General features: G+C 52.2%; 55 protein-coding genes, 4 tRNA genes, 3 rRNA genes and 3 pseudogenes (1 of these 65 cut by a window edge). 42 read left to right on the plus strand and 23 right to left on the minus strand.

All coding sequences use genetic code 11. From position 1 onward, the window contains the following. Positions 1–5: 5 nt before the first annotated feature. From rpsE to AB0A83_RS02705, 11 genes are all read left to right on the plus strand, one after another. Positions 6–518 (plus strand): 30S ribosomal protein S5, encoded by a 513-nt coding sequence (gene rpsE / locus AB0A83_RS02655; protein WP_150046477.1) that lies wholly within the window; start codon positions 6–8, stop codon positions 516–518. A gap of 1 nt (position 519) precedes the next feature. Continuing rightward, positions 520–705, plus strand: coding sequence for a 50S ribosomal protein L30 (gene rpmD / locus AB0A83_RS02660; protein WP_150046479.1), 186 nt, complete (start codon positions 520–522; stop codon positions 703–705). Further along, positions 705–1,139, plus strand: a complete 435-nt coding sequence (rplO, locus tag AB0A83_RS02665; RefSeq protein ID WP_150046481.1) for a 50S ribosomal protein L15 — start codon at positions 705–707, stop codon at positions 1,137–1,139. Before rpmD ends, rplO begins: the two co-directional genes overlap by 1 nt. A gap of 4 nt (positions 1,140–1,143) precedes the next feature. After that, entirely contained in the window at positions 1,144–2,469 is a 1,326-nt protein-coding gene (gene secY / locus AB0A83_RS02670; protein WP_190303228.1) for a preprotein translocase subunit SecY, read from the plus strand. Positions 2,470–2,501: 32 nt separating this feature from the next. Further along, positions 2,502–2,615, plus strand: a complete 114-nt coding sequence (gene rpmJ, locus AB0A83_RS02675; protein ID WP_150046483.1) for a 50S ribosomal protein L36 — start codon at positions 2,502–2,504, stop codon at positions 2,613–2,615. A 64-nt stretch (positions 2,616–2,679) separates the two neighbouring features. Further along, positions 2,680–3,036 (plus strand): 30S ribosomal protein S13, encoded by a 357-nt coding sequence (gene rpsM / locus AB0A83_RS02680; protein WP_150046485.1) that lies wholly within the window; start codon positions 2,680–2,682, stop codon positions 3,034–3,036. 19 nt (positions 3,037–3,055) lie between these two features. Then, positions 3,056–3,442 (plus strand): 30S ribosomal protein S11, encoded by a 387-nt coding sequence (gene rpsK, locus AB0A83_RS02685; protein WP_150046487.1) that lies wholly within the window; start codon positions 3,056–3,058, stop codon positions 3,440–3,442. A 17-nt stretch (positions 3,443–3,459) separates the two neighbouring features. Beyond that, the gene (gene rpsD, locus AB0A83_RS02690; protein WP_150046489.1) at positions 3,460–4,080 is read left to right on the plus strand and encodes a 30S ribosomal protein S4; all 621 of its coding nucleotides are present in this window, start codon (positions 3,460–3,462) and stop codon (positions 4,078–4,080) included. A gap of 26 nt (positions 4,081–4,106) precedes the next feature. Then, a complete protein-coding gene (gene rpoA, locus AB0A83_RS02695) occupies positions 4,107–5,108 on the plus strand; it encodes a DNA-directed RNA polymerase subunit alpha (RefSeq protein ID WP_367155343.1) in 1,002 nt (333 codons plus the stop codon). 16 nt (positions 5,109–5,124) lie between these two features. Then, a complete protein-coding gene (gene rplQ / locus AB0A83_RS02700) occupies positions 5,125–5,487 on the plus strand; it encodes a 50S ribosomal protein L17 (protein ID WP_367155345.1) in 363 nt (120 codons plus the stop codon). A 19-nt stretch (positions 5,488–5,506) separates the two neighbouring features. Then, positions 5,507–5,582, plus strand: a tRNA-Thr gene (locus tag AB0A83_RS02705). Between the two features lie 245 nt (positions 5,583–5,827). On the opposite strand, the gene AB0A83_RS02710 is transcribed toward AB0A83_RS02705, so the two are convergent. After that, entirely contained in the window at positions 5,828–7,180 is a 1,353-nt protein-coding gene (locus AB0A83_RS02710; protein WP_232056754.1) for a sigma 54-interacting transcriptional regulator, read from the minus strand. A 219-nt stretch (positions 7,181–7,399) separates the two neighbouring features. On the opposite strand from AB0A83_RS02710, the gene AB0A83_RS02715 reads away from it, so the two are divergent. From AB0A83_RS02715 to cydX, 10 genes are all read left to right on the plus strand, one after another. Then, on the plus strand, positions 7,400–8,098 hold the full coding sequence (locus AB0A83_RS02715) for an MBL fold metallo-hydrolase (RefSeq protein ID WP_150046494.1): 699 nt from the start codon (positions 7,400–7,402) through the stop codon (positions 8,096–8,098). A 9-nt stretch (positions 8,099–8,107) separates the two neighbouring features. Then, positions 8,108–9,037, plus strand: coding sequence for a sulfite exporter TauE/SafE family protein (locus tag AB0A83_RS02720; RefSeq protein WP_367155346.1), 930 nt, complete (start codon positions 8,108–8,110; stop codon positions 9,035–9,037). 33 nt (positions 9,038–9,070) lie between these two features. Beyond that, the gene (locus AB0A83_RS02725) at positions 9,071–9,463 is read left to right on the plus strand and encodes a phosphate-starvation-inducible PsiE family protein (RefSeq protein ID WP_197737405.1); all 393 of its coding nucleotides are present in this window, start codon (positions 9,071–9,073) and stop codon (positions 9,461–9,463) included. A gap of 159 nt (positions 9,464–9,622) precedes the next feature. Then, a complete protein-coding gene (locus AB0A83_RS02730; protein WP_367155347.1) occupies positions 9,623–11,356 on the plus strand; it encodes a multicopper oxidase family protein in 1,734 nt (577 codons plus the stop codon). 108 nt (positions 11,357–11,464) lie between these two features. After that, positions 11,465–12,487 (plus strand): sulfite exporter TauE/SafE family protein, encoded by a 1,023-nt coding sequence (locus tag AB0A83_RS02735; protein ID WP_367155348.1) that lies wholly within the window; start codon positions 11,465–11,467, stop codon positions 12,485–12,487. Between the two features lie 131 nt (positions 12,488–12,618). Then, positions 12,619–12,840: a hypothetical protein gene (locus AB0A83_RS02740; RefSeq protein ID WP_150046504.1), complete on the plus strand. Its 222-nt coding sequence runs from the start codon at positions 12,619–12,621 to the stop codon at positions 12,838–12,840. Positions 12,841–12,851: 11 nt separating this feature from the next. Further along, positions 12,852–14,414 (plus strand): cytochrome ubiquinol oxidase subunit I, encoded by a 1,563-nt coding sequence (locus AB0A83_RS02745; protein ID WP_367155349.1) that lies wholly within the window; start codon positions 12,852–12,854, stop codon positions 14,412–14,414. 10 nt (positions 14,415–14,424) lie between these two features. Beyond that, positions 14,425–14,979 (plus strand): aspartate carbamoyltransferase, encoded by a 555-nt coding sequence (locus tag AB0A83_RS02750; RefSeq protein WP_367155351.1) that lies wholly within the window; start codon positions 14,425–14,427, stop codon positions 14,977–14,979. Between the two features lie 3 nt (positions 14,980–14,982). Then, positions 14,983–16,122: a cytochrome d ubiquinol oxidase subunit II gene (cydB, locus tag AB0A83_RS02755; RefSeq protein WP_367155353.1), complete on the plus strand. Its 1,140-nt coding sequence runs from the start codon at positions 14,983–14,985 to the stop codon at positions 16,120–16,122. A gap of 11 nt (positions 16,123–16,133) precedes the next feature. Further along, complete coding sequence (gene cydX / locus AB0A83_RS02760) at positions 16,134–16,274, plus strand: cytochrome bd-I oxidase subunit CydX (RefSeq protein WP_150046510.1); 141 nt, start codon at positions 16,134–16,136, stop codon at positions 16,272–16,274. 84 nt (positions 16,275–16,358) lie between these two features. Here the strand turns inward: cydX and AB0A83_RS02765 are convergent, their stop codons facing one another. The 6 genes from AB0A83_RS02765 to AB0A83_RS02790 all read right to left on the minus strand — a co-directional run bounded on the left by AB0A83_RS02765 (position 16,359) and on the right by AB0A83_RS02790 (position 23,891). Then, the gene (locus AB0A83_RS02765) at positions 16,359–18,482 is read right to left on the minus strand and encodes a putative Ig domain-containing protein (protein WP_367155355.1); all 2,124 of its coding nucleotides are present in this window, start codon (positions 18,480–18,482) and stop codon (positions 16,359–16,361) included. Positions 18,483–18,960: 478 nt separating this feature from the next. Continuing rightward, complete coding sequence (locus tag AB0A83_RS02770) at positions 18,961–19,653, minus strand: hypothetical protein (RefSeq protein ID WP_232056756.1); 693 nt, start codon at positions 19,651–19,653, stop codon at positions 18,961–18,963. A 222-nt stretch (positions 19,654–19,875) separates the two neighbouring features. Beyond that, complete coding sequence (gene neuC / locus AB0A83_RS02775) at positions 19,876–21,075, minus strand: UDP-N-acetylglucosamine 2-epimerase (RefSeq protein WP_367155356.1); 1,200 nt, start codon at positions 21,073–21,075, stop codon at positions 19,876–19,878. Then, positions 21,075–22,214: a LegC family aminotransferase gene (locus AB0A83_RS02780; protein WP_367155358.1), complete on the minus strand. Its 1,140-nt coding sequence runs from the start codon at positions 22,212–22,214 to the stop codon at positions 21,075–21,077. Before AB0A83_RS02780 ends, neuC begins: the two co-directional genes overlap by 1 nt. Continuing rightward, positions 22,207–23,187 (minus strand): NAD-dependent 4,6-dehydratase LegB, encoded by a 981-nt coding sequence (locus AB0A83_RS02785; RefSeq protein ID WP_150046519.1) that lies wholly within the window; start codon positions 23,185–23,187, stop codon positions 22,207–22,209. The genes AB0A83_RS02780 and AB0A83_RS02785 overlap by 8 nt, the downstream gene beginning before the upstream one ends. Continuing rightward, positions 23,184–23,891 carry an acylneuraminate cytidylyltransferase family protein gene (locus tag AB0A83_RS02790; protein WP_150046520.1) on the minus strand — a complete coding sequence of 236 codons (708 nt, stop codon included), beginning with the start codon at positions 23,889–23,891 and terminating at the stop codon, positions 23,184–23,186. Before AB0A83_RS02790 ends, AB0A83_RS02785 begins: the two co-directional genes overlap by 4 nt. Before the next feature lie 318 nt (positions 23,892–24,209). Between AB0A83_RS02790 and AB0A83_RS02795 the strand changes: the two genes are divergently transcribed. The 3 genes from AB0A83_RS02795 (at position 24,210) to AB0A83_RS02805 (ending at position 27,854) form a co-directional block, all read left to right on the plus strand. Beyond that, positions 24,210–25,064 (plus strand): flagellin, encoded by an 855-nt coding sequence (locus tag AB0A83_RS02795; protein WP_190303229.1) that lies wholly within the window; start codon positions 24,210–24,212, stop codon positions 25,062–25,064. 21 nt (positions 25,065–25,085) lie between these two features. Beyond that, positions 25,086–27,590, plus strand: a complete 2,505-nt coding sequence (locus tag AB0A83_RS02800; protein ID WP_367155359.1) for a 6-hydroxymethylpterin diphosphokinase MptE-like protein — start codon at positions 25,086–25,088, stop codon at positions 27,588–27,590. Between the two features lie 63 nt (positions 27,591–27,653). After that, positions 27,654–27,854, plus strand: coding sequence for a hypothetical protein (locus AB0A83_RS02805; RefSeq protein ID WP_150046524.1), 201 nt, complete (start codon positions 27,654–27,656; stop codon positions 27,852–27,854). A gap of 10 nt (positions 27,855–27,864) precedes the next feature. Here AB0A83_RS02805 and AB0A83_RS02810 read toward each other — a convergent pair whose 3' ends face one another. Further along, a complete protein-coding gene (locus AB0A83_RS02810; RefSeq protein ID WP_367155360.1) occupies positions 27,865–28,665 on the minus strand; it encodes an inner membrane protein YpjD in 801 nt (266 codons plus the stop codon). 120 nt (positions 28,666–28,785) lie between these two features. On the opposite strand from AB0A83_RS02810, the gene ffh reads away from it, so the two are divergent. From ffh to AB0A83_RS02860, 10 genes are all read left to right on the plus strand, one after another. Beyond that, complete coding sequence (gene ffh, locus AB0A83_RS02815) at positions 28,786–30,141, plus strand: signal recognition particle protein (RefSeq protein WP_150046528.1); 1,356 nt, start codon at positions 28,786–28,788, stop codon at positions 30,139–30,141. Between the two features lie 83 nt (positions 30,142–30,224). Next, a complete protein-coding gene (gene rpsP / locus AB0A83_RS02820) occupies positions 30,225–30,476 on the plus strand; it encodes a 30S ribosomal protein S16 (RefSeq protein ID WP_150046530.1) in 252 nt (83 codons plus the stop codon). A gap of 5 nt (positions 30,477–30,481) precedes the next feature. Beyond that, positions 30,482–30,991, plus strand: a complete 510-nt coding sequence (rimM, locus tag AB0A83_RS02825) for a ribosome maturation factor RimM (protein ID WP_150046532.1) — start codon at positions 30,482–30,484, stop codon at positions 30,989–30,991. A gap of 6 nt (positions 30,992–30,997) precedes the next feature. Next, positions 30,998–31,765, plus strand: coding sequence for a tRNA (guanosine(37)-N1)-methyltransferase TrmD (gene trmD, locus AB0A83_RS02830; protein WP_367155361.1), 768 nt, complete (start codon positions 30,998–31,000; stop codon positions 31,763–31,765). After that, positions 31,758–32,105, plus strand: a complete 348-nt coding sequence (gene rplS, locus AB0A83_RS02835; protein ID WP_150046535.1) for a 50S ribosomal protein L19 — start codon at positions 31,758–31,760, stop codon at positions 32,103–32,105. Before trmD ends, rplS begins: the two co-directional genes overlap by 8 nt. A gap of 229 nt (positions 32,106–32,334) precedes the next feature. Next, on the plus strand, positions 32,335–33,222 hold the full coding sequence (xerD, locus tag AB0A83_RS02840; protein WP_150046537.1) for a site-specific tyrosine recombinase XerD: 888 nt from the start codon (positions 32,335–32,337) through the stop codon (positions 33,220–33,222). 2 nt (positions 33,223–33,224) lie between these two features. After that, complete coding sequence (lpxA, locus tag AB0A83_RS02845) at positions 33,225–34,010, plus strand: acyl-ACP--UDP-N-acetylglucosamine O-acyltransferase (protein WP_150046539.1); 786 nt, start codon at positions 33,225–33,227, stop codon at positions 34,008–34,010. A gap of 153 nt (positions 34,011–34,163) precedes the next feature. Continuing rightward, positions 34,164–34,586, plus strand: a complete 423-nt coding sequence (locus tag AB0A83_RS02850; protein ID WP_367155362.1) for a hypothetical protein — start codon at positions 34,164–34,166, stop codon at positions 34,584–34,586. Between the two features lie 250 nt (positions 34,587–34,836). Then, entirely contained in the window at positions 34,837–35,400 is a 564-nt protein-coding gene (gene nudE / locus AB0A83_RS02855) for an ADP compounds hydrolase NudE (protein WP_150046542.1), read from the plus strand. 22 nt (positions 35,401–35,422) lie between these two features. After that, positions 35,423–37,294 (plus strand): cytochrome c peroxidase, encoded by a 1,872-nt coding sequence (locus AB0A83_RS02860; protein WP_367155363.1) that lies wholly within the window; start codon positions 35,423–35,425, stop codon positions 37,292–37,294. Here the strand turns inward: AB0A83_RS02860 and AB0A83_RS02865 are convergent. Beyond that, on the minus strand, positions 37,291–37,770 hold the full coding sequence (locus AB0A83_RS02865) for a metallophosphoesterase family protein (RefSeq protein WP_150046546.1): 480 nt from the start codon (positions 37,768–37,770) through the stop codon (positions 37,291–37,293). The genes AB0A83_RS02860 and AB0A83_RS02865 overlap by 4 nt on opposite strands. 627 nt (positions 37,771–38,397) lie before the next feature. Here AB0A83_RS02865 and AB0A83_RS02870 point away from each other — a divergent pair. From AB0A83_RS02870 to rrf, 5 genes are all read left to right on the plus strand, one after another. Further along, positions 38,398–39,932 (plus strand): 16S ribosomal RNA (locus AB0A83_RS02870). Between the two features lie 61 nt (positions 39,933–39,993). After that, positions 39,994–40,070, plus strand: a tRNA-Ile gene (locus AB0A83_RS02875). 43 nt (positions 40,071–40,113) lie between these two features. Next, positions 40,114–40,189: transfer RNA gene (locus tag AB0A83_RS02880), tRNA-Ala, on the plus strand. Positions 40,190–40,499: 310 nt separating this feature from the next. After that, positions 40,500–43,392: ribosomal RNA gene (locus AB0A83_RS02885) — 23S ribosomal RNA — on the plus strand. A gap of 244 nt (positions 43,393–43,636) precedes the next feature. Continuing rightward, a 5S ribosomal RNA gene (gene rrf / locus AB0A83_RS02890) occupies positions 43,637–43,752 on the plus strand. Together the 16S, 23S and 5S rRNA genes with 2 tRNA genes alongside form the textbook arrangement of a ribosomal RNA operon. Positions 43,753–43,869: 117 nt before the next feature. Here rrf and AB0A83_RS02895 read toward each other — a convergent pair. After that, positions 43,870–44,100: pseudogene (locus AB0A83_RS02895) on the minus strand (transposase domain-containing protein); the annotation flags it as partial. Positions 44,101–44,600: 500 nt separating this feature from the next. Here AB0A83_RS02895 and ltrA point away from each other — a divergent pair. Further along, positions 44,601–45,929 (plus strand): group II intron reverse transcriptase/maturase, encoded by a 1,329-nt coding sequence (gene ltrA / locus AB0A83_RS02900; protein WP_367155364.1) that lies wholly within the window; start codon positions 44,601–44,603, stop codon positions 45,927–45,929. Positions 45,930–46,088: 159 nt separating this feature from the next. Here the strand turns inward: ltrA and AB0A83_RS02905 are convergent. The 3 genes and pseudogenes from AB0A83_RS02905 to AB0A83_RS02915 form a co-directional block, all read right to left on the minus strand. After that, positions 46,089–47,427: pseudogene (locus tag AB0A83_RS02905) on the minus strand (IS66 family transposase); the annotation flags it as partial. Between the two features lie 211 nt (positions 47,428–47,638). Further along, positions 47,639–47,926 carry an IS66 family insertion sequence element accessory protein TnpB gene (gene tnpB, locus AB0A83_RS02910; protein ID WP_190303230.1) on the minus strand — a complete coding sequence of 96 codons (288 nt, stop codon included), beginning with the start codon at positions 47,924–47,926 and terminating at the stop codon, positions 47,639–47,641. Beyond that, on the minus strand, positions 47,914–48,201 hold the full coding sequence (locus tag AB0A83_RS02915) for an IS66 family insertion sequence element accessory protein TnpB (RefSeq protein WP_150046550.1): 288 nt from the start codon (positions 48,199–48,201) through the stop codon (positions 47,914–47,916). The genes tnpB and AB0A83_RS02915 overlap by 13 nt, the downstream gene beginning before the upstream one ends. A 97-nt stretch (positions 48,202–48,298) precedes the next feature. Between AB0A83_RS02915 and AB0A83_RS02920 the strand changes: the two genes are divergently transcribed. Beyond that, positions 48,299–48,610, plus strand: a complete 312-nt coding sequence (locus AB0A83_RS02920; protein ID WP_367156151.1) for a group II intron maturase-specific domain-containing protein — start codon at positions 48,299–48,301, stop codon at positions 48,608–48,610. Between the two features lie 219 nt (positions 48,611–48,829). Here AB0A83_RS02920 and AB0A83_RS02925 read toward each other — a convergent pair. Then, positions 48,830–48,913: pseudogene (locus AB0A83_RS02925) on the minus strand (hypothetical protein); the annotation flags it as partial. A 382-nt stretch (positions 48,914–49,295) separates the two neighbouring features. Here AB0A83_RS02925 and AB0A83_RS02930 point away from each other — a divergent pair. After that, positions 49,296–49,427, plus strand: coding sequence for a helix-turn-helix domain-containing protein (locus AB0A83_RS02930; RefSeq protein ID WP_150046552.1), 132 nt, complete (start codon positions 49,296–49,298; stop codon positions 49,425–49,427). Positions 49,428–49,550: 123 nt separating this feature from the next. Here AB0A83_RS02930 and AB0A83_RS02935 read toward each other — a convergent pair. The 9 genes from AB0A83_RS02935 to thrS all read right to left on the minus strand — a co-directional run. Further along, positions 49,551–49,627 (minus strand) — tRNA-Pro (locus AB0A83_RS02935). A gap of 72 nt (positions 49,628–49,699) precedes the next feature. After that, positions 49,700–50,053, minus strand: a complete 354-nt coding sequence (locus tag AB0A83_RS02940; RefSeq protein ID WP_150046580.1) for a MerR family transcriptional regulator — start codon at positions 50,051–50,053, stop codon at positions 49,700–49,702. After that, positions 50,037–50,336, minus strand: coding sequence for an integration host factor subunit alpha (gene ihfA, locus AB0A83_RS02945; protein ID WP_150051754.1), 300 nt, complete (start codon positions 50,334–50,336; stop codon positions 50,037–50,039). The genes AB0A83_RS02940 and ihfA overlap by 17 nt, the downstream gene beginning before the upstream one ends. Continuing rightward, positions 50,336–52,711: a phenylalanine--tRNA ligase subunit beta gene (pheT, locus tag AB0A83_RS02950; RefSeq protein WP_150046582.1), complete on the minus strand. Its 2,376-nt coding sequence runs from the start codon at positions 52,709–52,711 to the stop codon at positions 50,336–50,338. Before pheT ends, ihfA begins: the two co-directional genes overlap by 1 nt. A 14-nt stretch (positions 52,712–52,725) precedes the next feature. Further along, a complete protein-coding gene (gene pheS, locus AB0A83_RS02955) occupies positions 52,726–53,745 on the minus strand; it encodes a phenylalanine--tRNA ligase subunit alpha (RefSeq protein ID WP_150046584.1) in 1,020 nt (339 codons plus the stop codon). Between the two features lie 134 nt (positions 53,746–53,879). Continuing rightward, on the minus strand, positions 53,880–54,242 hold the full coding sequence (rplT, locus tag AB0A83_RS02960) for a 50S ribosomal protein L20 (RefSeq protein WP_150046586.1): 363 nt from the start codon (positions 54,240–54,242) through the stop codon (positions 53,880–53,882). Positions 54,243–54,269: 27 nt separating this feature from the next. Continuing rightward, positions 54,270–54,467, minus strand: coding sequence for a 50S ribosomal protein L35 (gene rpmI / locus AB0A83_RS02965; protein WP_150046588.1), 198 nt, complete (start codon positions 54,465–54,467; stop codon positions 54,270–54,272). 143 nt (positions 54,468–54,610) lie between these two features. Next, a complete protein-coding gene (gene infC, locus AB0A83_RS02970) occupies positions 54,611–55,135 on the minus strand; it encodes a translation initiation factor IF-3 (RefSeq protein WP_150046590.1) in 525 nt (174 codons plus the stop codon). Between the two features lie 24 nt (positions 55,136–55,159). Beyond that, positions 55,160–56,444: the 3' portion of a threonine--tRNA ligase gene (gene thrS / locus AB0A83_RS02975; RefSeq protein WP_367155365.1), read on the minus strand. The gene runs 623 nt beyond the window's last position; the window shows 1,285 of its 1,908 coding nt (coding positions 624–1,908); its start codon lies off the right edge, out of view — the gene reads right to left on this strand; its stop codon occupies positions 55,160–55,162.

Raw genomic sequence — 56,444 nt, forward strand, 5'->3', positions numbered from 1 at the left:
TTAAGATGGCAACAGCAACAGCGCAACAAGGTAGCAGCGACGGTTTGCAGGAGAAACTTGTTTCTGTTCGGCGAGTCGCTAAAGTGGTAAAAGGCGGTAGAGTATTCGGCTTCGCCGCGCTCACCGTTGTTGGTGATGGCGAGGGTAGGGTTGGATACGGCGTATCTAAAGCTAGAGAGGTACCGGTAGCTATCCAAAAATCGCTTGAACAAGCTAGAAAAAACATGCGCAAAGTGGCGCTCAATCAAGGAACATTGCAATACTCGATTACTTCGAATGTTGGTGCCGCAAAGATATATATGCAACCTGCATCTGAAGGTACCGGAATTATCGCGGGTGGTGCAATGCGGGCTGTATTTGAAGTCGTTGGGGTGCACAATGTTTTGGCAAAGTGTATAGGTACAAGCAACCCTATCAATGTAGTTAGAGCTACCATAGAAGGCTTAACTTCGATGCGAGATCCTAAACAAATCGCAGCGAAACGCGGTTTAAGCGTAGATCAAATCATGGGGCAATGAAATGGCCGACAAAAAACTTAAAGTGACAATGGTCAAAAGTAAAAATGGCCGACTAGAAAAGCACCTGCAATGTCTTAAAGGATTGGGATTAAGTCGTATTCGCCAAACAGTGGAGGTAATCGATACCCCGGAAAATAGGGGTATGATCAATAAAATCTCTTATATGGTCACGGTGGAGAAGGCATAATGTTTCTTAATTCTATTGCCTCAGCAAACGGGGCGCGTAAAAAGTCTAAGCGAGTCGGTCGTGGTATTGGTTGCACTGACGGTAAAACTTGTGGTCGTGGTCATAAAGGTCAAAAAGCGCGCGCAGGTGGTTATCACAAGGTTGGCTTTGAAGGTGGTCAAATGCCGCTGCAAAGACGTTTGCCGAAAGTTGGTTTTAACTCTGCCATGGCAAAATTTTCAGCAGAAGTCAGGTTAAGCGAGCTAGAAGGGCTTCATGTCGAAGTAATCGATATTGATGTTTTAAAAAAATACAGCGTTATAGCTGCTGCGGTATCAAAAGTTAAGGTAATCAAGTCGGGAAATCTATCTAGGCCTGTTTATATTAAGGGCTTGCAAGTTACGCCGGGCGCTAAAGAAGTAATCGAAGCTGTCGGCGGAAAAATCGAGGCATGACGCTGTGAGTAAACAAGGTTTTGATGTGCCGGTAGGTAAGTTTCAGTTCGGGGAGCTGAGAGCTAGGCTGGGTTTTGTTTTGGGTGCATTTATAGTATACAGAATAGGAGCTCACATTCCTGTGCCGGGCATAAATCCGGATGCTCTTGCTGCTATGTTTGCGCAGCAAGGTGGTTCGATTCTAGACATGTTCAACATGTTTTCGGGTGGTGCCTTAATGCGACTAAGTCTTTTCGCACTGGGCATTATGCCTTACATTTCTGCATCAATTATTATGCAGTTAATGACGATTGTGGTCCCTGCTTTAGAGCAAATTAAAAAAGAGGGGGAGTCGGGGCGGCGAAAAATTACTCAGTACACTCGATATGCGACTGTAGTGCTTGCCTCTTTCCAGTCGGTTGGAATTGCTATAGCTCTTCAAAATCAAACTGCAGGAGGTATGTCTGTAGTTATCAATCCTGGTGCTGTGTTTGTAGTGGTTACTGCTATTACGTTGGTAACTGGGACAATATTTCTGATGTGGCTTGGCGAACAAGTCACCGAGCGAGGGCTAGGTAACGGTATTTCCTTAATTATATTTGCTGGTATAGTATCTGGCTTGCCTTCTGCAATCGGGGGGACTCTGGAATTAGCGCAAACCGGTGAAATGAACGGTGCATTCATTGTTCTGCTATTTTTGATTTCCATTCTTGTGACTGCCCTAGTTGTGTTTGTTGAAAGGGCGCAGAGACGGATAACTATTAATTATCCTAAGCGGCAACAAGGCAATAAAGTTTATGCAGGACAGTCCTCCTTTTTGCCGCTTAAGCTTAATATGGCCGGAGTGATTCCGCCGATTTTCGCATCAAGTATTATTCTTTTTCCTGCTACAGTCGCAGGGTGGTTCGGGCATATTGACGGATTCGCGTGGCTAACTGAAATATCGACAGTTTTGTCACCGGGTCAGCCTGTTTACGTAATGTTCTATGCGTTGGCAATAATTTTCTTCTGTTTTTTTTATACCGCTCTCGTTTTTAACTCTAAAGAAACGGCAGAGAATTTGAAAAAATCCGGAGCATTTTTACCGGGCATAAGGCCAGGTGTTCATACCACTTTTTATATAGACAAAGTAATGTCTAGGCTCACTTTATTCGGTGCTATTTATATAACTCTGATTTGTCTGCTGCCGGAGTTTTTGATTGTCTATTGGAATGTTCCATTCTCGTTTGGCGGCACTTCGCTTTTAATCATTGTGGTAGTTGTAATGGATTTTATTTCGCAAATGCAGACTCATTTGATGTCCCAGCAGTATGAGGGGCTTATGAAAAAGGCAAATTTAAAAAGAAACTAATTCAATTACAAATACTGTTGAGGGTAATCAATATGAAAGTTCGGGCATCAATAAAGCCAATTTGTAAAAACTGTAAAGTAGTTAAGCGTTCTGGCGTTGTAAGAGTGATTTGTAAAGACGGTCGTCATAAGCAGCGTCAAGGATAGATTTTTTTTGTCTATATAGTATAATGGATAATTTTAAACTGATTATCGCTCGGGAGAACGCATAATGGCTCGTATTGCCGGAATTAACGTGCCGGACCATAAGCACGCCGAAATTGCTTTAACAGCGATTTATGGTGTTGGTCGACCAACTGCAAAAGTGATTTGCACGAAGGTTGGTATTAAAGCAACCGCCAAGCTTAAAGATTTGACCGAAGAGCAGATCGAATCGATTAGGAAAACAATCGCTGCTATGACTGTCGAAGGTGATTTGCGTAGAGAAGTTTCGATGAATATTAAGCGCCTAATGGACCTTGGTTGTTATAGGGGTATTAGACACAGAAGAGGCCTGCCTTTGAGAGGACAGCGTACTCGTACAAACGCAAGAACACGAAAAGGGCCAAGAAAGCCTGTTACTAAATAATATTTTGGTTTAAATAAGTATGGCTACCCAAACCAGAACAAAAAAACGAATACGCAAAGAAGTTGCTGATGGTATTGCACACGTTCATGCGTCGTTTAATAACACAATCGTAACCATCACTGATAGAAAAGGTAACGCCCTGTCGTGGGCGACCTCCGGTGGTTCGGGCTTTAGAGGCTCAAGAAAAAGTACTCCTTTCGCGGCGCAAGTGGCTGCCGAAAAAGCGGGTCAAGTTGCACTTGAATATGGTGTAAAAAATTTAGATGTTATGATTAAAGGCCCTGGACCAGGAAGGGAGTCTGCTGTGCGCTCATTAAATGCGCTGGGTTTTAAAATTTCCAACATCGTCGACGTTACCCCTATTCCCCACAATGGCTGTCGACCACCCAAAAAACGTAGAGTTTAATAGCGGAATTTTACACAATGGCTAGATATATTGGACCGGTATGCAAGCTTGCCAGGCGCGAAGGAACTGATCTGTTTCTTAAAAGCCGAGGCAAATCATTAGATAGTAAATGTAAACAAGATCAAAAGCCTGGACAGCACGGAGCAAAGCGTTCTCGAAATTCCGACTATGCGTTGCAGCTTCGCGCAAAACAACGGTTGAGAAGAATTTACGGGGTTTTGGAAAAGCAGTTTAGAAACTATTATAAAACTGCGGATCAAAAAAAAGGAGCTACAGGCCAGAACTTGCTAGACATTTTGGAGTCTCGCTTGGATAACGTAGTTTATCGAATGGGGTTTGCTTGTACTCGAGCGGAAGCAAGGCAATTAGTATCTCATAAAGCGGTTTTAGTTAACGATGCTTTGATCAATGTTCCTTCTTATCATGTATCCGCTGGTGACACGGTGAGTATTAGAGAAAACGCTAAGAGTCAACAACGTATTAAAGACGCTATAACTGTCGCAGAGCAATACGGCTTTCCGCAATGGGTTGAAGTCGATACTAAGAAATTGGCTGGTCAATTTAAATCGGTTCCTGATCGAATTGATCTTGGCTCAGAGATTAATGAACAGCTTGTTGTCGAATTATATTCAAAATAAGTGTGACTTAAAAGGTTAACAGAAATATGCATAACGCTGTAGCGGGGTTGCTTAGGCCTAAGCTAGTCGAAGTTGTAAGCCAAGGCATGTATCATTCCAGAATCATTATAGAGCCACTGGAAAGAGGGTTCGGGCATTCTCTTGGTAATGCGCTTAGGCGGGTGATTTTGTCTTCAATTCCAGGGTGCGCGGTAACGGAAGTATCAATTGCCGGAGTAGTCCATGAGTTTACATCTATCGAAGGGATTCAGGAAGATGTCATCGATATACTACTTAATTTAAAAAAGCTTTCAGTTATACTGCATGGGAAAGATGAGGTTGTATTGACATTATCTAAAACTGGTGTTGGGCCTGTCAAAGCAAGTGATATTCAGTCTATCAGCAGTGTAGAAATTATAAACCCCGAGCTTGTTATCGCTCATCTAACTCAAGATAAACAACTGGATATTAAGATTAAAATCGAACGGGGCAGGGGGTATATACCTGCAGCCCTACGAAAAGAGATGAATGAAGACAGCCCAGTCGGAGTGCTTCTGGTAGATGCTATGTTCAGTCCAGTCGTGAAGGTTGCATATCATGTTGAAAGCACTAGGGTAGAGCAGCGAACTAATCTAGACCGGTTAGTGATTGATCTGGAAACCAATGGTTCAGTAGATCCCGAAAAAGTCATTAAGGATGCTGCTTCAATTTTACATGACCAATTGTCTGTGTTTGTAGATTTCGAAAAGGTTAAAGAGACTCAACCTGAAGAAATTAGTACCGAAGAGGATTCGTTCGATCCTATTCTGCTAAGACCTGTAGATGATCTTGAGCTTACTGTCAGATCTGCAAATTGCTTGAAAGCTGAAAACATTTTTTATATTGGTGATTTAATTCAACGAACTGAGGTTGAATTACTTAGAACTCCAAATCTTGGTAAGAAGTCATTAACTGAAATTAAAGATATTCTTGCGATAAAAGGGTTGTCTTTGGGGATGAGGCTCGAAAACTGGCCCCCTGAAAATCTCGCTGACCATTCCAATAATTGAACAACAGATTGCAAAAATGAGACATCGTAAAGTAGGCAGGCAACTAAATCTTAACAGTAGCCATCGGAATGCATTATTTTCTAATCTGGCTAGTTCGCTAATAAAAGAGGAACTGATCAAAACAACTTTGCCGAAAGCAAAAGAGCTTCGAATGTTTGCGGAGCCTCTTATTACGCTATCAAAAGAAGATAGCGTTGCAAAGCGGCGCCGAGTATTTGCTAAATTGCAGGATAGAGATGCGGTCACTAAACTCTTTACTGTGCTTGGTCCGAGATTCTCTGGGCGGAACGGAGGGTATCTTCGTATCATTAAATGCGGATATCGAAGTGGTGATAATGCGCCTATGGCATACGTAGAGCTTGTTGATCGCGATAACTAACTCACGGAATTAATATATTGCTGGTGTAGCTCAGTTGGTAGAGCAGCTGATTTGTAATCAGCCGGTCGCGGGTTCGAGTCCCATCACCAGCTCCATAAAATCAAAGGCTTAGGTATTTTTACCTGGGCCTTTTTTATTTTGAGCCACCAAGGAATCACCAGGAAAGAAAGCGAGCGATGGTAATTAGCGGTAATCTTCTTTTGCCGACCACGCGCTCACTTTTCCCGGCGGGATGGGCGTTGTTACCTGTCGGCGATGGGGTGGTGTTTCTCCACCCCACGGCAGTGCTGTTTCATGATGTTGGTGTTCGGAATATCCGAGCGCATTTTTGTAAAGCACGTTAATCCAGCGCGTATTTTTTGCGTTTACGCCAGAAAGTCGCTCTGCTCATGCCCGCATAGCGCGCCGCATCGGCTACCCGCCCATCGTTCATTTGCAAGGCTTCGCGTATGACTTCGGCTTCGCTGCGAATCGGCATTTGCGTGGCGATTGCTGCCGGTTCGGCCAGTGGCTCGCGAAATTCCGGCGGCAATTCCTCTATCGTCAGTTCGTTGCCGCGACCTACCGCAAACACGTATTCCACGACATTCTTCAATTCGCGCACATTGCCCGGCCAGCGATAATTCAGCAGTATCCGCATCGCATCCGGCGCGATAGCATCCAGCCGCCTTCGGCTTTGCCGGTTATGTTGTTCGATACAGTGCCACAACAACAGTTGTATGTCGCCGCGCCGTTCGCGCAAGGGCGGTAAAAAGACGGGCACGACTCGCAAGCGATACATCAAGTCCTCCCTAAACCGGCCGGCTTTAACTTCCTCGCGCAACGATCGGTGCGTGGCGGCGATAATCCGCACGTCCACCGATACTGGCGCATCGCCGCCTACCGGAATAAAGCTCTGTTCCTGTAGCACTCTAAGCAACTTCGCTTGCAATTCCAGCGGTAATTCCGCCACTTCGTCCAAAAACAAGGTGCCGCCATGCGCGCGCTGGAATAATCCGGCATGGTTGCGAACCGCTCCGGTAAAAGCGCCCTTGACGTGGCCGAACAACTCGCTCTCCAACAAGCTCGGTGTCAACGCCGCACAGTTAATCGCTAAAAACGGTCCGTTGCGGCGATTACTTTCCAGGTGTAACGCGTGAGCCACCAATTCTTTGCCGGTTCCGGATTCTCCGCGTATCAACACCGTCACGTCGGTTTCCGCCACGTTATGAATAATTTTTAATGCCTGCAGCATCTTAGGATCGCAGGATAAAATTCCGTGAAATTGTTGACAGGTAGCCGTGTGCCGTTGCGTAGCATGGGCTTCTTTTGTCTGCCGCGCCAACAGGTAAAGCGCACCTAAAACGCGTGCTTGCTCATTGCACATCAAGCCGGTTTTTACCAGACAGTCGGCATGGCCGCCGTTGAGCAAGTCGAACGACACTGTTTGCGGTTCGAGGTTCGTGTCGGCTTGCCTTGTACCCGGCTTAAGCGCATTGGCCGCCGTCGGTCCCACCAGGCCAGCCAGGTTTTTGCCGACAGCGTCTGCCGCACTGATTCCTAGCAGAGACAAAGCGCCCTCGCTGCAAAACAATACGGTTCCTGTCGTATTTACCGCCATTGCCGCAGCGCCGCTTAGCGTTGCCAAGGTAGCAATCACCTTTACCGAACCGATTTGCTCAAGCCAATCCTCAAAAGTCACTAACTGTTTCACGCTGCCCGTTTAACGTTTCAATAACGTTTCAAATGTATCACATTTGTTTCAATGTTTCATAATGAAACCGGCACGCGGCAAGCTATCGCTCTGCTCTCGACCTGCTATCGCTTGAATCATCAGGCTTATAAAGCCGATAGGCCGTGAAGCGATTTGGCACGACAATTGATATAAGATAATTAGACTATTCTAATTTATAGGTAATTTGAGGAGCTTCCCATGATTTTCCGCCAACTGTTCGAAACCGAAACGTCGACTTTTACTTATTTATTGGGTTGCGAGCGCACCGGAAAAGCGGTGTTGATAGACCCGGTTGCATCGGAAGTCGAGCATTACCTTGCCTTGTTGCGAGACCTGCAATTAAAGCTGGTTTACACCTTCGAAACCCATGTGCATGCGGACCATATCACCGGCGCCGGCTTATTGCGCGACAGTCTCGGCAGCAAAAGCGTGGTGCATCGCGACGCCGGCGCAATGTGCGCCGATTTACTCGTCAGCGACGGTGTCAGCTTGCAAGTGGGCGATTTGGAATTCCTCATCAAACACACTCCCGGTCATACCGGCGGTTGCGTGAGCTACGTGATGGCGGATCGGGTGTTTACCGGCGATGCGTTATTGATAGGCGGCAGCGGCCGCACCGACTTCCAACAAGGCGACGCCGGCCAATTGTACGACAGCATAACCGGCAAATTATTTAGTTTGCCGCCGGATACCCTGGTCTACCCCGGCCATGATTATCAAGGCAATACCGTATCGACTATCAAGCAGGAAATGGCCAAAAACGCCCGCTTAGGCCAAGGCCGCAGTCGGGAAGAATTCATAGCTATCATGAAGGAGTTGAAGCTAGCCTATCCCAAGTACATTGAGCAAGCCTTACCCGCAAACCAGTCCTGCGGATCCGTTGCGGCTCAAGACTAGGAGAAAAGCATGCTGTTGACCTTGCTTTTGTCTTTAGTGATCGGGCTGCTTTTAGGTTTACTGGGTGGCGGCGGATCGATCTTGACGGTGCCGATGCTGGTTTATCTGCTGGGCGTTCCGGCCAAAACTGCGATTACCACCTCGTTTGTCGTGGTCGGCTTGTCCAGCATCATCGCGTTGATTCCGCATGCGCGCCGTCACTCGGTGTGTTGGAAAAGCGGTTTGTTTTTCGGCCTGTCCGGCATGGTGGGCGCTTTTGGCGGCGGACGCCTTGCCGGACTTTTTTCCGCCGATTGGTTAATGACATTGTTCGGCCTGATTTGCATCGCAACAGGCATCATGATGTTACGTGGCAAAAAAGCCGAGCGCTCTGCGTCGAAGGCCGCGGCCATCGTTTCGGTGTGCCCATTGACGGTACCTTATCGACGAGTTCTGTTCGACGGGTTGTTAGTTGGCGGCCTAACGGGAATGATAGGCGTGGGTGGCGGCTTTTTAATTGTCCCCGCACTCGCGCTATGGGTTGGCCTGCCCATGCATGGCGCGATCGGCACCTCGTTATTGGTCATCATCATGAATGCACTCGCCGGCTTGGCTGGCTATAGCCAGCATGCAGAACTGGACCTCGACCTCACTATCATCGTTTCCGCAGGCGCATTAGTCGGCAGTGCGCTGGGCGCGGGGATTTCCGGCTTCATTAACGAAGCGAAACTTCGCCGAGCATTCGGCGTAACCGTTGTAGCGATAGGCGTTTACGTATTGACTCAGTCCGTCAGCGAGGATTTGATCGCCAGCAGCGAGGTATGGCTGGAAAACATCGGGCATAGTATCGGCTTGGTATTCGGCTTGGCAGGGTTAGCAATCTTGATCCGCTTCGGCCGATGGCTACACACGCTGGAGAACGTTAATTTTTCCGGCAAACATTCCGCAGACAGGCAATAAGTCATGTCGATCGAACGCATACTACACACACGCATGGCTTTAAAGAGCAAAGCCGACGAGTTAGGCAACTTGTTGATTGAAGCGTTTCACTATCTAGCCTTATTCGTCATCGGTGCCAGTATCGTTTGGGCGGCTGTCGTCGATTACGGCAGCATGATGAGGCAAGGCAAAGCCAGCATGGGTGACATTTTGCTGCTATTTATATACTTGGAATTGGGCGCCATGGTCGGCATTTATTTCAAAACCAACGTGATGCCGGTGCGCTGCTTGATTTACATCGCCATTACGGCATTGGCCCGCTTGTTGATTGCCGACGTGCAAATGCACCACCAAACCGGTTTGGGCATTTTATGGGTTTCTCTGGCGATATTCGTGTTGGCAATTTCAACGCGGCTGATTTTAAAGCCCCCCGCGGATAGCGGCTAGACATACGCCAATTTCACAATTTATTAGTCCAACTCAACGACAGGAGAGATTAACAACGCTAAATTATCGCCTCGGCGCCTAAAGTTTCACGACCAGCTCAACAAGGAAGGTTCTCTACAACAACTATTACAACAAACCGCTTCAGGTTGAGGAGCCGTTATGACACACACTACCAATCCACACCGCCGCCGCTTCATCAAGACTGCCGGTACCGCCGGCTTATTAGCCTGGAGCGGCCTACCCGGCTGGCTCTCGGCGATGGAAGGCATGGGGCACATGCCAAAACTGCCCGCCCGTCGGGCATCGCCGAACTTCCGTCCGGATGTAGAAGTCGACCTAATTTGCAAACCGTCCGCCGTTTCCATCCTGCCCGGTCAAGCAACGCGCGTCATGCGCTATACAGCTACCCTCGTCAGGGGCCCAGCCGACACCGTATCGGAAATCCCCGGTTCGTATCTCGGTCCGATATTGCGCTTTCAAAAAGGTCAGAAAATTCGAATCAATCTGCATAACCAACTCAACGAAGCGTCCATTACCCATTGGCACGGCCTGCACGTGCCGGCAGAGATGGACGGTCATCCTCTATACGCGATCGATAAAGGCGAAACCTTCGTTTACGAATTCGCAATGCTGAACCGTGCCAGCATGAACATTTACCATCCGCATCCGCACAATGCCACTGCCCGGCAAGTCTACATGGGGTTGGCCGGCGCGATTTTGGTGAACGATAGCGAGGAAGCCAAATTGGACTTGCCTGCCGGCGAATACGAAGTCCCTATCGTCATACAGGACAGGATGTTCGACGTCAGCAACCAGTTCCAATACGTCCGTCACATGCACGACCGCATGATGGGCTTTTACGGCGATAGGATTTTAGTCAATGGCTTTGCCAACTTTCGCCTCGACGTTGCCAGCCGGGCCTACCGCTTTCGCATCATGAACGGCTCGACGGCGCGCATTTACAAGCTGGCCTGGGATGACAACACGCCGGTCACCGTCATCGGCACCGACGGCGGTTTGCTGGAACATCCAGTGGAAAAACCCTACGTTATGCTGGCTCCCGGCGAGCGCTTGGACGTTTGGGCGGATTTTAGCGGGCGTAGCGTCGGCTCCCAGCTGGTCATGCGCAGCCGTAGCTTTTCCGGCGCATTGCCGAGAATGGCCGAGCACATGATGGGCGGCATGCACGGTTCACCGTTAACCATGGGCAGCGATTATCCGATTTTCAGCGTCAAGGTAGGCCGCCAAGTCAGCGACAGCCCGAAATTGCCCAAGTCTCTGTCAAGCATACGCCGCTATGGCTTGAACGACACGGCCAATCCCGGCAAGCCGGTTCCCATCGGTATTTCCGAAGGCCCGATGCGCATGCTGTTGAACGGCAGACCGTATGCCTATAACGACGTGTTGCCTAGCGAACGCATTCCGGTCGACAGCGTTCAGCTGATGGAAATATTCCACGCACACGGCGGCGGCCATCAAGCCGACGAGTCCGCCGGCCACCGCATGGGCGGCATGGGCATGATGGGCGGAGGCATGCGCCATGGCGGAATGGGTATGCGCCACGGTAGCGAGCAGCAAGCAAACGGCACGGGATCTCGTATGGGCATGGGCGGTATGGGAGGCATGGGTATGATGATGTCCATGGCGCATCCCATCCACTTTCACGGCCAATATTTCCAGATTTTCGAGCGCAGCGGCGGTAGCGGTGCGGGCTACGCCAGCGTTAAGGACGGTTTTGTGGATAACGGCTGGAAAGATACCGTGCTGGTCATGCCGGGCGAACGCCTGAAGTTAATCAAGCCGTTCGAGGATTTTAAAGGCTTGTTCATGTTTCATTGCCACAACTTGGAACATGAAGACATGGGAATGATGCGGGAATTCTCGGTCGAATAAAGGCCTGCGACATTATGTCTCGCCGCCGCAACTGGCAAAGCCGCTATTCCCGTATAAAACTTGACGTTGTTATTTCGAGGTTATCGACCGACACAGGAGAGTAGGCTTATGACCTTCCAATCGAGAACGCTATCGATCGGCGGCATGCACTGCACGGGTTGCGAGGACGTCATTCGGCAAACGTTGGAAAGCTTGCCGGGTGTCGAACGCGCCGACGTGAGTTTTGCCAAGCAAGTTGGCGAAATTACCTTCGACGACTCCCGCATCGGCTTGGCGGAGCTGGAGCGCGCCGTTATCGGCAAAGGCTATTCAATCGGCGAGCCTGCAACCCGTTTTGCCGCTAAAGCCAGGCCTTGGTTGTTGTTTATGCTGCTGCTGTCGGTCGTCGGCGGCATTACATTCTGGGGTAAATCGCAAATGCCGGCTTTGATGCAAATGATGACGGCGCATTTGGATTTTGCGGCGTTGCTAGGCATCGGCTTTTTAACCGGATTTCATTGCATAGGCATGTGCGGCGGCTTTGTGGTCGGCTATACCGATACCGGTTTGCCCAAATGGCGGCAGATGCTGGCCCATCTGAGCTACGGCTTCAGTAAAACCTTATCCTATACCAGTCTGGGCGCCGGCTTCGGGCTGTTGGGATCGGCGATTGCGATTACGCCGCAGTTGCGCGGAGCGCTAGCCTTGGCCGCCAGTCTGTTTTTATTGCTGTACGGCTTGAGGATGCTCAATGTTTTCAGCGCGCTGCGGCGCTTTGTTCTGCGCTTGCCGGCAAAGCTGAACCGGGAGTTGCAGGAAAAAAGCCTGCGTACCCGCAGCCCGTGGCGCACCGGTTTACTCAGCGGTTTGTTGCTGGGCTGCGGCCCGCTACAAGCCATGTATGTGATGGCAGCCGGTAGTGGCGATCCGCTCCAAGGCGCCACGATACTCTTGCTGTTCGGCCTGGGTACCTTGATTCCACTGTGGGGGTTCGGACTATTCGCGACCTTGCTCAGCGCGAATGCCATGCGGCAATTGGTGCGGGTATCCGGGGTATTGGTCATCGTGATGGGAATCATGATGGCCCAACGCGGCATGCTGATGCTGCAAACCAATGTCATGCCTGCCATGCAGCAGCAGTCCGGCCACTAAGCCTTATGATTCGATTTGATAAGTGTGGGCAAAAGGGATTAATCCGCTTTATTAAATTAGAAAAATCTAATATTCTAACAATGCTTTCCAGCGTCAATCCGCTTCGATCACACCCAAACCGGAGAACACCCTTGCCGAATCGCCCCATAAAAAGCCAGCTGCCGCCCAATCGTTTTGCCTGGGAAATCGGCGTGGCGTTGTCGCTGAAAATCCTCTTATTGATCGGCCTATGGTTTCTGCTGTTTCGCTGGTTGGGCCAACCCTTACAACAAATCGATATAACCCGGCATTTTGCCCCTAAGGATCAAGCGACCATTAGCGCTCCCTCCCCCGCCACTCAACTTAGAAAATAAGGAGAACCGCCATGTTCGGTGATGATGTCGTCATGCTGTCCCGCATGCAATTCGGACTCACAGCGATGTACCACTTTTTATTCGTCCCGCTAACCTTGGGGATGACGTTTATCCTCGGCATCATGGAATCGGTGTACGTGATGACCGGCAAGGAAGTCTATAAGGACATGACCAAATTCTGGGGCAAACTGTTCGGAATCAATTTTGCCATGGGGGTGACCACCGGCATCACCCTGGAATTTCAATTCGGTACCAACTGGGCGTATTACTCGCATTATGTCGGCGACATCTTCGGACCCTTGCTGGCTAGCGAGGGTTGGATGGCGTTCTTTTTGGAATCCACTTTCGTCGGCCTGTTTTTCTTCGGCTGGGACAAACTCAGCAAGGTGCAGCACCTGGTCGTGACATGGTTGCTGGCGGTCGGTACCAGTTTGTCGGCATTGTGGATTCTGATTGCCAACGGCTGGATGCAATATCCGGTGGGTGCCGAGTTCAATTACGAAACGCTGCGTATGGAAATGACCAGCTTCGCCGACGTGTTCTTTAACCCGGTCGCCCAAGTCAAATTCGTGCATACCGTAGCCGCGGGTTATGTCACCGGCTCGATGTTCGTGCTCGGCATCAGCTCCTGGTATTTGTTGAACAAGCGCGACATCGGCTTCGCCCGCCGCTCGTTTTCGATCGCTTCCGCCTTCGGTCTGGCATCGATTTTATCGGTCATCGTATTAGGCGACGAAAGCGGTTATACCGAAGGCGAAACTCAGAAAATCAAATTGGCCGCCATCGAAGCCGAATGGGAAACCGAACCCGCTCCGGCCAGTTTCACCGCCTTCGGTTTGCCGAATCAACAGCAAGAACGCACCGATTACGCCGTTAAGATCCCCTACGTGTTAGGCCTGATCGCCACCCGCTCGATAGACGAAGAAGTCAAAGGTTTAAAGGAACTGCGCAATGAAAGCGAAAACCGGGTCAAAAGCGGCATGCTAGCCTACGGCGAGCTGCAAAAACTGCGCGCGGGCGATGATAGCGATCACACCAAACAGGCCTTTGAAACCCACAAGGCGGACCTAGGCTACGGCTTGCTGCTGAAAAAATACACCGACAACGTAGTGGATGCCGACGCCGCCACCATAGCCAAAGCGGCCAACGACACCATCCCCAAAGTGGCTCCGCTGTTTTGGACCTTCCGCATCATGGTGGCGTGCGGCTTTACCATGCTGTTTATCTTCGGCATGAGCTTCTACTACTGCGCAACCCGGGTCGCCGACCAGAAACGCTGGCTGATGCGAATGGCGGTATGGTGTATCCCGCTGCCGTGGATCGCCGCGGAAACCGGCTGGTTCGTCGCCGAAGTCGGGCGCCAGCCATGGACCATCTCCGGCGTGTTACCCACGCAACTGAGCGTTTCCAGCGTCAGCGCCGACCAGTTGTGGTTCAGCATCGGCGGCTTCGCTTTGTTCTATACCACGCTGTTGATCATCGAATTGTTTTTGATGTTCAAGTATGTGCGCTTAGGGCCGAGCAGCTTGCACACAGGGCGCTATTTCTTCGAACAAACCGCAACCGCACACTGAGGAGGCCGACATGCGCTATTCAATTACCAGCTTTTTGCTTGCCGCGGTATGCGCGGCGTCGCTACCCGCAAATGCTGACACGCCCGCTAGCTCGGCCCGCCTGGACGAAGTCGCCGAACGCGGCCGCCACGCCATGCCGTTCGCTCTGGAAAAGACTTTGCATATTTTCGAGAAAACCCCGCACGGCGGCATCCAGCAAGTGATCGCCAATAATCCTAGCGACCAAACTCAAATCGGCCTGATCCGCCGGCATTTGGCGGAGCTGAACATGCGCTTCAAGCAGGGCGACTTTTCCCGACAGCGCCAGGTGCACGGCGACACCATGCCCGGACTGGCCGAACTGGCCGCTAGTCACTCGCGCATTCAATTCAATTACCGCGAGCTCTCCAACGGTGCGGAAATCGAATACAGTGCCGAAGATCCGGGCTTGGTGGATGCAATCCATCGCTATTTCAACGCTCAACTACGCGATCACGCCCGCCACGCGACCGACGGCAAACCGCCGCATTGCCAGCACATGCAGCATAAACACGCTGGCAAGCACCATCCGCATAACCAGGAGTAAGTCATGTTCGATTACGAAACGCTACGTTTGATCTGGTGGTTATTCATCGGCGTCGTCGGCATCGCCTTTGCGATTACCGAAGGATTTGATTTCGGCACCGGCACCTTGTTGCCCTTCGTCGGCAAAACCGACGTGGAACGGCGCATCATCCTCAACACGGTCGGCGCGACCTGGGAAGGGAACCAGGTGTGGCTGATTCTGCTGGGCGGCGCCATTTTCGCGATCTGGCCTCCGGTATATGCCACCTTGTTCTCCGGCCTGTATGTCGCCATGCTGCTGGTCTTGTTTTCGCTATTTTTTCGCCCGGTCGGCTTCGATTACCGCAGCAAACTGGAAGATACCCGCTGGCGCAGCGCCTGGGATTGGGCGCTGTTTCTCGGCGGCACGCTACCGCCGTTGCTGTTAGGCGTATTGGTCGGTAACTTGCTTCTAGGCTTGCCGTTCCACTTAGACCGCGATTTACGGGCTTTCTACGACGGCTCGTTTTGGGCCTTGTTAAGCCCGTTTGCTTTGCTGTGCGGTGTCGGCGGCGTGCTGCTTACCAGCTTTCACGGCGCGCTGTTTTTAAAGTGGCGGAGCGAAGGCGTGGTCCACGCCCGCTCGATCAAGGCTATCTCAATCTTGGGTCCCGCTCTGCTCGCCGTGCTGGCCGTCATCACTTTTTGGACCTTCGCCGGCATCGATCGCCCGGAGCTGACCGCCATGGCCGGTACCGCCGCGCCATCCAACCCTTTGCATAAAACCGTGATCGCAAACGGTACCGGCTGGTGGGCGCATTTTACCGGGCATCCTTGGATGTTACTGGCGCCGCTTGCCGGCTTCGGCGGGTTTAGCCTGGCCTGGTTACTCGGCAAAGGTCGATCGCGCATGGCCGCATTTTGGGCCAGCAGTTTGGGCATAACCGGCATCGCCTTGACCGTGGGTTTCGGTTTGTTTCCGTTTCTGCTGATCTCCAGCACCGATCCCGGCTCCAGCCTGACGCTGTGGGACGCCAGTTCCAGCTACGCCACGCTGTCTCTGACCTTCTGGATTACCGTGATATTTCTGCCCATCGTGCTGCTTTATACCCGCTGGGTTTACAAAATCATCTGGGGCAGCGTGACCGAATCCACTGTTTTAGAAGACAGCCATACACTTTATTGAGGAGACAAGCGATGTGGTACTTTACTTGGATACTTGGTGTCGGCTTTGCCGCGGCATTCGGCATCATTAATGCGATGTGGCTGGAATCGGTGTGTGACATCGATACCCACGGTATCGATCAATCTTGTGACACCCTGCATAAATCCGACTGAACCAGCAGTAACCGGCAGGTAGGCCTCTCGGCGCTACCTGTCGGCACTTTACCAGGCAAGACTAAGTCGCAGATAAACGCAGAATCAGTTGATACCTTCGACTAACAAATTATCGAAGGCGCTGGGTTTGTTGTACCAGGTGTAAAAGGCGATAGAGCCGAAGGCATGCGCGGTATCCACGACGCTGAATACCTTTTTACCGTCTATCCAGACTTCCAAAGTACTTCCGTTAGCAACCGCTTTCATCTGATAAGTCCGGCCTTGTACGTATGGGACTGCGTCGGCTTGCAGCACCGTGACTACGCCGCCGACCTTTTTGATCAAGCGTCTATACGCTCGTTCCTTATCCCAGGAAAACCGGTAGTAATTATTCGCGTCTTTATAACGGAACATCACGCCTATGTCGTCGTCGTCTCCGGAACGCATGGTGAAACTGGCTTGATAGTTGGTCCAACTCGAACCCGGGCCATAGCGCAGGAAGGTGCCTTTTTTATCCAAGGCGGTAGCTGTAGTCGGCGTGGAATAAATATCGCTTTTTTGCAGCAACTCGCCGTTTTCTATCGTCCAAATCGACGGCGCTAAATAGGTGCCTTCGTTCACTACCGTCCAATCGACCAAACCCCAACTGCCGTCAAACGGCTCGGCCAGCAATACGTCCGACGTGCCGGGTTCCAGGATGTTTAGGGTGTAGTCTTTGCTGGTTGATAAGCTGTTTTGGTCTGTTGCGCTCACCGTAAACGTCGAGCCGCCCGCCGCTGTCGGGATACCGGAAATTACCCCGGTCTCGGTATTCAGCGATAAGCCGTCGGGAAGCGCACCGCCTGCCAATGCAAAAGTTAAATTACCGTAGCCTATCGTTTCCAGCGCTTGAGAATAGGCCAAGCTGCGGGCGCCGTTGCTCAAACTATTCGTCATCAAAGTCGGACCGTCGAATATCCAGTGATCGGGTTTGTAAGCCCAAACTTCACCGGCGTTTTCGTTATGCACGCCAATAAATATGTCGTATTGATCGATATATTTCCATTTACCGAGGATACCCGTTCCCGGGCCATAGCTCGGGGCTCCGACCGAATTGCCGACCGGCACTTTGTCCAGGGTTACCCGCGACGGGCTGGTGATGCTGGCGGACCAGACATCGCCATAACCGTTCCATAAGAAGAACTTTTTCCGCGCGGTGTCGTAGTCCATTCCATAAGTCGCAATTTTTGCCATGCCCGGGGTGTTATAAACCACTTGGGGTTTTTGGCTTTTATTGGTCGGAGAGGCTTTATCCAGTTCCCAAAGGGTGAATCCGGTTCCGCCGGCCCTTACGAACAGATTGTTTTCCAAATCCAATCCGGCCGCGCCTTGACCGCTGACGTAAAGATTTTTGATGCCGATCAGACTCCAAGTATCTTGCGCCGGGTCGGCAGGGTCGTTAATCGTGTATCGGAACAAACCGGAACTCGTGGTAAAGCTTTGGATGTAGATGACGTCCTTGCCGCCTTCTTCTCTATAGGCGGAAGCGCCTTCGACAAATGAGGCTATGGGCGCGTTGTCGCGGTTTTGCCACATGTTGCCGCCCTCGATGCTGGGATAAGCCGCACTGATGACGTTTGAGCCCGTGGTGCCGCCCACTTTATTCGGGTCGGCCAAGTCCGGATTCCAAAAATAAGGACCGGTCGGCGTTCTGGCCGGATAATCTTTTTCGAAGCGCCAACCGGTATTGAAAGCGGCTCCGCCAAAATTGACGAATCTATCCGCCACGGGGGCAAACACGTTGTTGTCGTAGGTATGCGAACTGGTGGGTGCATTTTCTACACCGTCCACAGCTTCGAACACCGTCGTAGTGCCGGGTACCAGCCTAACATCGCTAGGCAACGAGCCGCGCGCCCACATCAAATCGTCCGCCCGCCACAGATACACCTCGTTGCCGGCATAGTTGGCGTGTCCGCCGCCCCAGAAAATCATCGCCCGCCGGTTGCTGTCCCAAGCCATAGAACTCCAGGCTTGCAATACCTTTTTCGGCGACCCGGAAACCGTATTGGGCGGCCACGGAATCAACGCCGTAGCCGGCCATACCGATTGAAAACTGTTTGTGTTCAACTTGACCCATTGGCCTGGACCGACGCTATTCAGTTTGTCCATTAAAGGATCGTCCGACGCCACAGCCATTCCCGAAACGGTAAGACTCAATATGCACGCCAGCGCATTTGTTACGGATTTCATATTCCCCTCCCAATCAACACAATTCGCCATGAGCTTCTAAATGAAGTAAAACTAAGTCATTCATCTATGGCATTTGAAATGAATGACGTATGTTTACTTAAACTCGGCGACGAATTTTCCTTATGGAATCAGATGCTTTAGTCGATTTACGACCATACCAGCCAAGCTAAGCCGACTACGCGCACAGCATATCAGCCGAGAAGTAATTCACAAACTACCCAATAGTCATATTTTTTTTCCGGTCTTTATGATATGGCGCCATGACATCAGGGAGAAGGTCTTTCAAGAAAATCGGCTGCAACCGGGTATTACGCAAAACGGCAATCGCCCAGGCAAATGGAAGGTAGTTTGGTAGGAGCGACGCATAGTCGCGATGATGGCCTTACGAATCGCGGCTATGCGTCGCTCCTGCCATGACTTTCATAGTAAAAACAAAAAGGTGCGACCGGCTAAGCCGGCCGCACCTCCGCATGGTCAATCAACTAACAGCGCTGACGCGTTCGGCGTTCAAATCGGTACGACCTGCCCTACGCAACAGGACACCCAAGCCGGCCGCAAACAAGTACAGGGCGCCGGGTAGCGGTACCACCTGCACTGCCGCATTGGTAGTATCGGGAGCGAAATCGGATATTTGTCCGAAACCGGCCGGTAAACTACTGTCGCGCGGCCATAAATTCCACGTGTAAGCGGTTTTATCCAAACCTTGGCTAGGCAATAGTGAACCGTCGATAGTCGCCGTCAACTGATTGCCGTCGATAACTACCGTGCCCGCGGCTAAAGAGGTAGACGCCGTTGCCGGGGTCAGGACTGTTACCGTACCGCTTGCGCTACCGGTCAACACCACGACCGAATCGAATACGATATCGGACAAACCATTCCCAGCAAACCGTGCCGTACCGGCACCGCGATCGAAACCTAGTACATAAATGCCGCCTGCAGAGCTACCGACCGCTGCCGCAAAACTAGCTTCGAAACGAAATACGTCGGTATTCGGATCGTAGCTAACCGAAGCCGCGGCAACGTCCAAATCTCCGAGGGTGCTACCGATATAGCCGGCAACGTAATCCCCTAACGGGTCGTTCACGGTGGCGGCCCGCGTAGACTCGGATGCAAACAGCAACGGGCACATCCAGAGCGTAAACCATACAACTTGCGAAAAAATTGTTTTCATAGTTTTCATCGAAATCCTCCTGAGACAGTATTTTTAAAGCCGGCGGAGCGTGACGTCATCTGGGCCGGCCGGACAAGCCGGAAAACGAGTATTTCCACACCTGATCAGTATGCAGAGATACTCTGCAGTGAATTCCCGTTACCGGCTTAAAAGTTCAATCGGCCTAACAGGATTTTGATTTTTGCGTTCGCATTGCCGACTACTGAAAAACTTACACGCCGTTTAACAAACTGGCGCCTCCTGTTTTTGTAGCGCGCTTGGCGGAAGGTCGAAAAAGCGTTTCATTAGAATGGACTCGAGCGGAGTGTCTTTAAGAATCCGTTTGATTTGTACAGCGCTATCGCCGTTTCCGTAGGGATGGGGAATTTCCGAATTCCAAGACCGGGTTTCGGAGTAGACGTGCCGTAGTGCGCCGGCGATGGCGTCGGCTTGCGGGGGGCAGTTGATCACGCTGGCCGCGCATAAGCGGCCGCGCTGGCGCTCGCCGATGTTCACGGTCGGTGTTTGCAGGGCGGGCGCTTCCAACAGGCCGCTGGAGGAATTGCCGACTACGGCGTCGACTTCGCGCAGCAGTGACAAATAGCGCAGAGACCCCAGCGAGACGAAGGCCGTCACCCGCTGCGGATGGTGTTCGCGGTAAGTGTTTATCATTTTGCCGATCACGCGTCCGTCGGCGTCGGCGTTGCTGTGAGTGAACACGATATGCGCGTCTTCGAAACGATCCAAGGCCTCCAGCAACTGCGCGAACTGTTCGCCGGCGCTGTCGCATTCTAGGGTGGTCGGGTGGAAAGTGACCAATAAGTTGCGCTCGCCCAGCTTGAAATCCAGGCTTTGCTCCAATTCGCGCCGGCTCAGTAGCCTCAGCCGGCGGATGTTATCCAAGCCGAGGGCGCCGACGTTGAATACCCGCTCGGGTTGTTCGCCGAGCTGTATCACCCGCTGCCGGTAGGCTTCGGCGGCAGTGAAGTGTAGATGCGATAGTTTGGTCAAGGAGTGGCGGATCGCATCGTCCACTGCGCCTTCCGTGAGTTCGCCGCCGTGGATGTGGGCAATGGGGATGCGCAAATTTAGAGCGGCTTGTGCGGCTGCAAAAATTTCGAAGCGGTCGCCCAGCACGACCAGCATGTCCGGTTGTAAATCGGCCAAGGCATCGGCAAAGCCGATCACGCCCAAACCTAGCGCTTTGGCGATACCGACCGGGGTATCGGACGACAGCAGCATTTCCACTTTGCGGTTGATGGGAAAACCGTCGGCGGCAATTTGCTGCCAGGTCAATCCGAATTCCGGCGACAAGTGCATGCCGGTGGCGACCAGTTGCAGTTGCAAATCCGGGTCGTCCACTATTTCCCGCAATAGCCAATAAAGCAGGCCGTACTCGGCGCGGGAGCCGGTGATGACGCAGAGTTTGCGCGGAATGGCCATTAGCTTGCCACGCTGCTCGGTATATTGACCAGACGTGCCGACAGCCGACGCGAGTTGGCCAAGCCATCGGTTTGGCAATGACGAAACATGGGTAGGTCGGACATCAGTTCCCACAACGGGCGGGTCATCACATCGCATGCATTGGTGTATGTCAAAAATGCGTCGCGTTGCGCCAAGTCGTTCAGCAGCAAGGCGTTTAGCCAATAGTTGGCGCTGGCTCCGGCGGGTTCCGGGAAAAAAGTCGCGCCGGTTTCGGCTGCCCATGCCGCATAGCGGGCGGCGAGCGTGCGCTTGGCGGCGATGAAGTGCGGCAATTGCTCCAGTTGCGCCAGACCCAGCGCGGCGTTCAGATTCGGCATGCGGTAGTTGTAGCCTATTTGATCGTGTTCGAACTTCCAGGGATGCGGCAGTTTGGCGGTAGTAGTCAAGTGCTTGGCTTTGGCGGCCAATTCGGCGTCGTCGGTCAAAATCATGCCGCCGCCGCCGGTGGTAATGATCTTGTTACCGTTAAAACTCAACACGCCCAGCAAGCCGAAGGTGCCACAGTGGCGGCCTTGCAGCCGGCTGCCCAGCGCTTCGGCCGCGTCTTCCACCATAGGTAAGTCGTATTCCCGGCAAATCTCGGTTAACGCCGGCATCTCGCACGGATGGCCGAGGCTATGCATCGGTAAACAGGCGGCGATACGCCGGCCGCTCCGTCGGTTGTAGATGCCGCCTGCGCGGCGTTCGGCGTACTGCGCCAAAAAAGCGTCGAGCGAGGCGGCGGATAAACCCAAGGTCTCGGCTGCGATATCGAGAAAGACCGGTTCTGCGCCGCAATAGTGTATGGCATTGCAGGTGGCGACAAACGTGACGGCTTGGGTCAGCACCTCGTCGCCGGGCCGCACGCCGGCCAGCAATAAGGCGATATGCAAAGCCGCGGTGCCGTTAACCGTGGCGATGGCATGCGAGCTACCGCAGTACGTGGCAATTTGTTGTTCGAACTCGCCGACGTAAGGGCCGACGCTGGAGACGAAAGTGCTATCGATGACCTTATCTAAATAACGTTTTTCGTTGCCGGCGAAGTGCGGCGCGTGCAAGGGTATGAACTGATCGCTATGGTAAATTTCCCGGACCAGCCGGACAAAGCTTTCAAACATTGTAAATGTCCGTTTTGTACTTGCGCAGATTATCCGGGTCGCAGAACCAGGCGATGGTGCGGTTCAAGCCTTGTTCTAAGCCGACTTGTGGAATAAAACCGGTTAAGGCATTGATTTTACGGTTGTCGCAACATAAGCGGTTTACTTCCGAGGCGGCGGGACGCAAGCGTTGCTGGTCGGTGAGGAACTCCACGTCGCTTTGCATGAGGTGTTTGATCAGATTCAGCGTGTCGCCGATCGAAATTTCGAAATTGGAGCCGATGTTGACGATCTCGCCTACGGTTTGCGCGGATTCGGCCACGGCAATAAATCCCCGGCAGGTATCTTCCACGTAGTTGAAATCGCGGGTCGGGGTAAGGTCGCCGAGGTGGATCTGCTTTTTGCCGGCGGCTATCTGGGTGATGATGGTAGGAATGACGGCGCGCGCCGATTGTCTCGGCCCGTAGGTATTGAACGGCCGGGCGACGGTGACCGGCAAGCCGAAGGCGTGGAAAAAACTCATGGCCATCGCGTCGGCGCCGATTTTAGAGGCGCTGTAAGGCGATTGCGGTTGCAACGGGTGTTTTTCGTCTATCGGTACGTATTGCGCGCTGCCGTACACTTCCGAGGTCGAGGTATGCACCAAACGGGCTATTCCGGCGTCGCGTGCGGCTTGGCACAGGTTTAAGGTGCCGCGGATGTTGGTATCGACGTAGCTGTCCGGTGCTTGGTAGGAATAAGGAATGGCAATCAGCGCGGCCAGATGGAAAACAGTGTCGACATCCCGGCAGATTACTCGGCAAAAGTGCGCATCGCGCACGTCGCCGCAGACGATTTCGATATCGTTTTTACACGTCGTGTCGTCCAGCCAGCCCCAGTTGTTGAATGAATTGTAGTGCGCCAAGGCGCGCACCCTATAACCTTTGGCCGCCAACATCTCGGTTAAATGCGAGCCGATGAAGCCGTCGGCGCCGGTCACTAATACCTTTTTCATACCAAACCTTGCTTAACGTAAGCCTCTGCGATGGCCCAATCTTCGGCCGTATCGATATCCAAGCTTTGCACGGCGTTCATGATCAGCGGCGCGGCGCGCGGCGGATAAAACGAGCCGTGTTCCGTTAAATAGGCGGATTTGCACAAATACATGGCGCCGTTCGGGGTTAGTAGCGGTGAGCTTTGCTGCCGGCTGGTCTGAGTGGGGCGTCGTGTGTCTAATGCCTGCAGGAAGCCCTGTTCCCGGCGAAATAGCGTGGTTAAATCGCGGTGGATTTCCTTGCAGCCGATTACCGAATCCGCACCGACGGCGTCGACTAATTCGACCGCTTGGCGAAGTATAGACGGCGGACGAAACGGCGAAGTGGGCTGTAGCCACATGGTAAGCTCGGGTAAGTAGCCGTGTTCGGAGTCAAACCATTCCAAGGCATGTCGTATGACTTGCATAGCCGATGCGTCGTCTCCGGCGTGTTGCGCCGGCCTGAGATAGGGGACTCGTAAGCCGAGCCGCCGACCTAATTCGGCATAATCGCTACTGTCGGTAGACAGGATTGCCAAGGTGTCGGACAAATCGCCGGCCAACACGGCCTCTGCCGTCCATTGCAGCAACGGTTTGCCGGCCAATGGCTTGACGTTTTTATCCGCTATGCCTTTGGAGCCGCTACGGGCGGGTACGATGATTAAGAGCCGAATGTCTGGACGCATTGGGGGCGAAAGCTATGGGTCTGGGTTAGTGATTTAGTTCGGTAACGGCCGCTATTGGCGTGTAACGATAGGTCAGTCGTTGCGGGTTCGTCAAAAAAATGGCAGCGCCGGGCTATTGAGCGGCAAGTTTACGCTTGGGGCGGCAAAATTTCGCAGCCCATCGAATGATAAGGTGCGGAAATTTTGGCGCATTATTGACATGTTTTTCATGTAATAGACTGAATTAAAAATAAGTTTTATTAGTTTGGCACGGAAAGTGAATTCATTGGGTAACGGCAATCATGCCTGATCCATTTAAGAATTTGCAGGAGAACGATCATGCCATCATCAATGGTCATAAATACCAACATCGCTTCGCTGACAAGCCAGAAGTTTTTGAGCCGGACCAACGACGGTCTGCAAACTTCGATGGAACGGTTGTCGTCCGGTTTGAGAGTGAATAGCGCTAAAGACGACGCGGCCGGTTTGGCCATAGCCGACAGGATGACCTCGCAGATTCGCGGCATGACGGTCGCGATGCGCAACGCCAACGACGGTATCTCGATGGCGCAAAACGCCGAGGCCGGCATGGGCAATATTACCGATACCTTGCAACGCATGCGCGATCTTGCGGTGCAAGCGGCTAACACGGCGGCGGTCAGTTCCAGCGACCGGCAGAAATTGCAAACCGAATTCAAACAACTCGGCCAGGAATTGAAGCGGATTATTCAAAATACCGAATTCAACGGCAAAAAAATCTTGGCAGGCAGTTTGAAAGGTGCAAATTTTCAAGTCGGCGCGAATGCCGGTACCGATAACCAAGTGTCGGTTACGGTCAGTAATTTGCTTTCGATCAGCGGCTTGAACGTGTTGTTCGGAAACAGTTACAGTATCGGTTCCAATGCTACCTCGATTAGGGTGCGTTCGGCCATCAGCCGGATAGACGTAGCCGTCGAGCGGGTCGATATTTTTAGGTCTAAACTGGGGGCGATACAAAATCGCTTCGTGACTACTATTGCCAACTTGCAATCTTCGATCGAAAACCAAAGCGCTGCGCGCTCCAGGATTATCGACGCGGATTTTGCGGTGGAAACGGCGAACCTCAGTAAAGCGCAAATTTTGCAACAAGCGGGAACGGCAATGCTGGCGCAAGCGAATCAAGTGACTCAAGGCGTGCTGCAACTGTTGCGGTAAGCTTCGGAAAGTAGGTATGCGATGGATGAAAACAATTGGATTGAAGACCAGGGCTTAGGGCCAGTTAGCGTTAATCGGTTCGGAGAGCGTTTTTTTTTCAACCTGAACCGGCATGCCTTCGATCGAACCGGGGCCGAAGCCTTGTTCGATGCCAAGTTTTCGGAAACGCTGTTCAAGGAAGATTCGCTCAATATCATCGTCGGTACCGATTCCGGTTTGTTGCCGCGTTACGTGCAGAACCGGGGCGTACCCAAAGGGGCGCGTTATATTTTCGTCGAGCCGGACGAGGTGCTGCCTGCGCTGCAAAGCCACGGTATGTTGGCCGATTTGGACGAGCGCATCGTCTGCGTGGACTTGGTGCATTGGGGCGACGCCATCGCCCGCTTCAAAATTACCGATTATTTCTACATAGAGGCCGTCCGTTCCTTCAACGCCGTTTGCGCCCAGGATGATTTCATCTTGAAATATGCCGAACTGAGTTGGCATTTAACCGAGACGCTGTCGCAATTGCATTGGCAAAACAGCGTTGAGTTGGGTATGGAAGCCTTCATTACCCGCCAGCTGGACAACGTTGCCGATAACCGGCGTCCGGCGATTTTGCTGAAAAACCTGTTCAAACACCAGACCGTCGCGGTGCTTGCCGGTGGACCGTCGCTAGACGAAGCGCTGCCTTGGGTAAAGGCCAATCGCCGGCGTTTGGTAGTGTTTGCCGTGTCGCGTATAGCGCGGCAATTGCTTGCCGCTGAAATCGAGCCCGATTTCGTTTTTTCGGTAGACCCTACCGAACTGAGCTTCGACATTAGCAAAGAAATGCTGAGGTTCAGTGACAAAGTGACTTTCATTTGTTCCTATCATACCGTCCCCTCGTTGTTGAGTCAGTGGCTGGGCAATGTGTTTTATTTAGGCGAGCGTTTCCCTTGGTCTTCGCCGTTGAACGTAGCGAACTTGGGCAGTGCCGGGCCGACCGTGACCAATACCGCTTTGAATGTCGCTTACGACATGGGGGCTCGGCAAATCGTGCTGGCCGGGGTGGATTTGTGTTTTACCCGAGAAGGCTTTACGCATGCGAAAGGCAGCGACGAACAGCTGGCGGGACCGCGATTCAATTTGACGTCCTTGCAAGTCGAAACCAACGCCGGTTTTTTGGCGCCTACCAGCTGCGACTTTGCTCAGGCCATCCGTTCGTTGAGTGTGCAAGCCAAGCGTTTGACGGGATTCGGTTGCCGGCTGATCAACGCGTCCGGCGCTGCGGCAAAGGTCGAACATGTGGACTTTTTACCCCTGTCCGCCATCGTTTTGCCGGACGAGCCGGTAGATGCGCCGAGTATGGTGGCTGCCGGATTGTCCGGCGTGGAAGACGACGACCATTACTTTCGCGCGGCGAAACAAGAGCTCAAACGCGCGCAATTTCAAATTCAGGCTATCGCCAAGCTGGCGGAAAACGCCCGGCGGATTAACGATCAGATGTACGATGTGTCCGGCGTGATTGTCCATTACAAAGACAAACAAAATTTGGACAGGATAGAGAAAAAGTTCAAGCGCGAATACCGGCAGTTCAGCAAGTTGGTCAAGCGTTTCGGCATTCGCCGATTCATCAAATTAGCCAAACCCTTCGTCGACGAGGAGTGGAGTGCGGAGGAAGCCAAGCGCTTGGGCAACGTATATTACGACGCCTATTTGGAGGGCGCTAATAAACTCGCGCAATTGCTGGATCAATCGCTACGGCGCATAGCGGTCAGGGAGGCCGAGTTAGTGCAAGTGCCGGATCTTCGATGGTTGTGCGAACACTATCGGCAAGAGCGAAGTTTCGGCCGGATTCGGCGTTGGTGTACGCCTTTCGTAACCCAAGTCTTGTCGGCTCAGGACCGGCAGGCTGCCGCGGAGCTGCTTAGCGAATTCGAACAAGTCATTGAAAACAAACAGACCCGGCATTTTGCTAGGGCCAAGAGCTATAGCAATTTGGCCACGGTAAAGCAGCGTGCGGCGCTGTTGTTCAAGCATCAAAAAATGGCGGAATTGCAGGATTTACAGTCCGCTTTGAATAAACACGAACAAGCGTCGTCGGTCGAGGTTTACCGCTGGTTGATCACCGCTTACTTGGCCGAATTGCAAGCGAATGCCGATGAGGCGCTTGAGGCTTACCAAAAAATAGTCGATGCCGGAGAGTTGTTGCTGGAGGAAGCGTTGAGTCGGATTGCCGCTATCGCTATCGATAAGGAAGACGCCGCTACCTCCGATTTGGCTTTACGCTGTTTGTCCGGTCTCAACCCGATTTATTTGCCGCATTATGCGGAAATTCGCCGGTTACACGACGATGTGATAGGGGCTATCGATGCCTATAACGATTATATCCGTCAATTTCCGGACGATACGCCGGTACAGATCAAATTGGCAACGTTGTATATGGAATGCCGTTTGTACGACGGAGCGGAGCTGATGCTGGACTACCTTTTGAAAAATAAGCCGGGTTTGGAGGTTGTCGGTAATTTGCAGCGGCAATTGCAAGCGCTTAAACAAGCCGGATAGTTAAAGCTTTGCGTTTGCCGGCCGATAAAGGCTGCGACGTTATCACGCTTTATGGAGGCGATTATGGTCGATTCAGTATCGGGTGGCAGTGCGCCGGGGTTAATGACAGCTTTGATGAAAGAAGCCGGCGCCAAGCAAACTTTAGAAGTCACAATGGTAAAAAAGGCCCAAGACGTGCAGCAAATGCAAGGCGAGGCGGCGGTTAAGTTGATCGAGAATGCAGGCAATGTGGCGCCGGCCGGCGGTATTGATGTGCACGCTTGATGCGCGCTGTTCAAGGCTTTTTCAGAATCAGCTCCAACACCATTTTGCTGCCGAAATAGGCCAGCAATAACAAGACAAATCCGATCAACGTCCACTGGATGGCGGTGCTACCCCGCCATCCATAACGTACCCGTCCCGCCAACAACCCGGAAAAGATAACCCAAGCGATGATGGACAACACGGTTTTATGCACGAGATGTTGAGCAAACACATCTTCGATAAACAGGAAGCCGGTAGTTAACGAGGCCGTCAGAAAAAACAGTCCGGAAGCGATCATCTGAAACAACAGGGTTTCCATGGCCTGCAAGGGGGGCAGGGCCATAATCATGCGCTTGGGTTTGTGGCTGCGCAGCTGTTGATCTTGAATCGCCAGCAAGATGGCTTGTAGCGCAGCGATATTCAGCAAGCTGAAGGCTACGATGGACGACAAAATATGCAAGCTCATCCGCCAATTTTGCGCCGCGAAATGGTGGCTTTGCGGCGGGAATGCCATATCCAAGCCCAAGGCGAGTGCCGCGATAGGAAATACGGCGATGCCTAATTTTTCAACAGGCTTATCGAAAGCCGCAATTTGCAGTATCAGCACAATGAAAAACGCAACCAGCACGGCTGCGTTGAAAAATCCAAAATTGAAGCCATTTTGTTGTTGAAATAATCCGATTAGATACAGGGCGTGTAAAACCGCGCCGAGCCAGGCGAATCGGCCGGACATTTTGTGGTTTTCGCGGCGGCTGATCAGCTCGCCGATAGTCGAAGACGAGGCTATCAAATAACCGATAATCGACGAAATGCCGATGACTATGCTGCTCATATGGGTTTTCGGGAAATCGAAAAGCGTTGCCAAAGGCTTATGTTAAACTATGCGGTCGGATTGTTCTAACTCCGCGTTAGCACTAGCCGGGCCCTTTATCAGTTTTATGAAGACGCAGATATGTTTGATAACTTAACCGATCGCCTAAGCGGCACATTAAAAAAATTAAAAGGCCAAGGTCGATTGACCGAAGCAAACATCAAAGACACGATGCGCGAAGTGCGTATGGCTTTGTTGGAAGCCGACGTGGCGCTACCGGTCGTGACCGAGTTTATCGAACAAGTCACGGAACGCGCGTTGGGCCAGGAAGTACAAACTAGCCTGTCTCCTGGGCAGGCGATGATCAAGATCGTGCAGGCGGAACTGATTAAAGTGATGGGTTCCGCCAACGAAGAATTGAGTTTGCGTACTCAGCCGCCGGCGGTAGTGTTGATGGCGGGCTTGCAAGGTGCCGGTAAGACCACGACCGTTGCTAAGTTGGGCCGGCATTTAAAGGAAAAGAAAAAGAAAAAAGTCGGGGTCGTCAGTGTGGACGTGTACCGGCCGGCTGCGATCAAGCAGTTGGAAACGTTGGCGAACGAGGTCGGTTTGCGTTTTTTCGAAAGCGAAGCGTCCGAAAATCCTATAGACATAGTCAACCGGGCTTTGGATGCGGCCAAACGCCAATTTATCGATGTGTTGATCGTCGATACAGCCGGGCGCTTGCACATAGATGCGGAGATGATGGACGAAATCAAGGTTTTGCATGCAGCCATCAATCCTATCGAAACCCTGTTTGTCGTGGATAGCATGACCGGTCAGGATGCTGCCAATACTGCAAAGGCATTTCACGATGCCTTGCCGTTGACCGGCGTCGTATTGACCAAGGCCGACGGTGATGCGCGGGGCGGTGCGGCATTATCCATCCGGCACATTACCGGCAAGCCGATTAAGTTTATCGGCATGGGTGAGAAAACCGATGCCTTGGAGCCGTTTTATCCGGATCGTCTGGCTTCCCGGATTTTAGGCATGGGTGACATGTTGTCCTTGATCGAGGACATAGAAAGTAAAGTCGATAAAAAGAAAGCTGAACAGCTGGCGAAGAAGATTCAAAAAGGCAAAAGCTTCGATTTGAACGATTTGAAAGAGCAATTGGAGCAAATGCAGAGCATGGGCGGTATAGGTGCCATGATGGATAAATTGCCCGGCATGAACAACGTACCCAAGGAAGTTAAGGAAAAAGTCAACGACAAAGATCTGGCCAGACAAATTGCGGTCATCAACTCCATGACGCTGCAAGAACGCAAATTTCCTGAGCTGATTAAAGGCAGTCGCAAGGAGCGTATCGCCAAAGGTTGCGGGTTGGATTTGCAGGCCGTTAACCGCGTACTCAAGCAGCATCAAATGATGGAAAAGATGATGAAGAAATTCAGCAAGGGCAATATTGCCAACATGATGCGCGGTTTAAAGGGCAATATGCGCGGTATGCGCATGTGAAGGAACGATTTATGCTTCACTTCTGAAAAAAATCGCGTAAAATAATCCGATTAAATCCTGTTTCAATACTTGAAGGTAAGTAAATGGTAAGCATTCGTTTGTCCAGAGGGGGCGCAAAAAATCGTCCTTTTTATCACGTAGTCGTTACCGATAGCAGAAGTAGTCGCGACGGTCGTTACATCGAGCGATTGGGTTTTTTTAATCCCTTGGCGCGTGGCGGCGAGCAGCGTTTAGTCTTGGACGTCGAACGCGTTGCCTATTGGCAAGCGAACGGCGCCCAGCCTTCTGATCGCGTTGCAAAATTGATCAAAGACGCTCGTAAAGTTGCCGCTTAATTAGCTTGCTGGATAGCGAATATTTGCACGCCGGCACGATTTCCGGCGTCTTCGGAATTAAGGGATATGTGAAAGTTTTTTCGCATACCGAGCCGCGGGAAAATATTCTGAAATATTCACCTTGGTATTTGCGGAAAAATCAGCAGGTCGAGCAAGTTGAGGTATTAAGCGGACAATTGCACGGTGGGAACGTCGTAGCAAGACTGGATGGTTTATCCGATCGAGATGCTGCATTGGCGTGGATCGGTGCCGAAATATTGATATTGAAGCGCCAGTTACCTAAGCCCAAACCGGGCGAATATTACTGGTCGGATTTAGTCGGCCTAAATGTGACGAATACTCAAGGTGTATATTTGGGCCGGGTAGATCATTTGCTCGAGACCGGTGCAAACGACGTGTTGGTGGTATTGGATGCTGAAGTGGAACGTTTAATTCCGTTTATTCAACAGCATACGGTGTTGAATATCGATTTGTCAGCCGGCTCTATGCTGGTCGATTGGGATCCCGATTTTTGAACCGTCATGCGCTTCGATGTGATCAGTATATTTCCGGACATGGTTCGGGGTGCTGCCGGATATGGTGTAACCGGTAAAGCAATCGAATCCGGCTTAATTGGTTTGTCGGTTTGGAATCCACGCGATTACACCTACGACAAATACCAGACGGTCGACGACCGGCCCTATGGGGGCGGTCCGGGCATGGTTATGAAATACCAGCCTTTGATGGAGGCGGTAGCCGCGGCGAAAGCCGGCTACTCTAAAGGTGAGGTTAAGCGAAAGGTTGTGTATTTGAGTCCGCAGGGACAGCCCATTACTCAGGGCTTGTTGCTGGATGCTTGCGGTTTCGATCAATTAATTCTGGTAGCAGGGCGTTACGAAGGAATCGACGAGCGGTTTTTAGACCATTGTTGCGATGAAGAATGGTCCTTAGGTGATTACGTGATCAGCGGTGGAGAATTAGCGGCTCTGATCGTTATCGATGCGGTGAGTCGCCTGCTGCCGGGGGTGTTGGGCGATGAAGAATCAGCCAGGCAGGACTCTCATTATAACGGTTTGTTGGATTTCCCTCATTTCACCAGGCCTGAAGCCAGCGAATTAGGCAAGGTGCCCGAGGTGTTGCTGAGTGGGAATCACGCGCAAATTAATCGATGGCGTATGAAGCAGTCCTTGGGGCGCACGTGGCAACGACGGCCGGAGTTGCTGGAAAAATTGGAACTGACTGCAGAGCAGCTGGCTTTGCTGACTGAATTTAAATTTGAAATTGAACATTTAGGGTGTGGTAATGAGTAAAATTATTCAAGAATTAGAAACGGCGCAGATGAAGCAAGATCTGCCTGAATTCGGGCCCGGCGATACCGTCGTTGTGCAAGTTCGGGTAAAAGAAGGTAACCGCGAAAGATTGCAGGCATTCGAAGGCATTGTGATCGCCAAACGTAACCGCGGATTGAATTCCGCTTTCACCGTGAGAAAAATTTCCCATGGCGTCGGCGTCGAAAGGGTATTCCAAACCCACAGTCCTACCGTGGGTGGTATCGAGGTTAAGCGCCGCGGCGATGTTCGTCGTGCCAAATTGTACTATTTGCGCGATTTGACCGGTAAAGCGGCGCGTATCAAGGAAAAATTGTCTTAAGACAATTTTTCAACTGTTGTTGACACAGCAGTATTTCGAAAAGGCAGCGAAAGCTGCCTTTTTTATGCTTATAAGCTATGGACTGGGCGCAAGCTTGTTCGTTACGTTGCTACCGAAAGCTGAAATGCCGGCGGGTGGAATCAGGCGTCGCAGCAAAAACTCCGAACGAGTGTTCAAGGCGAACAATGTCTAGGTTCGCGTCTTTTCCAAATCTCGAGTTGGCTGAAACATGAGCGGATCTGCGCAGATCATCGAAGCATTTTTAAGCGCGTTATGGTTGGAATTCGGCCTTAGCGAAAATACTCAAGCGGCTTATGGCAGCGATTTAACGCTCTTCGATAATTGGTTGAAAGCTAAAGCGTTGTACGAAGTCGTCCCTGGGGATATTTCTGAATTTCTGTCGGAACGTCAGCGGCAAGGACAAAGTGACCGCTCGGCAGCGCGCATGCTATCCAGTCTGCGCCGTTTTTATGCTTATTTATTGCGTGAGAATAGTATAGTCAGCGATCCTACTCAGTTAATTGCCGCGCCCCGTCTCAGTCGTTTGCTTCCCGGCTCCTTGTCTGAGGCCGAGGTCGAGTTGCTGCTGCAAGCGCCGGAAATCAGTAGCAATTTGGGTTTTCGAGATCGGGCAATGTTGGAATTGCTGTATGCGACCGGTTTGCGGGTTTCGGAATTAGTCACCATTAGCTTCCAGCAGGTCAATTTTCGCCAAGGTTGTGTCAGGATTAGCGGTAAAGGCGATAAAGAACGGCTGGTGCCGGCCGGCGAAGAAGCGATGGAATGGCTGGAACGTTACTTGGCCGGGCCGCGCAAAGCGATCTTAGGTACCCGGCAAAGCGATGCGCTCTTCGTCACGGCGCGAGGGGGTGGTATGACACGTCAAGCATTTTGGCATATTATCAAACGCTATGCCGAGCAAGCCGGAATCGGAAAAGATTTGTCGCCGCATACGCTACGGCATGCGTTCGCGACCCATCTATTGAATCACGGCGCCGATTTGCGGGTCGTGCAATTGTTGTTAGGGCATGCGGATTTGTCTAGCACGCAAATTTATACTCACGTAGCCTTGCATCGACTCAAGGAATTACATACAAAATTTCATCCCAGAGGATAAACATGACCGAACTCATTCATCCCACAGCGTACGTAGAGCCAGGTGCGGTATTAGGCGACAATGTGCGGGTAGGCCCTTTTGCGGTGGTTGAATCCGGGGCTGTCGTCGGTGCCGACAGCCATATAGGCGCGCATGCCGTGGTGCACGGCCGCGTCAGAATGGGTAGCGGTAACGTATTGCATCCTCACGCCGTATTGGGCGGCTTGCCTCAGGATCTCGGTTTCGATCCTTCGACCGATACTTGGCTGGAGGCCGGCGACAACAACGTGTTTCGCGAAGGGTTTACCGCTCATCGCGCGACTAAGCCGGGAGGCGCCACTAAAATCGGCTCCGGCTGCTATTTTATGAATAACAGTCACGTGGCTCATGATTGCGCGGTCGGCGATGCTACTGTTTTTGCAAACAATGTGGCGATAGGCGGTCACGTACAGGTGGGGCGCAATGTGTTCATGGGGGGCGCTGTAGTTGTGCATCAATTCTGCAGAATCGGCTCTTACGCGATTGTGCAGGGTACGACCGGGATTAATATGGACGTCATTCCTTACACCTTGGTGGGTGGCCGGCCGGCGAAGCATTATCGCTTGAATACCGTCGGATTAAGACGGGCGGGCATTATCGGCGAGCGGAGCCGAATACTCTCTAAAGCCTTCCGCTTGCTTAGAAATAAAAGCAGTTTGGACGGCTTGCAATCTACCGAAGAACTACAATACTTGAAAGCTTGGTTACAGGCTGAATCTAAACGAGGCATGCATGGATTTGTGGAGCTTGGCGACAAGAATCACGAGTAGCGAATAAGTGCTACTACCTTCCAGGCCAGTAGATATTTATCAAGTGATGTGGTTTGATTCTCCCTCGCCGGTTTCGCCTGCGGTTCGGCGATTATTGTAATTTTTCACAAAGGTCCGGTTTAATCAGTCGTTGCTTGGATAGTCGCTTAATTCATGAAAATCATTACTGTTGATCAAAGTACGGCCATGGCGGATTGTTGTCTAGCCGCCGGGTATGAAGCCGAATGTTGTACCGACGAAGTTAAAGCCTTGCATGTCGTCGAATCGATGCAGCCGGCCTTGATATTGGTGAATCACGCCGTGCGCGGCATGGAGACTCCGGATTATTTGCAAATGCTGCTGGATAGTGCTCCGAACGCAAGCATCGTAGTCGTCGGGCAGAGTTTGAGTGATGAGAGCGTCGTGCAGTGTTTGTTGGTTGGGGCAAAGGGTTATCTGGACCTGTACCAGTTGCCGCTCTATCTCCCGAAGTTGGTTGATGTATTGATGCGTGGCGAAGCATGGGTGAGCCGCAAATTGGTGTCGCGTTTGTTGGATGCCATCCGGATGATGACTGCAGAAACGCAAGCCGTCTGACTTTTTTCCTTGACCCGCCGCAGTACACGGTCTAGCTGCGAGTAACTGTGTGGTCTTTCTTATCGGCATGTCCAAATTTGCCATTTGTATTTTCCTAAATCGCGGGCCTTGATGACAAGCATAATATGCACCGTTAATCTCGAGTTGTTCCCTGTCTAGCGTTTTTATCAGGGTTTTTTGATGCGGCAGTCAATTCTGTGCTGCTTCTGCTAGGATTGCAGCTTAGTTGTCGATCCAGTCGCTGAAAGCCATGACCAAAAAAATGCCGATCATCCATTCGCAGGCCGTGATTGCCGAAACTCGTCAGTTCCGGATAGAAGCCTTGGAGCTCGAGTTTGGTAGCGGGCAGACCCGACGTTACGAAAGATTGGCTAGGAGCGGCGGTAACGGCGCGGTGCTTATCGTTCCAATGCTTAGCACGGATACCGTATTGTTGGTGAGAGAATACGCCGCCGGTTTGCATCGATATGAGCTGGGTTTGCCAAAAGGTAAAATCGATGCCGGCGAAGACCGATTCGCCGCCGCCAACCGTGAATTGCAAGAAGAAGTCGGTTACGCTGCAAATAAACTGCACCATTTACATACCGTTTCGTTGGCGCCTGCTTACTTGGAGCACATGATCGATATCATTGTCGCCGAACAATTGTTTCCGCAGAAGTTGGACGGCGACGAGCCGGAAGAGCTGGAAGTAGTGCCTTGGAATATCAACAAAATCGATGCCTTAATGGCTAGCGGCGAATGCAGTGAGGCCAGATCCATCGCCGCCCTCTATTTAACCGCGGAATTTTTACGCAACCGCCAGTCAAACGGGTAGTCAACACTACCTTGGTTACGCTATGAAATCGCTTGTTCTTGTCGTGCTGCTGGCGCTAAGTACCCAGTCAATTGCTGCGGTGCAACCGGAAAACGTATTGGCGCCCGGATATACCGCGTTGAGCTACATGCCGGCGACTCCGGGGAGTTATCGCTTACCGGTCATCGAGCCCGCCGCCGATGGTGAGGTGTTGACCAGCGAGGCTAAGTCCGTGCGCTTATACGATTTAATGGGTGACAAACTGGTGTTGCTTAGCTTTATTTACGCCAGCTGTAGTGACGTGAACGGTTGCCCGTTGGCCACCCAGGTCTTGCATAAAATCAGCCGGCAATTGCAAAAACGGCCGGAACTGGCTAAGCAGTTGCGTTTGCTGACCTTAAGCTTCAATCCGCAACACGATACGCCGGAAACGATGCGCCGTTACGGCGAAGGCTTTAAAACCGGTGATTTCGATTGGCAGTTCCTAACCGCTCGTGATGAGCAAACTCTGCAGCCGGTTTTGCAAGCCTATCGGCAAAATCTGCAGAAAATTTACGATGCGGACGGCAAATTCACCGGCACCTATTCGCATTTGCTTAGGGTCTATTTAATCGATAAAAACAAAGATATCCGCAATATTTACAGCACCGACTTTTTGCACGCCGATACCGTCATCAACGACGTCGAAACACTGTTGACTGTCGAGTCTAGAGCCACCGGCGAAAATAACAGCAGTTCGGAGGTCTTGTACCGGGCCGGCGACGACAGGCAACATTACCAAGATAGCGATTACCGTACTCACTCGCTGGCTTTGGCGCAGCGCCGAGGGTTGCCTGCCAAATTGATAGATTTCGCTCGCAAACCGCCTTTAGGATTGCCTAAATTACCGGTGGCTTATACTGAATTGATCGATAACGCCACGATCGCGTTAGGCAGAAAATTATTTTTCGATAGACGTTTGTCGCTGAATAATACTTTTTCTTGCGCCATGTGCCATGTGCCTGAGCAAGGTTTCAGCAGCAATGAAATGGCCACCGCAGTCGGCATCGAAGGCCGTAGCGTGCGTCGCAATACGCCGTCGCTGTACAACGTTGCTTACGCCCGGTTGTTGTTTCATGACGGTAGGGAAAACCGTCTGGAGCAGCAAGTATGGGGACCGCTTTTAGCGTATAACGAAATGGCTAATCCGTCTATCGGTTATCTGATCGACAAGCTGAAAGATAGTCCGGATTATAAAGACTGGTTCGAAAAAGCCTTTAAACAAGGACCTAGCATGGAAACGGTAGGTAAAGCCCTAGCCAGTTATCAAGCTACGCTGAATTCCGCCGATTCGCCTTTCGACCGTTGGTATTTCGGCAAGGATAAATCGGCATTGTCCCCGCCCGCGCTGCGCGGTTTTAGATTGTTTACCGGTAAAGCTGGTTGCAGCAGTTGCCATGCTATACAGAAACACAGCGCACTATTTACTGATCAACTGCGCCATAATACCGGCATAGGCTACGCCGACGTAATGCTTAAAGAAGTCGGCAAGCAACGGCTTCAGCTGGCACCTGGCGTGTTCGTCGATGTCGACAGCGAGAATTTGCAAGGTTTGAATACCGGTAAAGCCAACGACCTGGGTTACTACGAAGTCAGCCAAAATCCGACCGACCGCTGGGCTTATAAGACGCCTACGCTGCGCAACGTGGCTTTAAGCGCGCCGTATATGCACAATGGTTCGTTGTCGACCTTGGCTGACGTGGTGCAGTTTTATAATCGAGGCGGCCAACCCAACGAAAACTTATCGCCGCTCATCAAGCCTCTAGGCTTGAGCGATGCGGAAGTAGCGGATTTGGTAGCATTCCTGATGGCTTTGACTGGCAGCAATGTTGGCGCGCTGGTTTCCGATGCGTTTGCTGCGCCGGTAGGCAATTAGCTTTTCTTGGGGTTCATTGCTAATTTGACTATCCGCATGTCCAGTGAGTTGGCGTTGATCGTCAGCTCAGCCACGGTTGCCGGCAACTTAAAGCGGCGAGGCCCGGCGCTGCCGGGGTTCAGATACGACACGCCGCTTCGCTCGATTATCGCCGGCTTGTGCGAATGGCCGGAAACGACGATGTTTATTCCGGTTGACGCCGGGTCGATGGTGAGTTCGGCCAGATCGTGGATCAGGTAAATGCCGACTTGCCCTACTGTAAGGTTGATGCTGAGCGGTAACTCCTTAGCCCAGCAGCCCTTATCGTTATTGCCTCGCACCGCCGTGACCGGCGCCAATTCGCCCAGCTGTTGCAGCACCTCAGGTTTGCCGATATCGCCGGCATGTAAAATCCGTTCGCAGCCCTGTAACGCCGCCAGCGCTTCCGGTCGCAGCAAGCCGTGGGTGTCGGATATGATGCCGATGCGGTAGGGCATTATGTGATTTCCTTTAAGCTGTCTGTTAGTTTGCTATAGGGGGCAGTCAACGAGGTTGGCCTGATATTATGCTGCGATAAGAATTCCGGGGTTATTCAGATGATGTCTTTGCGTTAAATGACGGTGCCGGCCAGGTTTTGCTGCCGGATCGGTCGAACTTAGTCGCCCGGTTGCCTAGATCATCTTTAAAAGATAAGGCGTTCAGCTCATTTAGATTCTGGCTGTGCCATCGGCATACCGTTTACGCTGGCTGGTATATAAGGAATAAAGGCCAATGGTCGTAAATTTATCTTGACATAAAATATGTTTGAGTTAGAATAGTCGGCTCCTTTCGAGAGAGTGGAAGATTGTAGGGATGTGAGGGGATTGCGCAGGGTGTGCGAAGCTCGGGAAGGTGGAAAAAATAAGTTTGACAAGTCTGTGAAATGCTGTAGAATGCACAGGCTCAACGGGGCGCTAAGCCGCCGGCTCTTTAACAAGAAAATCGAAATAATGTGTGTGGGCATGTAGGGCGACGAATTTCTGTTAAGAAATAGTCGACATACAGACCACGTCAATTAATGTAATGCACGTTCTGTAGTCGAGTCAAGATTGGATACTAATCTTTCTTAGTATCGCTTTAGATTTAAACTGAAGAGTTTGATCATGGCTCAGATTGAACGCTGGCGGTATGCTTAACACATGCAAGTCGAACGCTGATAAGGTGCTTGCACCTTTGATGAGTGGCGGACGGGTGAGTAATGCATAGGAATCTGCCTATTAGTGGGGGATAACGTGGGGAAACTCACGCTAATACCGCATACGATCTACGGATGAAAGCAGGGGACCTTTTGGCCTTGCGCTAATAGATGAGCCTATGTCGGATTAGCTAGTTGGTAGGGTAAAGGCCTACCAAGGCGACGATCCGTAGCTGGTCTGAGAGGATGATCAGCCACACTGGGACTGAGACACGGCCCAGACTCCTACGGGAGGCAGCAGTGGGGAATATTGGACAATGGGCGCAAGCCTGATCCAGCAATACCGCGTGTGTGAAGAAGGCCTGAGGGTTGTAAAGCACTTTCAATGGGAAGGAATACCTATCGGTTAATACCCGGTAGACTGACATTACCCATACAAGAAGCACCGGCTAACTCCGTGCCAGCAGCCGCGGTAATACGGAGGGTGCAAGCGTTAATCGGAATTACTGGGCGTAAAGCGTGCGTAGGCGGTTTTTTAAGTCAGATGTGAAAGCCCTGGGCTTAACCTGGGAACTGCATTTGATACTGGAAAACTAGAGTTGAGTAGAGGAGAGTGGAATTTCAGGTGTAGCGGTGAAATGCGTAGAGATCTGAAGGAACACCAGTGGCGAAGGCGGCTCTCTGGACTCAAACTGACGCTGAGGTACGAAAGCGTGGGTAGCAAACAGGATTAGATACCCTGGTAGTCCACGCCGTAAACGATGTCAACTAACCGTTGGGCGCTTTAAGTGCTTAGTGGTGGAGCTAACGTATTAAGTTGACCGCCTGGGGAGTACGGCCGCAAGGCTAAAACTCAAATGAATTGACGGGGGCCCGCACAAGCGGTGGAGCATGTGGTTTAATTCGATGCAACGCGAAGAACCTTACCTACCCTTGACATCCAGAGAATCTGTTAGAGATAGCGGAGTGCCTTCGGGAACTCTGAGACAGGTGCTGCATGGCTGTCGTCAGCTCGTGTCGTGAGATGTTGGGTTAAGTCCCGTAACGAGCGCAACCCTTATCCTTAGTTGCCAGCGGTTCGGCCGGGAACTCTAGGGAGACTGCCGGTGATAAACCGGAGGAAGGTGGGGACGACGTCAAGTCATCATGGCCCTTATGGGTAGGGCTACACACGTGCTACAATGGCCGGTACAGAGGGTTGCGATCTCGCGAGAGCAAGCTAATCCCAAAAAGCCGGTCTTAGTCCGGATTGCAGTCTGCAACTCGACTGCATGAAGTCGGAATCGCTAGTAATCGCAGATCAGAATGCTGCGGTGAATACGTTCCCGGGCCTTGTACACACCGCCCGTCACACCATGGGAGTGGGTTGCAAAAGAAGTAGGTAGTTTAACCTTCGGGAGGGCGCTTACCACTTTGTGATTCATGACTGGGGTGAAGTCGTAACAAGGTAGCCCTAGGGGAACCTGGGGCTGGATCACCTCCTTACAAAGACAGAAACGGCTCTACGTGCTCACAACACATTATTTCGATACCACACGACACACCTGGGTCTGTAGCTCAGTTGGTTAGAGCGCACCCCTGATAAGGGTGAGGTCGGAGGTTCAAATCCTCCCAGACCCACCAACGCATACACAAAGCACGAATAAGCGTGTAGTGAATCGTATTCGGGGCCATAGCTCAGCTGGGAGAGCGCCTGCCTTGCACGCAGGAGGTCGGGAGTTCGATCCTCCCTGGCTCCACCATTCTGTGACGTCGATCTGAAGTCAAGATGCCGGCATCAACTCTATAAACTTTTACGGTCAAGAGACCTTGCGTCGTTGGCCTTAAGACTTTATAGACTTGATATTTGTATCAAGTGCTCTTTAACAATATGGAAATCTGTAAACAAGTCTTGATCGGAAACGATCAAAACTGATGCGAATTGCCGTTTAATCGGTCTCGAAAGAGGACGGTGAAAACAGCAAATCGTTCTCAAGCAACATCAGCGAACATGTCAGCTGACTAGAATAACACCATCGACTGTGCTCAAACACAGACGCATTCGGGTTATATGGTCAAGTGAATAAGCGCATACGGTGGATGCCTTGGCAGTCAGAGGCGATGAAAGACGTGGTAGCCTGCGAAAAGCGTCGGGGAGGTGGCAAACAACCTGTGATCCGGCGATGTCTGAATGGGGAAACCCGGCGAGGATAACCTCGTCATCTTTGAGTGAATACATAGCTCACTGAAGCGAACCCGGAGAACTGAAACATCTAAGTACCCGGAGGAAAAGAAATCAACCGAGATTCCCTTAGTAGTGGCGAGCGAACGGGGACCAGCCCTTAAGTGGTTGACGAGTTAGTGGAACGGTCTGGAAAGTCCGGCGATACAGGGTGATAGCCCCGTACACGAAAACTCATTGATCATGAAATCGAGTAGGTCGGCGCACGTGAAACGTTGACTGAATATGGGGGGACCATCCTCCAAGGCTAAATACTCCTGACTGACCGATAGTGAACCAGTACCGTGAGGGAAAGGCGAAAAGAACCCCGGAGAGGGGAGTGAAATAGAACCTGAAACCGTATGCGTACAAGCAGTGGGAGCCCCTTCGTGGGGTGACTGCGTACCTTTTGTATAATGGGTCAGCGACTTACATTTTGTGGCAAGCTTAACCGAATAGGGGAGGCGTAGGGAAACCGAGTCTTAATAGGGCGTTCAGTCGCAAGGTGTAGACCCGAAACCGGGCGATCTATCCATGACCAGGTTGAAGGTGTGGTAACACACACTGGAGGACCGAACCCACTCCCGTTGAAAAGGTAGGGGATGAGTTGTGGATCGGAGTGAAAGGCTAATCAAGCTCGGAGATAGCTGGTTCTCCTCGAAAGCTATTTAGGTAGCGCCTCGTGTATCACTCTCGGGGGTAGAGCACTGTTTCGGCTAGGGGGTCATCCCGACTTACCAAACCGATGCAAACTCCGAATACCGAGAAGTGCGAGCACGGGAGACACACGGCGGGTGATAAGGTCCGTCGTGAAAAGGGAAACAGCCCAGACCGTCAGCTAAGGTCCCCAAATCTATGCTCAGTGGGAAACGATGTGGAAAGGCCCAGACAGCCAGGAGGTTGGCTTAGAAGCAGCCACCCTTTAAAGAAAGCGTAATAGCTCACTGGTCGAGTCGGTCTGCGCGGAAGATTCACCGGGGCTAAGCATAGTACCGAAGCTACGGGTTCATCGAAAGATGAGCGGTAGAGGAGCGTTCTGTACGCCTGCGAAGGTCGATTGAAAAGTCGGCTGGAGGTATCAGAAGTGCGAATGCTGACATAAGTAACGATAAAGGGGTGAAAAACCCCCTCGCCGTAAACCCAAGGTTTCCTGCGCAACGTTAATCGACGCAGGGTTAGTCGGCACCTAAGGCGAGGCCGAAAGGCGTAGTCGATGGAAAACAGGTTAATATTCCTGTACCAGTGATCACTGCGATGGGGTGACGGAGAAGGCTATATCAGCTGTCGGTTGGAAGTGGCAGTTTAAGCAAGTAGGCAGGTCTCTTAGGCAAATCCGGGAGGCTATATGCTGAGACGTGATGACGAGTGGTTCCTCGGAACCGCGAAGTGATAGATGCCAAGCTTCCAAGAAAAGCCTCTAAGCTTCAGGTGATCGGTGGCCGTACCCTAAACCGACACAGGTGGGTGGGATGAAAATTCTAAGGCGCTTGAGAGAACCCAGGTGAAGGAACTAGGCAAAATGATACCGTAACTTCGGGAGAAGGTATGCCCTTGGTACGTGTAAGCCCTCGCGGCTGAAGCGGAAGGGGTTGCAAAAAATCGGTGGCTGCAACTGTTTAGCAAAAACATAGCACTCTGCAAACACGAAAGTGGACGTATAGGGTGTGACGCCTGCCCGGTGCTGGAAGGTTAATTGATGGGGTTATCCGTAAGGAGAAGCTCTTGATCGAAGCCCCAGTAAACGGCGGCCGTAACTATAACGGTCCTAAGGTAGCGAAATTCCTTGTCGGGTAAGTTCCGACCTGCACGAATGGCGTAATGATGGCCACACTGTCTCCACCTGGGACTCAGTGAAATTGAAATCGCTGTGAAGATGCAGTGTACCCGCGGCTAGACGGAAAGACCCCGTGCACCTTTACTATAGCTTGACACTGGACTTTGAACCTACTTGTGTAGGATAGGTGGGAGGCTGTGAAGCAGGAACGCTAGTTCTTGTGGAGCCATCCTTGAAATACCACCCTGGTATGTTTGGAGTTCTAACCTCGACCCGTGATCCGGGTTAGGGACAGTGTCTGGTGGGTAGTTTGACTGGGGCGGTCTCCTCCTAAAGAGTAACGGAGGAGCACGAAGGTACCCTCAGCCTGGTCGGAAATCAGGCAATGAGTGCAAAGGCATAAGGGTGCTTGACTGCGAGACGGACAAGTCGAGCAGGTACGAAAGTAGGTCTTAGTGATCCGGTGGTTCTGTATGGAAGGGCCATCGCTCAACGGATAAAAGGTACGCCGGGGATAACAGGCTGATACCGCCCAAGAGTTCATATCGACGGCGGTGTTTGGCACCTCGATGTCGGCTCATCACATCCTGGGGCTGAAGCAGGTCCCAAGGGTATGGCTGTTCGCCATTTAAAGTGGTACGCGAGCTGGGTTCAGAACGTCGTGAGACAGTTCGGTCCCTATCTGCCGTGGGCGTTTGAGATTTGAGGGAAGCTGCTTCTAGTACGAGAGGACCGAAGTGGACGAACCTCTGGTGTTCCGGTTGTTTTGCCAAGAGCATTGCCGGGTAGCCACGTTCGGACAGGATAACCGCTGAAAGCATCTAAGCGGGAAGCCCCTCCCAAGATGAGATCTCACTGGGACCTTGAGTCCCCTGAAGGGCCGTTGGAGACGACGACGTTGATAGGCACGGTGTGGAAGTCCGGTAACGGGCGTAGCTAACGTGTACTAATTGCCCGTGAGGCTTGACCATATAACGCCCAATGCGTTTGGTCAGCGACAGTAGCTGAAAAGTAAGAGAACAATCGCAACTACAGATTTCCATAGGGCAGGTACAAGAAGCAAGGTACAAGGTTCAAAAAACCGGAAGCCTTTATCAATACTGCTCATGACGAAGGGAAACGAAAGGTAAAGTAGGATAGACGCTACACGGCGAAGCGCCGCTGTTTTGAACCCTGAACTTTTTACCTTGCGCCTAACCCCTTCAAACCAGTTTGCTTGGTGACCATAGCAAGCGTGAACCACCCGATCCCATCCCGAACTCGGAAGTGAAACCGCTTCGCGCCGATGATAGTGTGGCAGTTTGCCATGTGAAAGTAGGTCATCGCCAAGCTCTTATTCTTAAGCCCATCCCTCGATGGGCTTTTTTATGCGTGTAAAGTAAGCGATCTATAGACAGCGTCGTAAGCGTCCAGCCGTTCCACCTCGTTAAGGCGTTGCTGATTATGATTTAATCGCGTTCAGCGAAAGGCAGCAATTGGTCGATGCGGCTGTTGGGCCAAGTAAGGAGTTTTTCCAAGGTGTCTTTTAACCAGGCCGCCGGATCGAGACCGTTGAGCTTGGAGGTGCCAAGCAAGGTTTGAATGACCGCCGCGCGTTGACCGGCACGTTCCGATCCTGCAAACAACCAATTCTTTTTTCCTAGGGCAATCGGCCGAATGCTGTTTTCGGCCGGGTTATTGTGTGTGCCTTGCTAAGGCGCATCTGATTCGTCGGTGTAAATCCGACCCGGCTAACTCTCGCTCCAGCCGGAAGCACTTGGGGCGGCTCGGGAGGTAACAAACGGGCTGAAGCACTCCAAGAAAAGGTCTCCCTGGGAGATCAGCGGGCCATGCGGGCCATAACGTGAGTGAACACTGAGCAGGCCTCGAAATGTCGTCGTGGGAGCCGACCCGCCATAATAACGGGGAAGGCCGATGCTTTTACGGAATCGAGCGACAGAGTCGTAAGAGTCCCACCGGGGTAGTGGTGATAGCACGCATGGGAGAGATCAGGTGGGCAACAAGGGAAGTCCCTGTGGGTGCCCTGATGGCGGCAACGGCGATCCCGTGAGGGATGGAGCCGGCCTGCAGGGATGGCGGAGGGGCGCGTAGTAGTGGTGAAGCCGGGTAACGCCGGTAGAGCGAAGGCGCCCTGTTTCGAAACGTGATGAGGAAAGTGATAAGAGCTAAGGGGATTGACGTGAGTCTACCAACCTCGACAAGTACGGTTCAGATATTACAGACTTCATTGCAGGCGAAAGCCAAAGCAGAACCAGACTACCGTTTCTACAGCCTATGGGATAAAGTCTGTCGTATCGATGTGTTGCAAGTTGCCTACCGGCGCTGCCGCGCCAATCGTGGCGCTCCTGGCTATGATGGCATCCGCTTCGAGCCGATCGAAAACCAAGGGCTAGACGGCTGGCTGGAAAGAGTGCGGCAGGAGTTAGTGGTCGGCGAATACCGGCCGCAGCCCCTGTTGCGCGTGTGGATACCCAAGGCCCAAGGCGGACAGCGTCCTCTGGGCATTCCGGCTATCCGTGACCGCGTGGTCCAGATGGCGGTGTTGTTGGTGATCGGTCCGATTTTTGAAGCCGACCTGCTTCCCCGACAATACGGATTCCGACCTGGAGTCGATGCCAAGATGGCGGTCAGAATGATCCATTTCGGTATCTCCCAAAGGGGTAAACGGGAAGTCGTGGACGCCGATTTGTCTAACTACTTCAACACGATTCCCCATGGTGATCTGATGCGCTGCGTTAGCCGCCGGATCGCGGACGGCACGGTGCTGGCTACGATCAAACAATGGCTAAACGTAGCGGTGGTGGAGCATTGCGAACACGGTGAGCGCCGAACCACGGAAGCGAAGGACACGGGTCGAGGCACCCCGCAAGGCGGTATTATCTCGCCCTTGCTCAGTAATCTTTACTTCCGGCGCTTTCTTTTAGCCTGGCAGAAATTTGGTTTTGCCGACCGGCTTCAGGCCGAAGTGGTGAACTATGCCGATGATCTGGTGATTCTCTGCCCGAAAGGACGGGGTCAGGCAGCCATGGAGGCCATGCGGTGGCTGATGAACCGACTGGGGCTGACGGTCAACGAGAAGAAAACCCGTCTGGCTATGCTGCCAGAGGAGCAGTTTGATTTTCTTGGTTACACCCTGGGCCGATTCTACGGCAAGGATGGACGCCCTTACTGGGGAACACGTCCGTCGAAGAAAGCGATCAAGCGATTAAAACAAGGTATCCATGACGCCACATCGTCGCGTTGGAATGCCAAACCGGTGCAAAGCCGGATTGACGAACTCAATCCGATGATTCGAGGTTGGGCGGGTTATTTCAATCAGGGACCGGTCTGCCCAATCTACCGATGCATCCAGGATTACGCGGAGCGACGGCTGCGAATCTGGTTAATGCGCAGACGTGGTCAGCGCGGAACGGGGTATCGCCAATACCCTGACGAGTACCTGTATGAAACTCTGGGGCTCTACCGCCTGCCACGTACGCGCGCCGACCTGCTGAACGCGAAGGCTTGAGGTTCGAAAGAAAGCCGGATGCGGGAAATCTGCACGTCCGGTTTGACGAGCGAGATGTGGAAACGGAGCGATGGTTAGGCTAATGAGGCACTGCCAAACGAAAGAGGCAGCAACAGTTAGGCCTAACCTTAGGCCATCGCGCCACATCTCGACTCTACCGATGGGCAGATCGCCGGTTTCGGCGTAACGCCTCAGCGCCGCCCAGCGTTTCAAACTGTAATCGATGGCTTTTGCCGTTGCACTGTTGGGCGCGGTGTTCAGACGGATTTGCTGTAGCCAGTCATGCAAGGCGGTCACGTGGGTAGGCTTTTTTCGGCGCGCAGCTGTTTTCGCTCGGCCGTGCTTAAATCACGGGCTTCGGCTTCAACCGCATACAAGGTAGCGATGCGATTCAAGGCTTCATGCGCGATAGGACTTTGACTGACTTGGAACAGGGTAGAAAAATGCTCCTGCATTTTCTGCACTTCCCACATCCCTGTGGGTCGTCGAAGAATTTCCGGCGCGCATGCCCCAACACGCCAGTTCGACACACGGTTCGATCAGGCGCTGATGCTCGGGATGCGCACGGGCGGCCGCAAACAGGGCTTTATAGCCAGCGTAGTCATCGACCAACAGCTGGCCTTGCCAGTCCCCAGAAATTGCTGCGCATACCGGCCACTGCGACCGGCTTGATAATCGAAGACGATGATTTTCGGCCCCGGTTGCAAGTCGTTGCTGCGATAGGCCCATAGATAGGCTTTCTTGGTTTTGCCGTTACCCGGATCGAGTTGGGGCACTGGCGTTTCATCGGCATGTAAACTATCACGTTGCCGTAAATGCCACGCCAAACGATCCGCCAACGGTTGCAAGGCAACGCCGAGTCGGCCCCCCAATCGGCCAAGGTGGAATGGGACAAGATCACCCCGTCCCGAGCGGCGATTTGTTCCAGCCGGTACAGCGGCAGGTGACCCAGGTATTTGCCGATCATCACCCAAGTCAATAATCCGACCGCCGCCATGCCACCGTTGATCACCGCCTGCGGAATCGGCGGAGCGGGGATGGTTTCGCAAGTTCGGCAAGCGTATTGTGGACGAATGTGCCGATGCACGAAAAACTTGGCTGGCTCGACATCCAATTGTTCGCTGACGTCTTCGCCGATCTTGACCAAGTCCCGGCCGCATTGACCGCAGGTGCAGGATTCCGGTTCATGGCGATGTTCGATGCGCGGCAGATGCGCAGGTAACGGTTGCCGCCCGGCGCGTGGGCGTTAAGGGCGGGTTACCGTTTCACAAGGCTCCGTGCCTTGGAGTTGTTCGACTTCGGCTTCAATCGCTGATATATCCGTGTTCCAGGTTTCCTCGAACACATCGCGTTGCAGGGGAGCTAACGCTTCGCTCTTGGTACTGAAGCGGATGCGTTTGTAATAAGCCAGCTCGTGGGTGAGCGCGCCGATTTTAAGCTCTTTGGCCTGAATGAGTTTGGCATCCCGCTCCGTCTGATCGAGAAGCGCCTGCAACATCGCCGCGACTTGGGTTTTGGCGGTGGGGTCCAGGTTTAATTGATCGAGTTCGGCCACGGGATTCATCGGCGGTATTATACCGTAATCATGCGCTTATGCCTTGATATTACTGGACTTTGTCCGGTATTGGACACTTTTTTACACCGTCTCAAACCTGCCAGTCGGATTGGCATTGGGCCGATAAGCGCTGCCAGTCGACCCCGGCGATCAACTAGGCCCACTGCGCCTGACTGATCGCAAAGACCGGATCGGACACCTTGGGCCAGAGGAAACGCCCCTGATGCAAACGGCGTTGACACAACCAGACACCGTTGCCATCCCATAGCAACAGACGCCAGCGGTTGCCGGCGCGGGTACGGAAAATAAACGCCGACCCGGCACAGGGCGAATGACCGAGGCTTTGCTGGACGATCGCCGACAAGCCGTCCAGGCCACGCCTCATATCCACCGGCGCCACCGCCAGCCAAATCCGCGGCGGCGTATCGATCAAGCCAGGCATTTGAGCAGTTCCGCCAGCCAACGAGCCGATACGGTCACCGGCAACTCCAAGCGATGGCCTTGGGCATGAGTGAAGACAATCCTGTCAGACCTAACCTGTTCAACCTGCACGGGGTTCAAGACCGCCCAATTTGACTGGGGTAATTTGCGATAATCGCTCAGTCGCGCTCCGAACGTCCGGACATTGAGTTGATATTGGCGGCAATAATCGACTTGCGTTATGCCGCTGCTTTGCCAAGCTTCAATATGTTGACGCCATTTTGACGTTACGGCCATAACTTCTCCTGATCGAAAATTCACAGGATGCCGCGAACAAAATAGTTTTTACAGGCGGTTCCGCTGGCCGCTTACAACACGTCCGTCGAAGAAAGCGATCAAGCGATTAAAACAAGGTATCCATGACGCCACATCGTCGCGTTGGAATGCCAAACCGGTGCAAAGCCGGATTGACGAACTCAACCCCATGATTCGAGGTTGGGCGGGGTATTTCGATCAAGGACCGGTCTGCCCAATCTACCGAAGCATCCAGGATTACGCGGAGCGACGGCTGCGAATCTGGTTAATGCGCAGACGTGGTCAGCGCGGAACGGGGTATCGCCAATACCTTGACGAGTACCTGTATGAAACTCTGGGGCTCTACCGCCTGCCACGTACGCGCGCCGACCTGCTGAACGCGAAGGCTTGAGGTTCGAAAGAAAGCCGGATGCGGGAAATCTGCACGTCCGGTTTGACGAGCGAGATGTGGAAACGGAGCGATGGTTAGGCTAATGAGGCACTGCCAAACGAAAGAGGCAGCAACAGTTAGGCCTAACCTTAGGCCATCGCGGCACATCTCGACTCTACCGATAGGCCAGGCTCCGTTCTCGACAAAGCGGTTCAGCAGCTTCGGCCATTGCGACGATAGATAGTGCAAAGCCTTGCCCAGCAAGCTACCGGGCGAGACCCCATGCCGATGCTCTATCAGCAAGCCTTCGATCTTAGCCAACACCGGTTTGCTACCACTTCGGTCTGAAAATCAATGGCGTGGTTTAAAGACCGCTTACGCTAAACTGCCGGACTATTGGCCAGCAATCCAGCATTTGACGCTGGACGAGTATCAAGCGTTAACAGAGTTCGCGCTAGCCACCACGGGGCAATCCGTCACAGACAAAGCATTATTCATTGTCAATCGGTTATGCGACGCCTTCCAAACAGCGGGACTGCCACGCAATCATATTCTGCGTTCCGTCCTAGGGAAAGCTAGGCGCTTCGGCTTAACGGCACTGATCGTGGATGCTATCGGCTGCGAACGGGAAACATTCTCGCGATTGCGGCCTGAGTTGGCGAAAGCTCTGCAATGACAGGCGCGAAAATCAAACAGCCGACTTCGGTTGGGCCTCACTCAAGCAGAGTTGGCGAGGAAAGCGGGATGCTCAAGAAACCACATTGCATCCCTCGAAACGAGCGCCAGCTTGCCGAGTTTAAAGCTGTGGTTGAAACTGCAAGCGGTTTTGGGGCTGTAACACCAAGATGAAGTTAGGTTGGCGTCGTTTCGTGTGTACAGATCAAGCGTTTAAAATTGTTGTACCGAAACCAGCTTTTCAAGGACTCATCAAAAACTCGATTTTCTAAGTCTTTGATTTAATTGGTCGGGACGGCGGGATTTGAACCCACGACCACTTGCCCCCCAGACAAGTGCGCTACCAGGCTGCGCTACGCCCCGAAAGATTTGCTTGTTCGATGAAAGAGGAACGAAATCTGCTTATTATGATACCACAATGTAAGCCTAGCGTGCTTACTTGAGTAGCTCCAGGATATCCTCCAACTCGCCTATCATTTGATGAATTAACTGTTTGGTGCGCAATGCGTCTTCTTTGGCGTTATCGCTGACCAAATGCGCGCGGGCGCCGCCTATCGTGTAGCCCTGTTCGTAAAGCAGGGCGCGGATTTGCCGAATCAGCAATACGTCGTGTCGCTGGTAATAACGCCGGTTGCCGCGGCGTTTTACCGGGTTGAGCTCGGTGAACTCCTGTTCCCAATAGCGTAATACGTGCGGTTTAACGCCGCATAATTCGCTGACCTCCCCTATTGTGAAATAACGTTTTGCCGGTATCACCGGCAATTCGTTGTTATTACTGGGTTCCAGCATAGGCTTCTACTCGGGCTTTGAGTTTTTGACCGGTTCTAAAGGTCACGACTCGACGAGGAGTAATGGGAATTTCTTCCCCGGTTTTAGGGTTGCGTCCGGGGCGGCCGTTTTTATCGCGTAGCTCGAATTTACCGAATCCGGAAATTTTGACTTGCTCGCCGCTCTCCAGTGAGTGCTTGATTTCTTCGAAAAAAAGTTCGACGATTTCTTTCGCCTCCCGTTTGTTTAAACCCAGGTCTTCAAACAACTTCTCAGCAATATCTGCTTTGGTTAATGCCACAATCACTCCCTCAATTTTGCATTCAATTCGGATATCATTTTTGCTAACAACTTGCGAAATATAGCATCAATTTCCGTGTCGGTTAGGGTTTGCCCGAAATCCTGTAGCACTAAACTCAAGGCGACGCTCTTATACCCGTCTTCTACGCCTTTACCCTGGTAAACGTCGAAAATAGAGGCTTCGCGAACCTTTTCCTCGTTGCAGCCATGGATGCATTCCAGGATTTCGGCGGCTGAAATTTTTTGTTCGACGATAATGGCCATATCGCGCCGCACTGAAGGGAATTTCGACAGTGGTGTGAAACCGGGCTTGCGACTCGCCAGAAGTGCGTCTTGAGCGAGTTCGAACAAAAATACCGGGCTAGCAAACCCCAGTTGCTTTTCCAGGTTGGGATGCAGCATGCCTAGCCAGCCCGCCGGTTGACCGTTTTGATCCAAAATTTGCGCGCTTTGCCCCGGATGTAAGGCCGGATGCGATGCTGACTGGTAAGAAAACGGCCGGGCGGACAGCGCCAAAAGCGCTTCGACGTCCGCTTTAACGTCGTAAAAGTCGATCGGCCGAGATTTTTCCGCCCATTGTTCGTTGAAAACGTTGCCGAGCGCCAAACCGGCCAACATTTTTTGTTGATCGGTACGACCTTGGTCTACTACAAAGCGTAATCCGCTTTCGAATAGACGGACCCGGGTTTGTTGGCGGTTGATGTTGTATATGGCGGCATTGAGCAATCCGCACCACAGGGTGGTACGCATGACGGCCAGTTCGGAAGAAATTGGATTTTGCAACTTGACAAATTCGTACGACGGCGCAATTAAGGACTGCATGTGTTCGTCGACGAAGCTGAAGGTGATTGCCTCCTGATAACCGCGATCGACTAGGCAATCTTGCGCGCGACTAAGCGCGATTTGTGTTTCCGGCGCTTGGCCCAGTTGGGTGCGCATGTTAGGACTGCCGCAGGGCAGGTTGTCGTAGCCGACAATACGGCCTATCTCCTCCAGTAAGTCCTCTTCGATGGCGATGTCGAATCGAAATCCGGGTGGCGTGATTCGCCAGCCGTCGGCGGTTTGTTCGGTTTTCATGCCCAAGCCTTCGAACAACGCTTGGATTTGCGCTGGGTCTTGCGTGATGCCCAGGACTTTTTCGATGCGTTGCCGGCGTAACGGTACCGGTGATCGGGCCGGTAACTGCGCAGCGTTAACCGTCGCATTGATCGGTCCGACGCTGCCGCCGGCGATTTGTACGATGAGTTGGGTAGCCCGTTCGATGGCGCGCTGCTGTAAGGTGAAATCCACGCCGCGTTCGAAGCGGTGCGACGAATCGGTATGCAGGCCGAACTGTCTGGCTTTTCCGGCTATCGCGAGCGGGGTGAAAAACGCGCATTCCAGGAATATATCTTGCGTGTCGTCAGATACCGCGCTGTCGCTGCCGCCCATAATGCCGGCCAGAGCCAAAGCCTGCCGTTGGTCGGCGATGACCAACGCTTCGCCGTCCAGCGCGACGGTCTGATCGTTTAACAGGTTGATACTTTCTGCGGCGCGGCTGTTACGCACCACGATGGGCGCAACTAACTTTGCCGCGTCGAAGGCGTGTAGGGGCTGGCCAAGTTCCAATAGCACGTAGTTGGTAACATCGACCACCGGGCTCAAGCTGCGTATGCCACAACGGCGCAGGCGTTCTTGCATCCACAGCGGAGTGGCGGCGGCTACGTTCACGTTTTTAATCAAGCGGCCCAAATAGGCCGGGCAGTCTTCCGGCGCTTCGACTTGGATAGGCAATTGCTCTTGGTGGTCAATGGGAGTGGCGGCCATGGTCGCATGCTCGAATTTCATGCGATTCAATACGGCGACTTCGCGAGCGATGCCTTCGACGCTCAAACAATCGGCCCGGTTCGGAGTCAGACCCAATTCGATAATGTTGTCGTCGAGACTTAGATAGTCGCGGATGTCGGTGCCGACCGGAGCGTCATCAGGCAATTCCATCAATCCGTCCGAACTAATGGCAAGCCCCAGCTCTTTTTCCGAGCACAACATGCCGGATGACGATTCGCCGCGCAGTTTGGATTGTTTGATTTTGAAGTCGCCGGGTAAAATTGCGCCGATTAAAGCGGCGGGGACTTTCAATCCCGGACGCACGTTGCCGGCGCCACAGACGATTTGCAAGGCTTCGCCTTGACCTACGTTGACGGTACAAACTTTTAATTTGTCGGCATTCGGGTGTTGGGTGGTCGTTAAAACTTCCCCGACCACTACGCCGCTGAATTGGCCGGCCACCGGTTGAACGGCGTCGACCTCCAAACCGGCCATGGTCAACTGGGCGACGAGCTGGGCCGTGTCGACAGGTGGGTTGACCAGCTCCCTTAACCACGCTTCACTTACTTGCATGACTCAAGCCACTCTTAGTTAAACTGTTGCAAAAATTTAAGATCGTTTTCGAAGAACATGCGTAAGTCGTTGATGCCGTAACGCATCATAGCTAAACGCTCTACTCCGGTGCCGAACGCAAAGCCGGAATAGCGTTCCGAGTCTATGCCTACCGATTTGAAGACTTCCGGATGGATCATGCCGCAACCGCCGACTTCAAGCCAGCCGGTTTGTTTACAGACGCGGCAGCCTTTGCCATCGCACATCACGCAGGATACGTCGAATTCGGCAGACGGTTCGGTAAACGGAAAATACGAGGGGCGAAAGCGGACGTTGACCTCTTTTTCGAAGAAAGCCCGCAGGAATTCGAAAATCACGCCTTTGAGGTCGCCGAAACTCACATCGGTATCTACTAGAAAGCCTTCTACTTGATGAAACATGGGCGAATGCGTCATATCTGAATCACAGCGATAAACCCGACCAGGCGCTATGACCCGCAATGGCGGTTCTTCCGATTCCATTACGCGAATTTGTACCGGAGAGGTATGGGTGCGCAGCACCGTGTGGGCATCGAAGTAAAAGGTGTCGTGCATGGCCCGTGCCGGATGGTGTTCCGGAATGTTTAACGCACCGAAGTTGTGGTAATCGTCTTCAATTTCCGGGCCCTCGGCGATCTGAAATCCGGCATCGGCAAAAATTTTTGCAATTCTGCGCTGGGTAATCGTCACCGGGTGTAGGCCCCCGCTGGTTTGGCCTCTGCCCGGCAAGGTGACGTCCAACTTTTCACCGGCTAAGCGCACTTGTAGTTGTTCGGCTTCCAAGCTGTGCTTGCGGGTATCGAACGCTTCTTGAAAACTGTTTTTGGCGTTGTTGATGGCCAGGCCGGCGATTTTGCGTTGTTCAGGGTCCAAGCTGCCCAGTTCTTTCATGTACTGGGTGATTAGTCCTTTTTTGCCGATGTAGTGGACTCTGACCTGATCGAGTTGATTGAGGTCTTGGGTCTGTGCAAGCGCTTGTAATGCCTGCGAAAGAATTTCTTCGATACTAGCCGACACGACTAAGCTCACTATAAATGTGGAGAAGGGCGGTAATGGGAGCGGATTCTGATGGTCAATCAGAAAACTCCCCGCGGAAGCGGGGAGCGCATTTCGTTCGGCCTGTTTATGATTAAAGGCCGGTTGCAAACCGGTTAGGGTTTGCTTTGATTTGCAATGGCTATCTTTGCGATTTCAGCAAATGCGTCCATGTCCCTGACGGCGAGGTCGGCCAACACTTTACGGTCTATCGCGACGTTGGCATTGTTCAAGCCGTTGATCAAACGACTGTATGAAGTGCCGCAAATACGCGCAGCCGCGTTGATACGGACAATCCAAAGTGCGCGAAATTGGCGTTTTTTCTGTTTGCGGTCGCGATAAGCGTATTGACCGGCTTTAATAACTGCCTGTTTGGCGACACGGTAAACCCGGCTCCGGGCGCCGTAGTAGCCTTTGGCTAACTTTAGGATTTTTTTGTGTCTTGCTCTTGCGGTGACGCCGCGTTTAACTCTTGCCATGATCTTCTCTCTTCAGTAACGGTGTTATCAGCTATAAGGCAGCATGCGTGCTACCAACGGCGTATCTGAAGGATGCAAGATTGCGGTTTTGCGCAATTGTCTTTTACGCTTTGTAGTTTTCTTGGTCAGGATGTGGCGTTTATGCGATTGTTTGCATTTAAAGCCGCCGCTTCCGGTTTTTTTGAAGCGCTTGCTAGCGCCGCTGTGGCTTTTCAGTTTTGGCATTTGTTTTCTCCAATGAGTAATGATGAATCCCTGCGATTAAAACCCGGTGAGGCAAAATGCTCGGCCCCAAGGGATTTGGCAACAATAGTCACCACTTGACGACCCAAACTAGGATCGGTTTGCCGTGTAAAACGACGGCAGAATCACTTTTTCTTTTTCGGACCCATGACCATGACCATTTGCCGGCCTTCCAGCTTGGGAAATTGCTCGACAGCGGCGACTTCATCCAAATCGGTTTCTATGCGCTTTAAAAGATCCATGCCTAGTTCGCGGTGCGATAGCTCTCGGCCTTTAAAACGCACGGTAATTTTGGTCTTGTCGCCTTCGTTTAGGAATTTGATCAGACTGCGCAGTTTGACTTGGTAATCGCCTTCTTCTGTGCCGGGACGGAATTTGATTTCCTTGATTTGGATTTGTTTTTGTTTTTTCTTGGCGGCTTGCAGCTTTTTGTTTTGCTCGAACTGATATTTGCCGAAATCCATTACTTTGCAGACCGGGGGGTCCGCATTCGGGGAAATTTCGACCAGATCCATGTCGGCATCGTAGGCGGTCTGTAAGGCTTCCGTGATTGAAACAATCCCAATCTGTTCTCCTTCGGCGCCTATCAATCTCACTCGTCTAGCGGTGATTTCTTCATTCAGGCGCGTTGAATCTTTTTTAGAGCTGATACCCTAATCCTCCAAGTTTGTTTTTTATTTTTTGTTCGCGATGTCGGTTTTCAGTCGTACAACCAGGTCGTTAAGACTCAAACTACCAAGATCTTCGCCCTTTTGGGTGCGAACGGCTACCGTTTGGTTTTCCAATTCTTTGTCGCCGATAATCAAAAGATACGGTACACGCTGCATGGAATGTTCGCGGATTTTATAGCCTATTTTTTCATTTCTCAAGTCTATTTTGGCTCTAAAGCCTTGTTTTTCCAGTTCAAGCCGGATTTGTTGCGCATATTCGCTGTGTTTGTCGGTAATATTGAGCACCATGGCTTGCACTGGCGCCAGCCACAGCGGGAAGTTGCCGGCGTGTTGCTCGATCAAAATACCGATAAAGCGTTCCAAGGAGCCGAGGATGGCTCGGTGTAGCATTACGGGGGCGTGGCGGGCGCTGTCTTCGCCGATGTAGCTGGCGTCCAAGCGGGCCGGCATGGAAAAATCGACTTGAATGGTACCGCATTGCCAGACTCGGCCGATACAGTCTTTTAGGGAGAATTCGATTTTCGGTCCGTAAAATGCGCCTTCGCCCGGTTGTAATTGCCAATCCAGGTTTTTGGCGTTCAGAGCAACTTCCAAGGCTTGTTCGGCTTTATCCCACACCAAGTCGTCGCCAACGCGGTTTTCCGGTCTGGTAGATAGCTTGATAATGACTTCGTCAAAGCCGAAATCTTGGTAAACTTCGAATAGCAAGTCGATGAAGCGGGATACTTCGGATTGAATTTGCTCTTCCGTGCAGAAAATGTGGGCGTCGTCTTGTACGAAATTACGCACCCGCATCAAACCGTGTAAGGTGCCGGAGGGTTCGTTGCGGTGGCAAGAGCCGAATTCGGCCAAACGTATCGGCAAGTCGCGGTAACTTTTGATGCCTTGATTGAAAATCTGGACGTGGCACGGACAGTTCATCGGTTTGACTGCGTAATCGCGGCTTTCCGAGTGGGTGGTAAACATCATCGCGCTGAACTTGTCCCAATGCCCGGACTTTTCCCACAGCGAGCGATCAACGATTTGCGGGGTTCTGACTTCGCCGTAGCCGTTGACCCGCAGTTTTTCCCGAATGTATTGTTCGACTTGCTGGTATATGCTCCAGCCTTTGTCGTGCCAGAACACCATGCCGGGTGCTTCGTCCTGGGTGTGGAACAAGTCCAGGGCTTTGCCGAGTTTGCGGTGGTCGCGTTTTTCCGCCTCTTCCAGTCGATGCAGATAAGCGGCTAGTTCTTTGCCGTCGTTCCAAGCTGTGCCGTAAATGCGCTGTAGCATTTCGTTATTGGAG

Source organism: Methylomonas sp. HYX-M1, from assembly GCF_040741385.1.
GTDB classification, from domain to species: Bacteria; Pseudomonadota; Gammaproteobacteria; order Methylococcales; family Methylomonadaceae; genus Methylomonas; species Methylomonas rhizoryzae.

Excerpts from the sequence above, each read along its gene's own strand:
- rplO (WP_150046481.1), top strand. The coding sequence starts at position 705 with ATGTTTCTTAATTCTATTGCCTCAGCAAACGGGGCGCGTAAAAAGTCT.
- AB0A83_RS02720 (WP_367155346.1), top strand. The coding sequence starts at position 8,108 with ATGCTGTTGACCTTGCTTTTGTCTTTAGTGATCGGGCTGCTTTTAGGT.
- rpsD (WP_150046489.1), top strand. The coding sequence starts at position 3,460 with ATGGCTAGATATATTGGACCGGTATGCAAGCTTGCCAGGCGCGAAGGA.
- rpmI (WP_150046588.1), bottom strand. The coding sequence starts at position 54,467 with ATGCCAAAACTGAAAAGCCACAGCGGCGCTAGCAAGCGCTTCAAAAAA.
- AB0A83_RS02750 (WP_367155351.1), top strand. The coding sequence starts at position 14,425 with ATGCGCTATTCAATTACCAGCTTTTTGCTTGCCGCGGTATGCGCGGCG.
- cydB (WP_367155353.1), top strand. The coding sequence starts at position 14,983 with ATGTTCGATTACGAAACGCTACGTTTGATCTGGTGGTTATTCATCGGC.
- nudE (WP_150046542.1), top strand. The coding sequence starts at position 34,837 with ATGACCAAAAAAATGCCGATCATCCATTCGCAGGCCGTGATTGCCGAA.
- tnpB (WP_190303230.1), bottom strand. The coding sequence starts at position 47,926 with ATGCCTGGCTTGATCGATACGCCGCCGCGGATTTGGCTGGCGGTGGCG.
- AB0A83_RS02795 (WP_190303229.1), top strand. The coding sequence starts at position 24,210 with ATGCCATCATCAATGGTCATAAATACCAACATCGCTTCGCTGACAAGC.
- neuC (WP_367155356.1), bottom strand. The coding sequence starts at position 21,075 with ATGGCCATTCCGCGCAAACTCTGCGTCATCACCGGCTCCCGCGCCGAG.
- AB0A83_RS02805 (WP_150046524.1), top strand. The coding sequence starts at position 27,654 with ATGGTCGATTCAGTATCGGGTGGCAGTGCGCCGGGGTTAATGACAGCT.
- AB0A83_RS02735 (WP_367155348.1), top strand. The coding sequence starts at position 11,465 with ATGACCTTCCAATCGAGAACGCTATCGATCGGCGGCATGCACTGCACG.
- AB0A83_RS02800 (WP_367155359.1), top strand. The coding sequence starts at position 25,086 with ATGGATGAAAACAATTGGATTGAAGACCAGGGCTTAGGGCCAGTTAGC.
- rpsE (WP_150046477.1), top strand. The coding sequence starts at position 6 with ATGGCAACAGCAACAGCGCAACAAGGTAGCAGCGACGGTTTGCAGGAG.
- rplT (WP_150046586.1), bottom strand. The coding sequence starts at position 54,242 with ATGGCAAGAGTTAAACGCGGCGTCACCGCAAGAGCAAGACACAAAAAA.
- AB0A83_RS02780 (WP_367155358.1), bottom strand. The coding sequence starts at position 22,214 with ATGTTTGAAAGCTTTGTCCGGCTGGTCCGGGAAATTTACCATAGCGAT.
- AB0A83_RS02810 (WP_367155360.1), bottom strand. The coding sequence starts at position 28,665 with ATGAGCAGCATAGTCATCGGCATTTCGTCGATTATCGGTTATTTGATA.
- cydX (WP_150046510.1), top strand. The coding sequence starts at position 16,134 with ATGTGGTACTTTACTTGGATACTTGGTGTCGGCTTTGCCGCGGCATTC.
- AB0A83_RS02860 (WP_367155363.1), top strand. The coding sequence starts at position 35,423 with ATGAAATCGCTTGTTCTTGTCGTGCTGCTGGCGCTAAGTACCCAGTCA.
- rpmD (WP_150046479.1), top strand. The coding sequence starts at position 520 with ATGGCCGACAAAAAACTTAAAGTGACAATGGTCAAAAGTAAAAATGGC.
- AB0A83_RS02940 (WP_150046580.1), bottom strand. The coding sequence starts at position 50,053 with ATGCTGGAACCCAGTAATAACAACGAATTGCCGGTGATACCGGCAAAA.
- pheT (WP_150046582.1), bottom strand. The coding sequence starts at position 52,711 with ATGCAAGTAAGTGAAGCGTGGTTAAGGGAGCTGGTCAACCCACCTGTC.
- AB0A83_RS02730 (WP_367155347.1), top strand. The coding sequence starts at position 9,623 with ATGACACACACTACCAATCCACACCGCCGCCGCTTCATCAAGACTGCC.
- rpmJ (WP_150046483.1), top strand. The coding sequence starts at position 2,502 with ATGAAAGTTCGGGCATCAATAAAGCCAATTTGTAAAAACTGTAAAGTA.
- AB0A83_RS02790 (WP_150046520.1), bottom strand. The coding sequence starts at position 23,891 with ATGCGTCCAGACATTCGGCTCTTAATCATCGTACCCGCCCGTAGCGGC.
- lpxA (WP_150046539.1), top strand. The coding sequence starts at position 33,225 with ATGACCGAACTCATTCATCCCACAGCGTACGTAGAGCCAGGTGCGGTA.
- AB0A83_RS02715 (WP_150046494.1), top strand. The coding sequence starts at position 7,400 with ATGATTTTCCGCCAACTGTTCGAAACCGAAACGTCGACTTTTACTTAT.
- rpsK (WP_150046487.1), top strand. The coding sequence starts at position 3,056 with ATGGCTACCCAAACCAGAACAAAAAAACGAATACGCAAAGAAGTTGCT.
- xerD (WP_150046537.1), top strand. The coding sequence starts at position 32,335 with ATGAGCGGATCTGCGCAGATCATCGAAGCATTTTTAAGCGCGTTATGG.
- rpsP (WP_150046530.1), top strand. The coding sequence starts at position 30,225 with ATGGTAAGCATTCGTTTGTCCAGAGGGGGCGCAAAAAATCGTCCTTTT.
- rplS (WP_150046535.1), top strand. The coding sequence starts at position 31,758 with ATGAGTAAAATTATTCAAGAATTAGAAACGGCGCAGATGAAGCAAGAT.
- AB0A83_RS02745 (WP_367155349.1), top strand. The coding sequence starts at position 12,852 with ATGTTCGGTGATGATGTCGTCATGCTGTCCCGCATGCAATTCGGACTC.
- AB0A83_RS02725 (WP_197737405.1), top strand. The coding sequence starts at position 9,071 with ATGGCTTTAAAGAGCAAAGCCGACGAGTTAGGCAACTTGTTGATTGAA.
- rpsM (WP_150046485.1), top strand. The coding sequence starts at position 2,680 with ATGGCTCGTATTGCCGGAATTAACGTGCCGGACCATAAGCACGCCGAA.
- trmD (WP_367155361.1), top strand. The coding sequence starts at position 30,998 with ATGCGCTTCGATGTGATCAGTATATTTCCGGACATGGTTCGGGGTGCT.
- ffh (WP_150046528.1), top strand. The coding sequence starts at position 28,786 with ATGTTTGATAACTTAACCGATCGCCTAAGCGGCACATTAAAAAAATTA.
- AB0A83_RS02785 (WP_150046519.1), bottom strand. The coding sequence starts at position 23,187 with ATGAAAAAGGTATTAGTGACCGGCGCCGACGGCTTCATCGGCTCGCAT.
- AB0A83_RS02865 (WP_150046546.1), bottom strand. The coding sequence starts at position 37,770 with ATGCCCTACCGCATCGGCATCATATCCGACACCCACGGCTTGCTGCGA.
- AB0A83_RS02770 (WP_232056756.1), bottom strand. The coding sequence starts at position 19,653 with ATGAAAACAATTTTTTCGCAAGTTGTATGGTTTACGCTCTGGATGTGC.
- rplQ (WP_367155345.1), top strand. The coding sequence starts at position 5,125 with ATGAGACATCGTAAAGTAGGCAGGCAACTAAATCTTAACAGTAGCCAT.
- AB0A83_RS02850 (WP_367155362.1), top strand. The coding sequence starts at position 34,164 with ATGAAAATCATTACTGTTGATCAAAGTACGGCCATGGCGGATTGTTGT.
- AB0A83_RS02765 (WP_367155355.1), bottom strand. The coding sequence starts at position 18,482 with ATGAAATCCGTAACAAATGCGCTGGCGTGCATATTGAGTCTTACCGTT.
- AB0A83_RS02915 (WP_150046550.1), bottom strand. The coding sequence starts at position 48,201 with ATGGCCGTAACGTCAAAATGGCGTCAACATATTGAAGCTTGGCAAAGC.
- rpoA (WP_367155343.1), top strand. The coding sequence starts at position 4,107 with ATGCATAACGCTGTAGCGGGGTTGCTTAGGCCTAAGCTAGTCGAAGTT.